This is a genomic window from Paenibacillus mellifer (genome assembly GCF_023195895.1).
Lineage (GTDB): Bacteria > Bacillota > Bacilli > Paenibacillales > Paenibacillaceae > Fontibacillus > Fontibacillus mellifer.
In genome coordinates, this window is the sequence record NZ_JALPRK010000010.1 from 1 (window position 1) to 57,671 (window position 57,671).

At 50.4% G+C, this 57,671-nt stretch carries 42 protein-coding genes and 1 pseudogene (1 of these 43 running past the window's edge); 30 read left to right on the forward strand and 13 right to left on the reverse strand.

Features of this window, described 5'->3' with window-relative positions; genetic code table 11:
* Positions 1–112: 112 nt before the first annotated feature.
* Entirely contained in the window at positions 113–787 is a 675-nt protein-coding gene (locus M0651_RS12230) for an SOS response-associated peptidase (protein WP_248552028.1), read from the reverse strand.
* Positions 788–954: 167 nt separating this feature from the next.
* On the opposite strand from M0651_RS12230, the gene M0651_RS12235 reads away from it, so the two are divergent.
* From M0651_RS12235 to M0651_RS12255, 5 genes are all read left to right on the forward strand, one after another.
* Positions 955–1,932, forward strand: coding sequence for a formylglycine-generating enzyme family protein (locus tag M0651_RS12235; RefSeq protein WP_248552029.1), 978 nt, complete (start codon positions 955–957; stop codon positions 1,930–1,932).
* A gap of 14 nt (positions 1,933–1,946) precedes the next feature.
* Entirely contained in the window at positions 1,947–3,434 is a 1,488-nt protein-coding gene (locus tag M0651_RS12240; protein WP_504928347.1) for an arylsulfatase, read from the forward strand.
* Between the two features lie 96 nt (positions 3,435–3,530).
* Positions 3,531–4,739, forward strand: coding sequence for an anaerobic sulfatase maturase (locus tag M0651_RS12245; protein WP_308195505.1), 1,209 nt, complete (start codon positions 3,531–3,533; stop codon positions 4,737–4,739).
* A gap of 20 nt (positions 4,740–4,759) precedes the next feature.
* Entirely contained in the window at positions 4,760–5,563 is an 804-nt protein-coding gene (locus M0651_RS12250) for a helix-turn-helix domain-containing protein (RefSeq protein ID WP_248552171.1), read from the forward strand.
* A 122-nt stretch (positions 5,564–5,685) separates the two neighbouring features.
* Positions 5,686–7,068 (forward strand): sulfatase family protein, encoded by a 1,383-nt coding sequence (locus M0651_RS12255; protein ID WP_248552031.1) that lies wholly within the window; start codon positions 5,686–5,688, stop codon positions 7,066–7,068.
* Between the two features lie 65 nt (positions 7,069–7,133).
* Here the strand turns inward: M0651_RS12255 and M0651_RS12260 are convergent, their stop codons facing one another.
* Both M0651_RS12260 and M0651_RS12265 read right to left on the reverse strand, forming a co-directional pair.
* Positions 7,134–8,864, reverse strand: a complete 1,731-nt coding sequence (locus M0651_RS12260) for a sensor histidine kinase (RefSeq protein WP_248552032.1) — start codon at positions 8,862–8,864, stop codon at positions 7,134–7,136.
* Between the two features lie 28 nt (positions 8,865–8,892).
* Positions 8,893–10,332 (reverse strand): helix-turn-helix domain-containing protein, encoded by a 1,440-nt coding sequence (locus tag M0651_RS12265; protein WP_248552033.1) that lies wholly within the window; start codon positions 10,330–10,332, stop codon positions 8,893–8,895.
* Positions 10,333–10,580: 248 nt separating this feature from the next.
* Between M0651_RS12265 and M0651_RS12270 the strand changes: the two genes are divergently transcribed.
* From M0651_RS12270 to M0651_RS12375, 21 genes are all read left to right on the forward strand, one after another.
* The gene (locus M0651_RS12270) at positions 10,581–11,522 is read left to right on the forward strand and encodes an ABC transporter permease (protein WP_248552034.1); all 942 of its coding nucleotides are present in this window, start codon (positions 10,581–10,583) and stop codon (positions 11,520–11,522) included.
* 26 nt (positions 11,523–11,548) lie between these two features.
* Positions 11,549–12,448 (forward strand): carbohydrate ABC transporter permease, encoded by a 900-nt coding sequence (locus M0651_RS12275; protein ID WP_248552035.1) that lies wholly within the window; start codon positions 11,549–11,551, stop codon positions 12,446–12,448.
* Between the two features lie 50 nt (positions 12,449–12,498).
* Positions 12,499–14,130, forward strand: coding sequence for an extracellular solute-binding protein (locus M0651_RS12280; RefSeq protein ID WP_248552036.1), 1,632 nt, complete (start codon positions 12,499–12,501; stop codon positions 14,128–14,130).
* Between the two features lie 64 nt (positions 14,131–14,194).
* The gene (locus M0651_RS12285) at positions 14,195–16,090 is read left to right on the forward strand and encodes a beta-N-acetylhexosaminidase (RefSeq protein WP_248552037.1); all 1,896 of its coding nucleotides are present in this window, start codon (positions 14,195–14,197) and stop codon (positions 16,088–16,090) included.
* An 18-nt stretch (positions 16,091–16,108) separates the two neighbouring features.
* Positions 16,109–17,854: a glycoside hydrolase family 35 protein gene (locus M0651_RS12290; RefSeq protein WP_248552038.1), complete on the forward strand. Its 1,746-nt coding sequence runs from the start codon at positions 16,109–16,111 to the stop codon at positions 17,852–17,854.
* 170 nt (positions 17,855–18,024) lie between these two features.
* The gene (gene sigK, locus M0651_RS12295; protein ID WP_059044522.1) at positions 18,025–18,723 is read left to right on the forward strand and encodes an RNA polymerase sporulation sigma factor SigK; all 699 of its coding nucleotides are present in this window, start codon (positions 18,025–18,027) and stop codon (positions 18,721–18,723) included.
* A gap of 334 nt (positions 18,724–19,057) precedes the next feature.
* Positions 19,058–20,218, forward strand: a complete 1,161-nt coding sequence (locus tag M0651_RS12300; protein ID WP_248552039.1) for a methyl-accepting chemotaxis protein — start codon at positions 19,058–19,060, stop codon at positions 20,216–20,218.
* A 71-nt stretch (positions 20,219–20,289) separates the two neighbouring features.
* Positions 20,290–21,486 carry a sensor histidine kinase gene (locus tag M0651_RS12305; protein WP_248552040.1) on the forward strand — a complete coding sequence of 399 codons (1,197 nt, stop codon included), beginning with the start codon at positions 20,290–20,292 and terminating at the stop codon, positions 21,484–21,486.
* On the forward strand, positions 21,483–22,133 hold the full coding sequence (locus M0651_RS12310; protein ID WP_248552041.1) for a response regulator: 651 nt from the start codon (positions 21,483–21,485) through the stop codon (positions 22,131–22,133). The genes M0651_RS12305 and M0651_RS12310 overlap by 4 nt, the downstream gene beginning before the upstream one ends.
* Before the next feature lie 203 nt (positions 22,134–22,336).
* Positions 22,337–23,059 (forward strand): glycosyltransferase family 2 protein, encoded by a 723-nt coding sequence (locus M0651_RS12315; RefSeq protein ID WP_248552042.1) that lies wholly within the window; start codon positions 22,337–22,339, stop codon positions 23,057–23,059.
* A 43-nt stretch (positions 23,060–23,102) separates the two neighbouring features.
* A complete protein-coding gene (locus M0651_RS12320; protein WP_248552043.1) occupies positions 23,103–25,322 on the forward strand; it encodes an MMPL family transporter in 2,220 nt (739 codons plus the stop codon).
* Positions 25,323–25,556: 234 nt separating this feature from the next.
* Positions 25,557–26,180 (forward strand): YczE/YyaS/YitT family protein, encoded by a 624-nt coding sequence (locus tag M0651_RS12325; protein ID WP_248552044.1) that lies wholly within the window; start codon positions 25,557–25,559, stop codon positions 26,178–26,180.
* 275 nt (positions 26,181–26,455) lie between these two features.
* Complete coding sequence (locus M0651_RS12335) at positions 26,456–27,313, forward strand: ABC transporter ATP-binding protein (RefSeq protein ID WP_248552045.1); 858 nt, start codon at positions 26,456–26,458, stop codon at positions 27,311–27,313.
* Complete coding sequence (locus tag M0651_RS12340; RefSeq protein ID WP_248552046.1) at positions 27,306–27,962, forward strand: ABC-2 transporter permease; 657 nt, start codon at positions 27,306–27,308, stop codon at positions 27,960–27,962. The genes M0651_RS12335 and M0651_RS12340 overlap by 8 nt, the downstream gene beginning before the upstream one ends.
* A complete protein-coding gene (locus tag M0651_RS12345) occupies positions 27,959–28,324 on the forward strand; it encodes a GntR family transcriptional regulator (protein WP_248552047.1) in 366 nt (121 codons plus the stop codon). The genes M0651_RS12340 and M0651_RS12345 overlap by 4 nt, the downstream gene beginning before the upstream one ends.
* 207 nt (positions 28,325–28,531) lie before the next feature.
* Positions 28,532–29,500, forward strand: coding sequence for a LacI family DNA-binding transcriptional regulator (locus M0651_RS12350; protein ID WP_248552048.1), 969 nt, complete (start codon positions 28,532–28,534; stop codon positions 29,498–29,500).
* 229 nt (positions 29,501–29,729) lie between these two features.
* The gene (locus M0651_RS12355; protein WP_248552049.1) at positions 29,730–30,683 is read left to right on the forward strand and encodes an ABC transporter permease; all 954 of its coding nucleotides are present in this window, start codon (positions 29,730–29,732) and stop codon (positions 30,681–30,683) included.
* Positions 30,684–30,695: 12 nt separating this feature from the next.
* Entirely contained in the window at positions 30,696–31,592 is an 897-nt protein-coding gene (locus tag M0651_RS12360; protein WP_248552050.1) for a carbohydrate ABC transporter permease, read from the forward strand.
* 108 nt (positions 31,593–31,700) lie between these two features.
* A complete protein-coding gene (locus M0651_RS12365) occupies positions 31,701–33,335 on the forward strand; it encodes an ABC transporter substrate-binding protein (RefSeq protein WP_248552051.1) in 1,635 nt (544 codons plus the stop codon).
* A gap of 20 nt (positions 33,336–33,355) precedes the next feature.
* Positions 33,356–35,824, forward strand: coding sequence for a PfkB family carbohydrate kinase (locus tag M0651_RS12370; protein WP_248552052.1), 2,469 nt, complete (start codon positions 33,356–33,358; stop codon positions 35,822–35,824).
* A gap of 3 nt (positions 35,825–35,827) precedes the next feature.
* The gene (locus M0651_RS12375) at positions 35,828–38,107 is read left to right on the forward strand and encodes a GH32 C-terminal domain-containing protein (protein WP_248552053.1); all 2,280 of its coding nucleotides are present in this window, start codon (positions 35,828–35,830) and stop codon (positions 38,105–38,107) included.
* A 60-nt stretch (positions 38,108–38,167) separates the two neighbouring features.
* Here the strand turns inward: M0651_RS12375 and M0651_RS12380 are convergent, their stop codons facing one another.
* Positions 38,168–39,451: a glycoside hydrolase family 27 protein gene (locus M0651_RS12380; protein ID WP_248552054.1), complete on the reverse strand. Its 1,284-nt coding sequence runs from the start codon at positions 39,449–39,451 to the stop codon at positions 38,168–38,170.
* Between the two features lie 331 nt (positions 39,452–39,782).
* Here M0651_RS12380 and M0651_RS12385 point away from each other — a divergent pair, with 331 nt between their 5' ends.
* The gene (locus M0651_RS12385; protein ID WP_248552055.1) at positions 39,783–40,631 is read left to right on the forward strand and encodes an MBL fold metallo-hydrolase; all 849 of its coding nucleotides are present in this window, start codon (positions 39,783–39,785) and stop codon (positions 40,629–40,631) included.
* Positions 40,632–40,685: 54 nt separating this feature from the next.
* Here M0651_RS12385 and M0651_RS12390 read toward each other — a convergent pair whose 3' ends face one another.
* The 5 genes from M0651_RS12390 to M0651_RS12410 form a co-directional block, all read right to left on the reverse strand.
* Entirely contained in the window at positions 40,686–41,471 is a 786-nt protein-coding gene (locus M0651_RS12390) for a response regulator transcription factor (RefSeq protein ID WP_248552056.1), read from the reverse strand.
* A gap of 46 nt (positions 41,472–41,517) precedes the next feature.
* Entirely contained in the window at positions 41,518–43,350 is a 1,833-nt protein-coding gene (locus tag M0651_RS12395) for a sensor histidine kinase (protein ID WP_248552057.1), read from the reverse strand.
* A gap of 28 nt (positions 43,351–43,378) precedes the next feature.
* Entirely contained in the window at positions 43,379–44,422 is a 1,044-nt protein-coding gene (locus M0651_RS12400) for a TRAP transporter substrate-binding protein (protein WP_248552058.1), read from the reverse strand.
* Between the two features lie 73 nt (positions 44,423–44,495).
* Positions 44,496–45,794 carry a TRAP transporter large permease gene (locus M0651_RS12405; RefSeq protein WP_248552059.1) on the reverse strand — a complete coding sequence of 433 codons (1,299 nt, stop codon included), beginning with the start codon at positions 45,792–45,794 and terminating at the stop codon, positions 44,496–44,498.
* Complete coding sequence (locus M0651_RS12410) at positions 45,791–46,300, reverse strand: TRAP transporter small permease (protein WP_248552060.1); 510 nt, start codon at positions 46,298–46,300, stop codon at positions 45,791–45,793. The genes M0651_RS12405 and M0651_RS12410 overlap by 4 nt, the downstream gene beginning before the upstream one ends.
* Positions 46,301–46,479: 179 nt before the next feature.
* Here M0651_RS12410 and M0651_RS12415 point away from each other — a divergent pair, with 179 nt between their 5' ends.
* Positions 46,480–46,803 carry a cupin domain-containing protein gene (locus tag M0651_RS12415; protein WP_248552061.1) on the forward strand — a complete coding sequence of 108 codons (324 nt, stop codon included), beginning with the start codon at positions 46,480–46,482 and terminating at the stop codon, positions 46,801–46,803.
* Positions 46,804–46,851: 48 nt separating this feature from the next.
* On the opposite strand, the pseudogene M0651_RS12420 reads toward M0651_RS12415, so the two are convergent.
* The 3 genes and pseudogenes from M0651_RS12420 to M0651_RS12430 form a co-directional block, all read right to left on the reverse strand.
* Positions 46,852–48,420: pseudogene (locus M0651_RS12420) on the reverse strand (catalase); the annotation flags it as partial.
* 125 nt (positions 48,421–48,545) lie between these two features.
* Positions 48,546–49,538, reverse strand: a complete 993-nt coding sequence (locus M0651_RS12425; protein ID WP_282577892.1) for an oxidoreductase — start codon at positions 49,536–49,538, stop codon at positions 48,546–48,548.
* 33 nt (positions 49,539–49,571) lie between these two features.
* Entirely contained in the window at positions 49,572–49,949 is a 378-nt protein-coding gene (locus M0651_RS12430; protein ID WP_248552063.1) for a MerR family transcriptional regulator, read from the reverse strand.
* Positions 49,950–50,398: 449 nt separating this feature from the next.
* Here M0651_RS12430 and M0651_RS12435 point away from each other — a divergent pair, with 449 nt between their 5' ends.
* Positions 50,399–55,198, forward strand: a complete 4,800-nt coding sequence (locus tag M0651_RS12435; RefSeq protein ID WP_248552064.1) for a X2-like carbohydrate binding domain-containing protein — start codon at positions 50,399–50,401, stop codon at positions 55,196–55,198.
* 54 nt (positions 55,199–55,252) lie between these two features.
* On the opposite strand, the gene M0651_RS12440 is transcribed toward M0651_RS12435, so the two are convergent.
* Positions 55,253–56,233, reverse strand: coding sequence for a glycoside hydrolase family 43 protein (locus tag M0651_RS12440; RefSeq protein WP_248552065.1), 981 nt, complete (start codon positions 56,231–56,233; stop codon positions 55,253–55,255).
* Positions 56,234–56,467: 234 nt separating this feature from the next.
* On the opposite strand from M0651_RS12440, the gene M0651_RS12445 reads away from it, so the two are divergent.
* Positions 56,468–57,671, forward strand: the 5' portion of a protein-coding gene (locus tag M0651_RS12445; protein WP_248552066.1) for an oxalate decarboxylase family bicupin. Its footprint extends 17 nt past the window's final position; only the first 1,204 of its 1,221 coding nucleotides appear in the window; it begins with the start codon at positions 56,468–56,470; its stop codon lies beyond the right edge, outside the window.

The following is a 57,671-nucleotide window of genomic DNA, read 5'->3' on the forward strand; positions in this document are numbered from 1 at the left end:
ATGCTTTCTCGTTATTTGGAGCTTTGTTAACCTTTTGGAACCGCCGTATGCGGACCCGCATGTACGGTGGTGTGAGAGGACGGGGGTTAGTCACCCCCTCCTACTCGATTGTTTATCGCTTCACCCAAGCCAGCTGCAAGTCCATCTCCCGGATGCATTCGTCGCTGTCGTACCGGTTGTTGTCGATGAGCGGTGTTACTGCGTAGGCCTGCATTTCATCTGCTGCATGCGGACGAAGGATCGGGTCCAGCGCGTCGAGATCGTTGATCTCCTCGTCCAGCCAGCGGGTCATATCCTCAGGAGACAAAATCGCCGGCATACGGTTCTCAAACTCTCCGATCAGGGGATTGGCCTCCGTCATGACGAGGGTGCAGGTGCGGAGCGGTTCGCCTCGAGTATCCCGCCAAATTTCGTATAGCCCGGCCACACCAAACATGCCGCGGTCTTTTAGAACCACCCGGACGGGGTATTCCTTCTTGCCCTCCTTCTTCCAATAATAAAAGCCATTGCACGGGATGACGCAACGCTGCGTGTTGATGATACGGCGGTACGTCGGATTCTGGTGGACGTTACGCAGATCCGCATTTACCGCGTCTCTTCCCCAATACGGAACAAACCCCCAGCGGAACTCGTCGAGTACCCGCTCCCCATCCTGCTGGAGCACAACCGGCGTGGGCTGCGTGGGACTGATGTTGAAGCGGTTCTTGTAATAACTCATAACCCGCCCGATTTGAAAATGCTCCTGAACCTCCGGCAGCTCGGCCGCGATGGAATATCTTTGACACATGAAATATTTCCTCCTTTAAAACGATTGTGATGTAGTGTTTGTAAAAGGAGGAAAATCATTCTTAATAACTGCGGCACCGCTCGAAAACTTAATTCCATTTTGATGAAAAGTGGTATAATGAATCTGTGGCATTGCTTATTCATCAATTTTGGATTGGAGATTTCACCATGACAGAGAATTTACATGCTTGCTGTTCGGCTAGTCGTCATCAAGTCAAGGGGAAGGGTCTCCTTGATAAATCCAAGGAGTACAAGCCCTCCCAGGAATTACGTAGGGGAAGGGAACTATCGGGCATGGTCCAAATTCCAGGGGGATGTTTTCTGATGGGAACGGATGATAAGGAAGGATTCCCGGCAGATGGCGAAGGCCCGGTTAGGGAGGTGACGGTCTCTCCATTTTTCATGGATGCAACAACGGTTACCAATGCGCAGTTTGCTCTGTTTGTAGAGGATACCAACTACGTTACGGATGCGGAACGTTTCGGTTGGTCCTATGTGTTTCATTCTTTTATTTCTGCTGAGACAGGTAAGAAAGTAACTCAAGTGGCAACGCATACCCCTTGGTGGTGGGTGGTGGAAGGGGCAAACTGGCGCCATCCAGAAGGTCCGGATTCCTATGTGAATGTGCGGCTTGATCACCCCGTTGTTCATATGTCCTGGCATGATGCTGACGCTTATTGCCGCTGGGCTGGTAAACGTCTTCCTACCGAGGCGGAATGGGAATTCGCCGCCAGGGGAGGTCTTGTCCAACAGCGTTATCCCTGGGGAGATGTTTTAAAACCAACTGGAGAACATCAATGCAATATTTGGCAGGGGAAGTTTCCCGTTAAAAATCATGCCAGCGATGGTTATGCGGGCACCGCCCCCGCCGAGTCCTATCTTCCCAACGGATACGGTCTTTACAATATGTCGGGTAACGTGTGGGAATGGTGTGAGGATTGGTTTACACCTACCTATCATCTATCCCCCGATAACGTAAATCCGAGAGGCTCGGCGAGCGGTGTGGCAAAGTCGATGCGCGGGGGATCTTATCTATGCCATAAATCTTATTGTAACCGTTATCGTGTTGCGGCCAGAAGCAAGAATACACCGGACAGTTCCTCAGGAAATATCGGTTTTCGGTGTGCTGCAGATCTTATCCTTTGAGGAGGGCCCAATAAGTGAAATCATCAATTGAAACACAACGCCCGAATATTTTACTGATCACAGTTGACCAAATGCGATATGATTGTCTCAGCATTTTGGGACATCCGGTAGTGGAGACGCCTAATCTGGATGAACTCGCCCGCACCGGAGTGAGATTTGACCATGCCTATTCGGCTACTCCGACTTGCGTACCCGCTCGGGCGGCTATTTTTACAGGGCAGAAGCAAACCTCTCACGGACGAGTCGGCTATCAGGAACGTGTACCCTGGAATTACCCAACCACATTGCCAGGTGAACTGGCGAAATCTGGTTACCATACACAATGTGTTGGCAAAATGCATGTCTATCCGGCACGGAGTCTGATGGGGTTCCACAACGTCATATTGCACGACGGTTATCTGCACTATAATCGCTACAAGCATAGTAATACCGTTCAAGAACATTACGATGAAGTGGATGACTACTTGACATGGCTCCGTGGTCAGGTTCCAGGAGCAGATCTGCTGGATCTTGGCCTAGACTGCAACGCTTCAACCGTGGCAAGACCCTGGGCTCTTTCTGAGCACCTGCATCCTACCAATTGGACCGTAAGCCAGTCCATTGACTTTTTGCGTCGGAGAGATCCAAGCAAACCCTTTTTCCTGTGGATGTCATTTGTGCGCCCTCATTCGCCGCTAGACCCACCGCAAGCTTATCTGGACTTGTACAAAGATACCGATATCCCTGATCCGGTGATCGGGGAATGGGCCATGAAGGAAGATCCAGAGGGGCATGGATTTAATCCCGTGACTTCGAAAGGGATCGTACCCAAGCGCCGCTTGAAATTGGCTAAGGCCGCTTATTACGCATTAATTACTCATATTGATCATCAAATCGGACGGTTTCTGCAAGCGCTGGACGAATATGGCGAACGAAATAACACAATCATTATGTTTACTTCTGACCACGGGGAATTACTGGGGGATCATCATCTGTTCCGAAAATCATTACCTTATGAAGGAAGCGCTCACATCCCGTTTATCGTTAATGATCCGGGAGGTTATCTGAACCTCGCACAGGGATCTGCCGTCTCAGAGGTTGTAGAGTTGCGCGATATTATGCCCTCTCTACTGACGGCTGCATCGATTGATATCCCCGCCTCAGTAGAAGGAGAGAGCGTTTGGGAGTTAGCGCGCGCTGAAGAGGAGGCGTCTCGGAACAAACCTTGGCGCGAATACTTGCATGGCGAGCACGCTCAGGGGATTGCCTCAACGCAATGGATAACGAATGGTGCTGAGAAGTATATTTGGTACTCTCAAACCGGGGAGGAGCAATTCTTTAACCTGGTCCAGGACCCGGGTGAAATTCACAATTTGATCCATCATCCTCAGAAGCAGGACCGTATTCGGTACTGGCGTTCAGTGCTGGTGCAGGAGCTTAAGGATCGCGAAGAAGGGTATGTCCAGGACGGCAGGCTCGTTATTGGACGGGAACCGGTTGCCGTTTTATCTCATCTTAGGTAAAGTGAATGAGCGACAATTGAGTAGGAAATGCAACAGAGGAGCGATTGTTCGATGAGCGCATGTATACTAACTTCCAGGCCGCATCCTCTTCATGTCATGTGGAAAACCGTCTCGGAGGATTGTAACCTGGCTTGTGATTATTGTTATTACAGCACGGCTGGCGGTCATCCTCATCAGCCCGTCCGTGTGATGGAGCCGGCATTATTGGATCGGTTTATCTCTCAATACATGAAGAGATCATCTGGCCAGGCTGTCTTCTCTTGGCAAGGTGGGGAGCCCTTGTTGGCTGGTCTTCCGTATTTTGAGCATGTGGTATCTCTGCAGGCTAAGTATGCGCCTCCCCATACGATGATTAGCAATGCCCTGCAGACGAACGGAACGTTGATTAATGAGAGTTGGGCGCGTTTTTTTAAACGATATCATTTCCTGATTGGGATTAGTTTGGACGGTCCGGAGCCTATTCATGACACTCATCGTATAACCGGCTCCGGGAAAGGCAGCTTTGATTTAGTGATGCGCGGATTACATCATTTGGAGCAGGCAGGCGTGGAGTATAATATTCTAACGGTGATCCATGAAGATAATGTAAAGAAGCCGGATGAATTGATGGCATTTTACCATGAGCAAAATTTCGCCTTTATTCAGTTTATCCCGTGCATGGATTTTGTTTCGCAACAGAGCGGTATGTCCGGACGTTTCCGGATTACTCCCGAAGAGTATGGGGAGTTTTTATGCCGGACCTTTGACCTGTGGTACAACGATGGGCTACCGGAGGTTTCCATTCGTATGTTTGAGAATATGCTGCTCGCCTTGTTGCATCGTCCAGCAGAGCTATGTGTCCACAATTTATGTTGCCCGAAAATGATGGTGCTTGAAACGAATGGCGATGCCTATCCTTGTGATTTCTTTATCGATGAGGAGCACAAGCTGGGTAATGTCGGTCAAGACGATCTGGATGTTTTACTGGCCAAACAGGTATATCATGACTTTTTGCAGATGAAGCCCAATGTGAATGAAGCTTGCCGTAAGTGTGAATACCTTCAATTTTGTCACGGAGGTTGCCCCCGCAACCGGAATTGGCTGGATGTGAATGATCGTACCGAGGTGGATTATTTTTGCCGCGGCTACAAAATGTTCTACGCTCATGCTTATGATCGGATGGAAACGCTAGCGAACCGGATCAAGGCAGAACAGATGCAAGAGTATAGGAAAAGCGGCAACCCGCTTCCGGGTCGAAATGATCCTTGTTTATGCGGGAGCGGAAAAAAGTTTAAAAACTGTTGTCAGTCGCGTATCCGTGTGTAGGAGGGATTTCCTTGTCCTCTATGATTCGTAGTCAGTTTGGAATAACCGTGCTGGACGTCATCAAAATCCAATATAAAACGCGGATTCTATTTGATTATGTTCAAACCTGCTACACCGTTTCTTATATCCAAAAGGGTGAGGTATTGACCACATCCCCTGAGGGAGAATATGTGGCTTCCGCGGGGGATGTAATGATTCACCGTCCCAATGAGCCGTTTAATGTGATCTCCCAAAGGGACGGTGTCCATTATTTATTTAATATTCATGCGGAGGTGGGTGACGGAGCCGACTTTTTTAAGTTATTCCCTCTAGGCAAGGTGATTCGGATTCGTGATCGGAACGAGTATGAGAGAAAGTTTGACGAATTACGGAGCTTATGGTTGCAAGAGGGAGATGATCACAGAAACATTCAGATCGGTTCATTAGCGTTCTTCCTGCTTTATGAGATTGTGGAGAGCACCAAACTGGGTGGGCGCCAAACTACAAGAGATCCCGCAATCACAGACCGCTTTAACGAAGCGTTGCATTACATGGAGGCTCGGCTAGATCAAGAGATGACTCGGGAGGAGCTTGCCAAGTTGTATCACATGAATCCCGTCTACTTTAGCCGGGCATTCCAGAAAATATACAAATTGACACCCATGCAAATGTTGCGAAAGCTCCGGTTGCAGCATGCCAAACAGTTGCTGGAGAGTACGGATTATACAATGGAACATATCTCCCGATGCTGTGGATTTTATGATGCTGCACACTTCAGCAAGGCATTCCATAATAGTTTCGGTAAAGGGCCGGCGGAGTATCGTAAATGTATCAAATTTACATGAATAAAGATCGCATCTCCATAGCGGAATCAGTCTCATTCAATTACTCTAAGATCATGAGCAGGTCATTATGGCCAACCTGGTATTGATTTTTATTTGCTCCTAAGAAAGGCAGGGAATTACTCATGAGAATTTTGTATTTGGATTTGGATTCGCTTCGCCCGGATCATTTGGGATGTTATGGTTATCATCGCAACACTTCTCCGAACATTGATGCCATCGCTAAAGAAGGGGTCATCTTTACAAATTATTACTGCTCGGATGCTCCATGTCTGCCGTCCCGTTCCGCATTAATGTCGGGGCGGTTCGGCATTCATAATGGAATCGTAGGGCATGGTGGAACTGCCGCAGACATGCGAAGAGAGGGAGCGGCGCGGGAATTTAATGACCGATTGAGCATGGAGAGTCTTCCGGCTATCTTGAGGCAAGCGGCCATGAAAACCGCATCGATCAGCACTTTCTCCGAACGGCACTCCGCCTGGACATTCAACGCCGGTTTCCAGGAGATATTTAATGTGGGAGGAAGAGGGCACGAGACGGCAGAACAAGTGCTCCCTGTGGCACTTAAATGGTTAGAGGATAACGGGGCATCTGAAAACTGGTTTCTGCACCTGAATTTTTGGGATCCGCATACTCCTTATCGTACGCCCGAAAGTTACGGCAATCCGTTCGAGCATGATCGGCTACCCGAGTGGCTCTCCGAAGACGTGTTCGAGCTTCACCGACACAAGAAGGGACAACATAGCATCGACGACATGAACGCGCTCGCCCAATCGCATTATCACCGTCATTCAAGACATCACAAGAAGATTGAACAACATGAGGACTTGCGGGTTATCATTGACAACTATGACGCGGCTGTCAAATATCTCGATGAGCATCTCGGTCATGTCTTCTCCAAACTAACTCAGCTTGGCGTCATGGATGATACGGCGATCATTATCAGTGCGGATCACGCTGAAAGTTTGGGCGAGCTCGGGATATACTCCGAACACGGAACAGCAGACGAGGCCACCTGCCGGATTCCAATGATAATTCGTTGGCCTGGCGGCCAAAGGGGAACAATAGACGAAGGTCTCCATTATCATCTGGATCTTTCACCAACTCTGGCAAGTCTATTACTATTGAAAGCTGCCCCCTCTTGGGACGGGGAAAGCTATGCCGACGCAATTCTGGAAGGAAACTCGGCTGGGCGGGATTACCTTGTCCTCACCCAATGCGCGCACGTGTGCCAACGCAGCGTCCGGTTCGGAGATTGGTTATATATTCGGACCTATCATGACGGACACCACGGCTTCCCCAAAGAAATGTTGTTTAATTTGAAGGATGACCCGTACGAGCAGTATAATCTGGCCGAAGGACGAAGAGAGGTTTGTACCGAGGCCGTATATTTACTTAACGAGTGGCATGATAGCATGATGGCTACCATGGACTGCGATACGGATCCTTTATGGACGGTACTTAAAGAAGGCGGGCCTTATCATGCCAAGGAGTATGCGGACAACTAAAGCCAGAATGCATAAAAGAAAGAATGATGGAGGAGGCTGCCCGCTTTGGGCAGCCTCCAAGATGTTTATGCTCCTTGCTCTCCTATTAAAGTGCCAGGCAGTATCAGGTCAGCCTTCGTCCCGTTTCCTTGCTGACTGTGAAGCCGAATCCCGAAAGGGTCTCCATACTTCAAATTTAAGCGATTATGGACGTTTAAAAGACCGATATGATGACCTGACCCCATATTCCTATGCGTTAACAGCTGGGTTAGCTGACTCAGCCTTTTCTCATCGATGCCCACTCCGTTATCTTCGACGGAGATTTTGAGGAACCCCTCATGACTTTTGTCCACCGAGATGAGAAGTACCCCGTTACCTTGAGCTTCGAGTCCATGACCCAGCGCATTTTCCACAATAGGTTGAAGAATCATTTTCGGTACGGAAATGGTTAACCATTCTTTCGGGCAAATCAGTTTATAAGTGAATTTGCCCGGGAATCGACCTTGGTATATTTTTACACAAGACCCAGCTATCTTCAGTTCCTCCCCAAGAGTGACTTCCTCATTGCCTTTGATGCTGTACCTGAGCATGGTACTTAAGGCAGTGGTCATTTCAAAAATCTCGTGGTTTCCTTTTACGATAGCTACGCCTTTGATTGAATCCAGGGTATTGCTTAAGAAATGAGGATTGATCTGACTTTGCAAATACGCGTATTCGGCTCGTTGCTTCTCCAGATCAGACTGGTAGAGCTGAGTTGTCGCATCAATTAATCGGCTCGTCAAATCCTGAATTCTTGTGGTCATGATGTTGAACTGTCGGGAAATGATTTCAATCTCAGCGTAACCCCTCAAATCGACCTTGTTGTTTAGTACCTCCAGATTTCCGGCCTTCAGTTGATTCATATAGCGAATGAGCCTGGATAACGGCTTCAGCAGATTCATCACCAGCATGGTATATGGAATAGAAAGGACCAAGAGGGTTAAGGCAAGGAGCCCAAAGCTGATTTTCTTTAACTTCTCCAAGCCTCTTATCAGATTATGAACAGGGACGGCGGTAACGATTCTTCCCGAGATCTCAGGCAGATCAAAGGATTGAATGGCGTATCTCTTTCCGCTGATCGTTTCGAGGATGGTCTCCCCGTCATTTCCGCTTGTCTTCATTTGTATCTGGTCCAACATTTCTTGCGGCTCAGCACTATTCGAGTAGATCAGTCCTTTATGATCCATCATGAAAAAGCTGGTTCCGGCAAGACGGGGATTTCCCGCAAACTCAGTTTGGATGGCCTTCATATCCACCAGAACCGCCAAATAACCGATGTTTTCTCCATATAACGGCGTATCTCCGGAAGCAAAGATGTTCATACCGAATAACATCTTGCTTTTATCCAAAATCCGATCCGGAGGGCTATACCCAGCATAATACACAACTCCATCATCCTCAGCAGTGTTCATCAGATCGGTAACGTATTTGGTTCTCCCCGCTAATGAAATACGTGCGTTAGATTGCCCGACGACAATGATATCCAGAACATCCGTGTTCATATTGCGGGCGATACTCAGAAGACCTTCCACCTTCTGGGATAGATAGTAGCTCTGCAGCTTATCTTTTTCCACTAGAAACTGTTGGACGGTCGGATTGTAACCTACGTTCATCATCATGGAAGATACGTTGGCATAGTTATCGGAAATTCGTTGTTTAATTAGAGAAACGAGTTCGGTATTGTATTGCGTATTCTGGTTGATGATCGTCTCGCTTGACAATCGATAGACCCAAGAGATGATAAGGGGTATGGTGGAAAATATGACGAGACCAAACAATAGGACCTGCGTACGAATGGAATAACTATTAAATGTTTTCATTGTTTTTTTCCCTATATTGCGTTGGCGTCATTTTAAGATGCCTCTTAAATATTCGCGTGAAGTAGAAATAGTCCTGAAAACCACTTTTTTCCCCGATCTGCGAAATGGATAGGTCGGTATTGACCAACATTTTGCAAGCGCTTTCTATTCTTAGACGACTGATGTATTCAACGATGGTCTCGCCGACCTCTTTTTTGAATAATTGACATAAGTAATTCGGACTTAAGTAAAATTGATTAGCCAAATGTTGAATAGAAATCTCCTGATTAAAGTGGTTTCGAATATATAACACGATTTCTTTGACCTTCTTGTTCGAGGTTTGTATCATGTCGGTATCGTTTCTCTTCATTAACAGATCCAGTGTCATAAGAACGAGATCATCGATCATGGCTTCAGCCGTGCCGTATCGATAGTAGAGCTGTTCATACCCTTCAAAAAAACGGCCGTTAATCCGGGTTCCTTCCCGTGGAAATAAGTAAAGGATCGATGTGTAAAGCAAATAAGCTTCTTTCATGGTGTAGGTTCCTTCTCTGAACTGTTTCTTGATCGACTCCATGGTCGCTATGAAACCAAGCCGGTCATGGTTGCGAAGAATTCGGGATATTTCTTTGAGATTCTCGTCGATTGAATGCTCTTGCTGCGAATGCACTTGATAACACCCGGGCTTTCCCGTTGTAAACATATTGAAGGCAGCAAGTGAAGCGAACTCCAGGGAGGAGTCCAACTGATGAATGTTCGATATAGAGGGGCCAATCCCGATTCCGCACGTTTGTAGAATTTCCGCATCTTCTAGACTCTGAAGGAAGGCCTCGTAATGTTTCTCTATTATTAAGTAACCATATCGGCGGGAGCTCATCGGAAATACCAGCGTTGGGAAATGTCCGATATCAACAGGTGCACTCAATCCTTGAACAACGATGGGCACAGAAGGCATAGACCGGGATAACGGGATTTGATTCCCATTCAACCATCGGTTGATCTGATCGAAATCTCCTGAACAAACCGCCTCATACAATTCAAAGTCAAGGGCAGGTTTAACCTTTACTGTTTTGGTCTCGAGATGTTGGACTATTCGTCCCAACATTCCTTCAATTTCTTCGATTTCAAAGGGCTTCAAGCAGTACCCATAAGTGCCGTAATTCATGGCTTTTTGGGCATAAGCGAACTCAGCATGTCCGCTGAGAACGATGAAGATCGTGTCCGGTGCGACCTTCTTGCCGCGTTGAATGAGCTCCAGTCCATTCATTACAGGCATTTTGATATCCGTCAGGACCAGTGTGGGGTGCAGCAGTTGTATTAGGTCAAGAGCTTCTTGTCCATTCTCGGCGGTATCAATCACTTCAAAACCGTATTTCTTCCAATTTACCCCTGCCTTAATTCCTTCGACGATCCACTTCTCATCATCTGCGATAATTACTGAATGCATGTGCAATTCCCCTGTCTCTCTGAAGTTCTTAGATTTATCCTAGCGATTGCAGGACCTTGGGGGTATGGACTATCTTACACTTCCTATGTCGAATATTATGCTTCAACGGCAAGTCATTCGAATTGGTGTGAAAAATCCACATCATCGAAGTTGGATTCTCTATACTCGAGAATCTGGGCTCCCTCTATAATTTAGCATATAAAGCGCTTACTTGCATGACATTCTATCAGAGAAAGGTGGGGGGAAGCTTGGCTGATCCTGTAACTGTCCGCACTCCCAAACGCAGCCTAGGGAAAGCGATTTTACAGTACAAGTATTTTTATTTAATGGTTCTGCCTATATTAATCTGGTACGCCCTCTTCAGCTATGCACCCATGTACGGTGTAACGCTGGCATTCAAATCATTTAATTACAGCAAGGGAATTCTGGGAAGTCCATGGATAGGCATAGACCACTTTCAAACCCTGTTGACCGACCCCGATTTTCATAAGGCTTTTTGGAATACGATCATTATCAGCCTAATGAAATTGTTAATTCATTTTCCATTGCCGATTATTCTAGCCATCGTATTATACGAGTTTTCAAAGACTAAGCTTAGAAAGTTCTTTCAAACGATCCTAACATTCCCGCATTTTATTTCGTGGGTCGTCCTTGCCGGAATTATCATCAATATCTTAAGCAAGGATGGAATTTATAACCAAATAATTATGCTCTTTGGAGGGAATCCGAATTCTCCTCTCGTCGATGAAGGTGCGTTTAGACCTGTGTTATATATTACGCATGTGTGGCGGGAGATCGGGTGGGACTCCATTATTTACCTAGCTGCTCTATCCGGAATAAATCCGGAGTTATTCGAAGCGGCCGAGGTGGACGGCGCGAATCGGTTCCGTCGGCTGATCAATATAGCCTGGCCTGGTTTGAAGAGTACGGTTGCGATCCTGTTAATTCTTCAAGTAGGTCAACTTCTTACCCATGGTTCAAGTTTCGAACAAATTTTCAACCTGTATAGTTCTCCGGTATATTCAGTCGCCGATACGATCGATACGTACATTTACCGAAGCTCCTTTACGTTAGGGACCGACTTTGGATATATGACCGCCGTGGGGATTGTCAAGTCCGTCATCAGCCTGGTGCTTTTATGGACGGCGAATACAATCACTAAAAAAATGGGTGAGGAAGGACTGTATTAATTACTAACATCTAAGGGGAGAAGCAAGTGACTGACACAATGGAAAGAAAGAGAAAAAAGTGGAGTGCCTTTGATATTGGCGCCTTCGTCGTTTTGGGGCTTCTGGCGCTCGTCACCTTTTTTCCCTTCTATAACGTGTTGATTATCTCGGTTGCTAAATTTGAAGCGATCAGCAAAAGCAACTTTTATATTTTTCCAAAATCGTTTGATCTCTCAGCCTACAAACTGCTCTTTCAGGATATGAAATTCTGGACATCCCTATTAAATTCTGTCATCGTAACCGTAATTGGCGTGCTGTTTAGTATGGTTATCTCGGTTGCAGGAGCATATGCCTTGTCCAAACGAGGAATGCCTGGACGCAACATGATGCTCAGTTTGATTCTGTTCACGATGTTTTTTAATGGCGGCTTGATTCCTTTTTATCTGATTGTAAAAGACCTTGTTTTCGTGAACAGTATTTTCGTTATGATTATCCCAGCTGGTCTTAATACATTCTACCTGATTATTATGAAAAACTATTTCAACACGATTCCGGAGAGTTTGGAGGAGTCGGCTAAGCTGGACGGTGCGAATGACCTGTATATTCTGATAAAAATCATCATTCCCATCTCCGCACCCTTTATAGCGACTTTTGCTTTGTTCTACGCCGTTGAAAGATGGAATGAGTGGTGGTACGCATTGATTTTCATCAGCGATGCGTCAAAAGTTCCCCTTCAAATTTATTTGCGGGAAACGCTCATTACTTCGAATTCACTGCTTGGTCAAATGGCTCAGACTATGGCCGAGCAGGATCAGACAGCGAAGGTTTATACGCCCGCACTGCAAATGGCAGCGATCGTAGTATCTAGCATCCCTATTATTATTGTATATCCGTTCCTACAGAAGCACTTCAATAAAGGGATTATGGTTGGTTCAATTAAAGGATAAGAAATATTTAAACATAATTATTATCCTAATTAATCAAGGGAGGTTCAAACATGCGTAGAAAGAAATTGTTAACTCTGGCCATGTGCATTACTTTGATGGCTTCGTTACTGGCTGCATGCGGCGGAGGTAATAACGTTAATGAGAATTCAGCATCAAATGGCAATGCAGCTCAGGGATCCACGAATTCCGTGGACGAACTTTACAAGGAGCCTATGACCATCTCGGTTGGATACTGGGATGCAGATTCCGAAATTGCCAACATTGATAAAGACCCGATTGCACAACAAATCCTGAAAAAATTCAATATTACCTTTAAACCGGTAAATATGACTTGGGATGATTATGCCCAGAAGTTACAGATGTGGGCGGCTTCGGACCAATTGCCTGACATCTTCGCCGTTGACGCCGTCGGTACACAATACCAGCGGAAATGGATTGAACAGGGCGTTGTTCGCGCACTCCCGGATCTTACCAAGTATCCTAACCTAGCGGCATACTTCGAGGCACCGGATATTAAAGAGCTGAGCGTTGACGGGAAACATTATACGGTTCCTCGCCGGATGTTCCCTAGTGTGGATTGGAGTGCGCTGGATCGTGTCGTGCTGTATCGCTGGGACCTAGCCCAAAAAGCCGGGATCACCAAAGAACCGGAGACGTGGGACGAGTTTAAGGCCATGCTGGATGCCATTGTGAAAGCGGATCCGGAAGGCAAAAATATTTCCGGACTTTCATCGACAACGACCAAGATGCTGGGAGGATTCTTCTGGCTGTACGGCAATTCGGTTGCCACAAGTGATGGAAGCGGAAGTGACTTTAAATGGATTAAGGAAGACGGCAAGTATATCCCGGCCGTGTTTTCCAAGAAAGCTCTTCCGGCACTCCAGAATATGAAAGATATGTACGAGAAGGGGCTAATTGATCCGGATATTGCTTTGGTTAAGCCTGCAGATTCCTACGACAACTTTGTTGCAGGTAAATCGGCAGCTCTCTTAAGCGCTGGTGGGTTTATCAATTATAATAAAGAGATTTATGAAAAACGATGGAAACCAGCTTACCCGGATAAGGAGATCACGGAGAGTATCAAGGTGCTCAAGCCGCTTATCGGTCCTGATGGAGAACGCTCTCATGCTATCTTTAAAACGTATTGGTCCGAAAGCTATTTCAGTAACAAGGTTGACGATAAAAAGATGGACCGAATCATGGCACTCTACGATTACGTATTATCCCAGGAAGGCAAAGATCTGTTGACGTACGGCATTGAGGGTGAGGACTACAAGATCGAAAACGGGGAAAAGGTGATGATCGAAACACGTTCATTGATTGAGAAGTATCCGGCTCGTCTGTTTATGAAGGAATTAGTAGCGTATGAAACTTCGGACACCTATAACATGAACAACCCGACGTTGGCTAATGAAGCTATCCGGAAAGAGGCCGTTGAATATATTGATTGGATATTGAAGAATACCAAGGTTCCTGATTACAATATTCGTTTGACCTACATCTCCACGCCGACGAAGGACAAATTTACAGTGCTTGACCATGATGATCTGCTAAAAATGATGCTGTCCAAAGATCCGATTGAAAAATCCTGGAATGACATTTTGAACGATTATAAGGCAAAGGGCCTTGACAAAATGATTGAAGAAGTCAACGAGATGGCGAAAGCCGAAGGCATTGAGTAATTTCAATTAAGTAAGGGGTGCGGCTATGACTGGCCGCATCCCTATATCATTTAGGGGGATACCTATGATCATTGGCATTCATTTGACAGACTTGACGGAGGAGCAGTTGAGGGCAGTTACCGAAGTGGCAGGATATTTGAATATCCGCCTGGATGACACAGGCATTCCGGTGGTATGCCAAAAGCGGGGAACTGGGATTCACGTATGCTTTGACGGGGAAGAGGCGGTCATTGAATACGAGAAGGATCACCAATTGATTCGGGCTATTAGCCGATTTACCGAAACCTTGAGACGGGAAGGAAAGTTCGAAATCCATGAGCTCCCGGTATATGAACAACTGGGCTTCATGGTGGATTGCTCGCGAAATGCCGTGCTTCATGATCAAGGTTTTAAGGAACTGATTCGACGCCTGGCACTTATGGGATATTCGGAGGTTCAACTGTATACGGAAGATACTTATGAACTGGAGGGATATCCGTATTTCGGCTATTTGCGAGGACGGTATAACGCGGAACAACTCCGGGATTTCGACAGTTATGCCGCGTTGTTTGGCATAGAACTGGTACCTTGTATTCAGACGCTTGCCCATCTCGGCCAGGCATTAAGATGGCAGGCTCACGCGCCGCTAGTAGATTGCCAGGATATCCTTCTTATAGACGAACCCCGAACATATGAGTTAATTGATTCCATGTTTGCCTTCATGGCGGCCCATGTGCGCAGTCGCCGCATCAATATCGGCATGGATGAAGCGCATATGATGGGGCTTGGTAAGTATCTAGATAAACACGGATTTCAAGAGCGATCTTCCTTGATGCTGAAACATTTCGGGGCGGTGATGGACATCGCGAGAAAATACGGTTACCGAACGATGATGTGGAGCGACATGTTCTTCCGCCTGGCCAGTTCCGGTGAATATTACGATGCCGAGAGCCCCATCAGCTCCGAGATCGTTAAGCTGATTCCTGAAGACGTTACGTTAATGTATTGGGACTATTACTCCGAAACGCAAGAGAAATACGATGGAATGCTTCGGAAACATAAACAGTTGAGCGATCATGTCGGATTTGCGGGCGGTGCCTGGAAATGGATGGGGTTTGCCCCCAATAACGAATTCAGCCGTAGTGTTAGCCTATTGGCTCATCATAGCTGTGTCAAACACGGGATTAAGGATGTGTTGATCACGGCCTGGGGAGATAATGGGGCGGAGGCGTCCGTCTTCTCCGTGCTCCCGTCCCTTCAGTTATGGGCTGAGCTGTGCTACACGGGTAGTTTTGAACTTGAGCATATTCGGATGAGATTCGGCACATGTACGGAAGGCAACTATGATGACTTCATGGCGTTGGATGCTGCCAATCTCGTTCCGGGCAATCCGGCACCGGGAGCCAGTTCCGTTAATCCGGCAAAATACTTGCTGTATCAAGACATTTTGTGCGGATTGTTTGATAAGCATGTCCTCCCTGGCGCTTATTCAGAGCATTATCGGAAGAGTGCCGTCGAGTTCGAGCGGGCAATCCCTCGTAATTCGGTCTGGCAACCCCTATTCTCACTGCAAGCCAGCTTATGCCGCTTACTCGAGTTGAAAAGTGAAGCCGGGATTTCCATTCGGGCCGCATACCGTCGTGGAGATTTGGAGGAATTGGCTCATATCGCCGCTGTGGTTTTACCGGAGCTTACCCTTTTGTCCAGAAGATTTATGGAGGACTACCGAGTACAATGGCTGCAGGAAAATAAGATATTCGGTCTAGACGTCTTTGATCTTCGGATGGGTGGAATGCTTCAGAGATACGAGACGGCTAAACATCGAATTGAGGGTTATGTCTCAGGAGAGCTGGAACAAATCGACGAATTAGAAGAGGAGTTGCTGCCTTTCGACGGCCTAAATGACGAGAATGGCCCTAGGGCAATCAGCGCAAACCTGTGGCATACGATAGCAACACCGTCCGTGATCGCAGGGGTATAGAAAGGAGAAGAGCATAGGATGCGAAAGTTATCCATAGTAGGGGATCAGTTCATTTGGGAGGGGCGACCCTATCGATTGCTTTCCGGTGCCGTTCATTATTTTCGGATCGTGCCGGAGTATTGGCGGGATCGTTTGTTGAAACTGAAGGCCTGCGGTTTGAATACCGTTGAAACCTATATCCCTTGGAATCTGCATGAACCGGAGGAGGGCCGCTTCTATTTTGAGGGGAACGCGGACATTGAAGCATTCGTCCGACTGGCAGGAGAGCTCGGCTTACACGTGATTTTGCGGCCGAGCCCATATATTTGTGCCGAGTGGGAGTTCGGCGGATTGCCCGCCTGGCTGCTTGCGGATGATAACATGCGGTTGCGTTGCGATTACGAACCTTATTTATCGAAAGTGGATGCTTACTTTGACGAGCTGCTTCCGCGTTTGCGGCCCTTGCTGAGCACAAGCGGCGGACCGGTGCTTGCCCTCCAGATCGAGAACGAGTACGGAAGTTACGGAAGCGATAAAGCCTACCTGAATCATCTCAAGAATGCAATGATCGCCCGCGGCATGGATGTACTGCTGTTCACCTCTGACGGGCCAGAAGATCATATGCTTCAGGGAGGGATGATCGACAGGGTGTTCGCTACGGTGAATTTCGGTTCGCGGGCCAAGGAAGCCTTCGCGAAACTGCGCGAGTATCAGCCTACGGGACCGCTGATTTGCATGGAATTCTGGAACGGGTGGTTCGATCGCTGGATGAAGCCGCATCAAACTCGCCCTGCAGCCGAAGTGGCGGAAACTTTGGACGAGATGCTGGCTTTAGGCGCATCGGTAAATTTCTATATGTTCCATGGGGGGACGAATTTCGGATTTATGAACGGGGCGAATCTTTTTGATGAATATGAACCCCTCGTCAACAGCTACGATTATGATACCTTGCTGGGCGAGTCTGGCAAACCGACGGAGAAATTTTACGCCGTTCGCAAAACCATCGAGAAATATGTGGAGCTGCCGCCGCTGGAATTGCCCCCGTCGATTGAAGCTCGGGCTTACGGCAACGTGCAGATGTCAGAATCGGCGCCTCTATTCGCTCAACTGGATGCATTGTCAACTCCTGTGCGCAGGGCTTGTCCGGAACCGATGGAGAAATTGGGACAGGCCTACGGATTCATCTTGTATTCGACGAGGATTAGCGGGCCGCGTAGCGAAATGGAACTGGTCCTGCAAGAAGTTCGCGATCGGGCGCTAATCTTTGTCGATGGGGTCTTTTTCGGCACCGTTGAACGTTGGGACCCGCAAGGAATTCCGCTTTCGGTCCCTGCCGAGGGATTGCAACTCGATATTCTGGTGGAAAACATGGGACGCGTCAACTACGGTCCGCAGCTCCGTGATCCGAAAGGGATAACGAGCGGTGTAAGGTTAGGTTATCAATTCTTGCACGATTGGATCATTCGCACGCTGCCGTTATCGGATCTAAGGGACCTGATATTTTCCACAGAGAATTTTGTTGACCAGCTTCAACCTGCCTTTTACCGTGGGAATTTCCAAGTGGATGATCCGGCCGATACTTTCTTAAGACTGGATGGTTGGAGCAAAGGGCAGGTTTTTATCAACGGCTTTAATTTAGGCCGGTATTGGGAGAAGGGACCGACTCAAACGATGTATGTGCCGGCACCGCTTCTGCATCAGGGAAATAATGAACTCATTGTATTCGAATTACATGGCACAAGGAAGGCTGTCGTTACCTTCGTAGACAAACCGGATTTGGGATAGACATTAATTAGGAATGATGTAGAGTAAAGGAACGGTCTGGGACAGCTTTAAGCTGTGTCCTTTTCTTTTCCGGTACAGGCACGCCTAGGCCTCCGCCCACATACAATGAAATGACCCAAAATGAAGCGAGTTGTATTCATTGTGATGTGAATCAGCAGGAGGTGTCATCATTGCCTGGATTGTTTACCGCAATTGCTTTGTTCATTAAACAGCTGACTTTGCTCGTATCGTATGTCAAAAATAATGCGTTTCCCCAGCCCTTGACCGAGGAGGAGGAAACGAAACACCTGCAGCGTATGGCGGAAGGGGACGCGGTGTCCCGCAATATCCTGATCGAGCATAACTTGCGGCTGGTGGCGCATATCGTGAAGAAATTCGATAACACCGGCGAGGATCTGGAGGACCTGATCTCGATTGGTACAATCGGTCTGATCAAGGCGATCGAGAGTTTTCGACCGAATAAAGGGACGAAGCTGGCGACCTTCGCGGCTCGCTGCATCGAGAACGAAATCCTCATGCATCTGAGATCGCTGAAGAAAACGCGCAAGGACGTATCGCTGCATGATCCGATCGGAACGGATAAGGAAGGTAATGAAATCACCTTGATCGATATTTTGGGGACGGAAGCGGACGATGTGGTGGACCGGGTCCAGCTCAAGATGGAGAAGAGCAAAATCTATCGGAACCTGGACATTCTGGACGCGCGGGAGCAGGAAGTGATCAAGGGGCGTTTCGGACTGGAGCATGGGGGAGAAGAACGGACCCAGCGCGAAATCGCCAAGGAGCTCGGCATCAGCCGGAGTTATGTGTCGCGGATTGAGAAAAGAGCGCTCATGAAGCTGTATCATGAGTTTTATAAAAAGAAGTAAGCCAAAGAGCCTGCTGATCGCAGGCTCTTTGGTTTTCGCCCCATCCGGATTGCCCGAAAGGGCAGATCGCGATGCACCTTCGGACGATGTTGGCGTTATCAAATTCAAGTAAAATTCATGGAACGATAATGGATATATTACCTATAATGGAAGAGGGATCTCAATGAAAATATTGGACAAGCTGAGACATTGGACGTTAGACTCGATCAAATTCAAGCTCATCCTTCCGGTCGTTCTACTCCAAATTTTTAGCACGAATATCGGCCAGCTGGTGAACTTCGTTTTCGATAAAGGGCGGGAAGTGATATCTGACGCAGGGATGAACACTAATTATATGGATGGGAATATCGGATTTTTTGTTTCCTCCGGCCTGAGTATATTGATATCCGCGTTTATTCTAATACTTCTTTATGACCGCATTATTTTGAGAAGACTTATTAACGTAGTGGCTTGTACGGAAAAGCTCGGCGATGGGGATTTATCCGTTACTTTGAATTTTAAAGGCAATGATGACATCAGCCGGCTGGGTTCCTCATTGGATAAGAGCTCGTCCAATATCAGAAATTTGGTTATGGAAATCGATACCTCATTTGAAAAGATGAACGCTACTAGCGGGTTGCTGCTAAATTCGACCAGAAGCTCGGCAGATAGCATTCAGAGCATCCATGCAACGGCATCGTTCCTCGCGGAAGATGCGCTTTGTTTGATCCAAGATGCCCAAACCGCGAATCAATCCATTGCTGAAATCAATAACACAAGCGAAATCTTGATGCAGAAGGTGGAATCCTCTTTATCCGCCTCGGCAGCCATGAAAAAAAGAGCGGACCACATGGAAAAGGAAGGAATCGAATCTTTGGAACGATCGCAGATGACATATACGAATAAGCATATGAATTTGCTTAAAGCGATCGAAGCGGGGAAAGTCATAGATGAAATCAATACCATCGCTTATAGTGTCAGAGATATTTCCGCTCAAACCAATCTGTTAGCCCTAAACGCATCGATTGAGGCGGCAAGAGCCGGGGAGAACGGGAAAGGCTTCGAGGTCGTTGCGGAAGAAGTGAGAAAACTGGCAAACCAGTCTGCAGCCGCGATAGCAGATGTGGATCGCTTGGTTTCGCAAGTTAGAGATGCATTTGGATATCTTGCGGAGAGTTCCCAAGATATACTCAATTATATCAACCGGGATGTACAGGCCGATTACGAGTTGTTGATTGAAACCGGACGACAATACCAACAGGATGCTCAGCTCGTGAACGAAATGTCGGAAGAAATCAATGCGGCAACGGCGGCCATGAGCGGCTCCGTCCTGCAAATTAGCTCCGTGATCGATAAGGTTGCCCAACGTTCTGCGAAAACCTCAGATTATACCAATCTGATCAAAGATCGTTTGGGAGAGATTAACAAGGTTATTCAGGATGCTTCTCGCTTCACGGAAGATCAAACCGTTATGTCCAATCAATTAAACGGCTCGATTCGAAAATTCATGTTGTAGGATCGGGTTCGTACTCTCCAAGGCAATTGGGATGTTCTATAATGGAATCAAAGGATAGGGAGGCTGGTGCATTGAATGACAAAAAGACCGGACTCGAGATGATCAACGGGATGTTTGCTTCCAGGCTCCCGATTCTGATTTGGGTTTCTTTTGTTTATGTGGGAACCGTGGTGCTTCAGTTTCTAAGGGAGCCGCAGATCTTGCCGAGCATCGTGTTTACCGGATTATTCACGATCCACGTACTTCTTCATTGGAATTCATACCGGGTGACACAAAAGCAATTTTGGATCTATTTCACGGTACAGGGGATTCTTGTCTTTTTGTGTGCGATTCTTATGCCGCAAGGATATCAGGCTGTGCTGCTCGGGCTGTTGCCTGTACTGATTGCGCAAAGTCTCGGCTTTTCCTTTCGTATCCACAGAGTGATTTACGTCTCCCTTATCAGCATCGTCATCTTCTTTGATTCGGCCTTGACCGTTCATGATTTGGAGGAGATTTACGTCTTTCTTCCGATCTTCGTACTAATGCTGATTATTGTTGTGGCTTACGGCATTTTGTTTTTTCGGCAGGTCAATGAACGTCTGCGGATTCAGAACTTTTTGCATGATTTGCAGGAGGCGCACCGAAAGGTGGAAGAATTGACGTTATCCAATGAACGGCAGCGGATGGCCAGAGATTTGCACGACACACTTGCACAAGGCGTCGCCGGGTTAATTATGCAGTTGGAAGCAATAGATGCCCATATGACGCAAGGCAATACGGAGGGGGCGCATACCATTCTCAAGCGATCTATGCAGCAGGCGCGCAGGACATTGGCCGAAGCACGGCGGGCCATTGACGATTTGCGGCTGAAGTCGGCCCCCGACATGGACTTGAACGAGGCGCTTGAAGATGAAGTCCGGCATTTCGAGGAGGCGACGGGCATCCCCGTTGTCACCGATATCCGATTAATGACGAGGTTCTCCCAGTTGTATATGGAGCACTGCCTGCACATCGTGAAAGAAGGGCTGACCAATATTGCCAGACATGCCGAAGCGAATAGAGTATGGTTAACCTTCCATGGCGATGCCAAGCAATTAAGGATCGAAATCAGAGATAATGGCGTTGGTTTCAATACGAATAATATTGGGATGGATGCCGGACATTACGGACTTTTGGGAATCCAGGAACGGGCCAGACTGATTGATGGAGAGATGAAGGTGCTTAGCGGCGGGGAAGGAACAACGATTTCCGTCACGATACAGCTTAGCGAAGGTGAAGATGAATGAATCCTTATAAAATCATGATTGTGGACGATCATTTTGTTGTCCGCGAGGGACTCAAATTGATTCTGGAGACAAGCGATAAGTTTCAGGTTGTGGGCGAGGCCAAAAATGGTCAGGAAGCATTGGGTATGTTGGGTACAATAAACCCGGATGTCATTTTGATGGATTTAAATATGCCGGTCTTGGGTGGACTTGAAGCAATTCAGGCATTAAAGGATAAAAACGATCCTACTCCTGTGATTATACTGACCACATACAACGAGGATGAGCTTATGATCGGAGGCCTGGCTCTCGGGGCGAAGGGGTATCTGCTAAAGGATACGAACCGGGAAAACCTATTCAGGAACATCGAATCGGCGGTCAGAGGAGAGACATTGCTATCGGCGGATATCCTCGAGAGAGTAATGGCGGCCAAGATGCAGAAGCCTCCGGATTCATCTAAGACGGAGTCGACTTTGCTTAGCGATAAAGAAACCTATATTTTGCAAAGCGTCGCCAGAGGATTCAAAAGCAAAGAAATCGCTTTTGAGCTCGGTATCGCGGAGCGAACGGTGAAGGCCCATTTGACAAGCATCTACAACAAACTCGGCGTCGATTCACGTTCCCAAGCGGTAGCAACCGCCTTGGAACGCGGAATATTGAAAATATAGACTCAAAGCATGCGAAAGAAATCATTCGCATGCTTTTTTTATGCCTGTTCTCTAGGGGATTTCTACCCGAAAGGGCAATGCGCAGGGGCTGCCCGAAAGGGCAAGGAACCGGAACCCTTTAGGACGATGCGGCCTATTCTTACCAACTGTAAGATAGGGTCATGTTAGAAGTTTGATTCATCTGAACGAGGAGGTGACGATAGATGGCTCGGCTTTCCGTGATTTCAGCAATCTATAACGAAGAGCGAAATGTTAGCGATCTTTACTTGGACATCATAGAGGCAATGAGGGATCGCATTGAAAACTATGAAATCGTGTTTGTGAATGATGGCAGCCGGGATGGCAGTTCGCGGCAACTAACCGAGATCGCTCAATACGATCCGCGTGTTAAGGTCATTCATTTGGATCGGAATTATGGTCTGGCGGCAGCCATTTGGGCGGGGATCCGACACTCCGACGGGGATCTTATTGCGCTAATGGATGCCGGTCTCCAGACGGATCCTCGTGATATTTTCAGGTTGATGCCTTTCATTGAAAGATTGGATTGTGTCAATGGGAGATGGAACGACATTCAGGAGTCATGGATCCAAAGATTATCTTACCGAGCCGGAAACGAAATTCGCAGACGGATCGCCCGGGGGAAGCTTCAGGATTCGGCTTGTCCCCTGAAGCTTTTCAGAAGGGAGGTAGCGGATAACTTGGTTTTTTTCAAAGGAATGCACCGCTTTATATCGACAATGGCGCAGATGAACGGTTTTTCAGTCATTGAGGTGTCGGTCAGATACCGAAAACGAAGAAACGGAGGATCAAGACCCCATGTTCTGAAAAATATTTTTGCCGGATGCTCGGATGCTATCGTGGTTCGCTGCCTAAGCAAGAGAGTGGTCCGTTACAAAGTCAGGAAGGTGCAACAGTTTTCGAACTGAGGATCGACAGTATTATTCGGATAAAACGAGAGGAGAGGGCATTGTGTCTAAGTGGTTGTATAAGCTCGGAAGTTGGACGGGTTCAAATAGTAAACAGGTGATTTTGGCATTTATATTGCTCATGGCCCTTTTGGGCGCATTGATCTTGAGTATGGGTACCGCGTTTCAAGAGGATGTATCTATACCGGGTACTGAATCGGAAAAGGCCATGACCATGTTGCAGGAACAATTTACGGGCGGCGAACAAAAAGGGCAAGTTAACATTGTTTTTAAAGCTCCCGCAAATGAAACTTTGGATTCGGCAAAAAATAAAGCGGCGATTAGCGACCTGCTTGCAAAGATTCAGGAAGATCAGGCAGTCATTTCCGTCGCAACGCCGTATGAGCTTGGGAATATCAACCCGGATAAACAAATCGGGTATGCTGTCGTTACTTATACTTCTTCCGCGGATCAGGTGTCTCAAGCGTCCAAAGACAGGGTGGAAGACAACTTGAAGTTGACGCAGGATCAAGGAATTGAGACAGGTTTAGGCGGGACGGTAAAATTCGAACAAACCAAAGCGGGCGGAGGACCTGGCGAAGCTTTAGGGGTAGCCATAGCTTATGTTATCTTGGCGTTTACTTTTGCCTCCTTGCTTGTGGCGGGCATGCCCATACTCATAGCTCTAATCGGCGTTGGTACCGGCGTATTGTGCATCCTGCTGGGGACAAACTACTTCGATATTTCATCGATATCCCTAACTTTGGCGGGAATGCTGGGGATCGCCGTGGGGATTGACTATTCCTTGTTTATTTTCTCCAGATTCAAACAACAACTGAAAAAAGGATATTCCGTTCAAGAGTCGATCGCCATCGCCAACGGTACGGCCGGCAATGCGGTCGTATTTGCTGGAATCACTGTAATTATAGCGCTGTTAGGTCTGATCGTTGTGGATATCCCGTTCATGACCACGATGGGGATCGCGACGGCTGTCGTCGTGTTGCTTTCGATTATTGTAGCCATTACGGTGGTGCCGGCGATCTTGGGAATTATGGGGCATCGAATTCAACCGAAAAAAAGCAATCGATTGATCTTGATGTTGACGCGTGCCAACAAGAAAAAAGAAACGCCTACCAATGCATGGAGCAGATTTGTGACGAAAAATCCATTTATCGTCGCATTCGTCGGTATTGCTGTATTAGTCGTCATGACCATCCCGTTCTTCCATTTGAATCTCGGACTCCCTGACGACGGGAATAAGCAGTATGAAACGGCAGAGAGACAAGGGTACGATTTGTTGTCGAAAGCGTATGGGGCCGGATTCCATTCCACCTTAGTCGTGATTGCCGATCCTGCTAATCAGGAGGCTGCTGATCCGGACCGGTTGAAAGCCCTATCGGAACAAATTAATGGATTGGATCACGTAAAAAGCGCCACGCCTGCCATGCCTAACCAGAGCGGCGATATGTTCTTAATGAGTGTGACGCCGGAGGATGGGCCAAACGCTCCGGAAACCAAAGATCTCGTTAAAGAGATCAGGGATCTTTCCGATAAGGGGAACATGGAGTTATTGGTTACAGGGGCTACGGCAATTAATATAGATATCACCGAACAAATCATGAGCGCTTTGCCGACGTTTGCCATACTTATTGTTGCTTTTGCTTTTATATTAATGATGGTCGTTTTCAGATCCTTGCTTGTACCGTTAAAAGCGGTTCTTGGTTTTGTTCTTTCCATTGGCGCAACTTTGGGATTTACGGTATTCATTGTGCAGGATGGCAATTTCCTTGATCTGTTCGGCTTCCCCGGGGAGAGCGCGATCTTGTTCCTCTTGCCGGTACTATGCATCGGAATCCTGTTTGGTCTATCCATGGATTACGAAGTCTTCCTCGTGAGCAGAATGCGCGAAGAATTTGCGCATACCGGCGACGCGAAGAAAGCGATTCATGCAGGTTTAAAGGAAAATGGAGCTGTCGTAACGGCGGCCGGCCTCATCATGATCTCGGTATTTTCAGGCTTTATCTTCTCCCATGATCCTACGATCAAGCAAATGGGATTGGCTTTGGCAGTGGGTGTTTTGTTTGATGCCTTTGTCGTGAGATTGGCGATTGTGCCCGCCGTGATGACCTTACTGGGCAAATCCGCTTGGTATTTCCCTAAATGGTTGGACAAAATACTCCCTAATTTCGATATCGAAGGCGAGTCGATCATGAAAGAGTATTCCGAAAAGGGTAAAGAGCCAAAGTCCTATGCCGGGCAAGTCCAGGTGAATAAATGGCAATAGGTAGTGAAAAGCGTTAAGTGGAGGGTCAGATTGCCCAGAGGGAATGGCTCCTCAGAAGCTTCAATAGATGCCTAAGCAGGACTGAGCATGGCTCGGTCCTGCTTATTTTAGTTATAAACTGATTGCCTAATAACGATCATCATCCTAACACAGTCAAGGGATTGAAATTATGATACAATGGCGTCGTTGATGGTGAGCAGCAGGAGTAAATATTAAATGATTAGGACGGACCCTATGAAGAGATTATTTCTTAAATTAGATGCAAAGAGACTGATCATCATGGTTTTTGGTAACGTATTTTTGGGGATGGGGATTAGTATATTTAAGCTGTCCGGCATGGGCAATGATCCCTTCAGCGGCATGGTGATGGCATTAGCCGAGTCTATCGGTATCGCCTATGCTCATTTTCTAATCCTGCTAAACCTCATTTTGTTTGTCATCGAATGGATCCTGGGTCGGAAATATATCGGAACCGGGACTTTCGTAAATGCGATTCTTCTGGGCTACATCGTTACTTTCTTTCATAATACCTCGCTTCACCTGTTCGGCGAACCTCAGCTTTTTTGGCAGCGGGTGGTCGTAGTGGCGATTGGTGTGGTCGTATGCAGTTTTGGGGTATCCCTGTATCAGACCTCGAATGTGGGAATAGCTCCGTATGATAGTCTGTCCCTGATTATGAAAAATCACTTCCCGAAAATCTCTTATTTTTGGCATCGGATGTTTACAGATGCGCTATGTGCATTGATTTGCTTCCTGGCAGGAGGCGTGATCGGTTTGGGAACGCTCGTGTCCGCACTGGGTTTAGGACCCATCATCCATTTCTTTGATGTGAAATTTACGAAGAAGCTTCTGGCTTAAATCTTTCCTCACTGCACAGCGCCCCCATTCGGCTTCTTCTAGCCATGGGAACGGGCGATACGAACCGCAAAGCGAAGCTTCTTCACCGAAGCTACCAATATGGGAATCTAAGCTTAAGCTGATGGCAATTCAATTAAAGATGTGATGATAGCGAGAGGTATCCAAAACACCCGCCGACTTTTTGAGTCGGCGGGTGTTTTTAGGATTGACGTTCCCTACAATCAATGATATATTGTGCATACACGATATACACAATATTAATGAGGAGGTACTCCATGCAGGCATTAGATATTCGCAACGTAAACAAGAAATTCCCGAGCTTTGAGCTGAAGGACGTTTCGTTCCAACTGGAGAAGGGATATATCATGGGCTTTATCGGGGTCAATGGTGCGGGGAAAACCACCACCATTAAATCGATTCTGAATATGACTCATATCGACAGCGGTGAGATTCATATTCTGGGCAAAAGCATGGCTGAACATGAGCTTGAATTGAAGCAGGAGATAGGGTTTGCTTTCGGGAGCATCGATTTTTATACGCGCAGTAAAATCAAGACGTTGACCGATACCATTAAGAAGTTCTATCAGAATTGGGACGATCAGATCTATTCCAACTACATGCGGAGATTCAAATTGGATGAAAATAAAAAAATCGCCGACCTGTCGACGGGCATGAAGGTTAAATACAGCCTTGCCCTTGCTTTATCCCACGGAGCGAAGCTGCTGATTCTCGACGAGCCGACCAGCGGGCTTGATCCGGCTTCAAGGGATGATCTGCTGGATCTTTTTCAGGAACTGATCGCAGAAGGAGAAGTCAGCATTCTATTCTCCACCCATATTACCTCCGACTTGGAGAAGTGTGCGGATTTCATTACTTTTATCGCGAATGGGCAAATTGTTCTTAGCGGTGAGAAGGAAGAATTCAAAGAAGCTTATCTCCTGGTGAACGGTTCTAAGAGCCAACTGGAGCAAGTCAAGGACCAGATGATTTCCTATAAAACGAATTCGTTTGGTTTTACGGGCTTAATCCAGGCAAATGACTTCGATCCGTCTTCGGGTATCAAAGCCGCCACCCCAAGCCTAGAAGATATTTTGATTTACTATACGAAAAAGGGGGAGAACATCCATGGTTAACTTAATCCGAAAGGATATCCGACTGGGCGTACATCCGTTGTTTTTGATTATGCCTTTGTTGACTGGTGCTTTAATGTTTATCCCTGGCTGGATTTACTTCATTGTGATCTTGTATTTTTGCTGGATCACTATACCCAATATGTTTAACCAATTGAGATCGCAAAACGATTTGATGTTTACCTCGATGATGCCGGTCACGAAACGGGACATTGTGAAAGCGCGGATCTTTGTGATTGCTGGATTAGAATTAGCGCATGTGGTGGTGGCCTTGGTCTTTGGCTTGATCAGCCAACGCTTATATCCGGATTTGACCTACGTTTTCTTCCCGCCGAATTTGGGGTTCTTTGGTCTCTGCTTGGCGATGCTGGCGATCTTTAACCTTGTTTTTATTCCCATGTATTACAAGACGGCGTATAAATTCGGGATGGCGCTGCTTGCCTCCACCGTGGCCGCGACCTTGTTTGCCGGGATAACCCAGTGGGTTGGGATTGCGCATTCGGGGATGAATCGTATTTTTTATGGAACGGAAGCGAACAGTGTTGCGCTTCAAGCGTTTATTCTGATCGCGGGGATCGTGATTTTCCTTGCCATTACCGCTCTGGCTTACCGGATTGCGGTCAAACGATTCCTTCAAGTGGAAATCCAATGAACGTAGCGATTTCCAATACCTCGGAGAAACCGATCTATCAACAGCTGTTTGAGCAAATTAGCGCTCAAATTTTGAAGGGGGAGCTGGAGAACGGCTATATCCTGCCGCCCATCCGGCAAGCGGCCCATGAGCTGCGGGTTAGCGTCATCACCGTCAAGAAGGCATGGGAAGAACTCGAACGGCGGGGCTTGATTCATACGGTCACCGGCAAAGGATGTTTTGTAGCCGAGTTCTCGCCCGACGAGATGCAGCGTATCCGCAACAAAATGGTGATGGAACAACTGGTGAATGAGGTATCCTATTACAAGTCCTTTGGACTCTCTCTGGATGAGATGATCGAGTTGTTGAAAAAGGTGTATTAAAAAGCGGATCTGCAGGGAACGCGCTAGAGTATGGGGAAGCATTCTGTATCAAGGGAGAAACAACAATCGAATTAAAAGCCCAACAGCGGCTTTTTTTGTTTCGTATAACATTAAATTTTACAAATTTGAAACGTTTCCAAATTTATTATTGAAACGTTTCCACTTTGGTGCTATGATAGGGTTCATAAGAGAGCTCGGGGGGGTTATATGGCAAGCATTAAGGATGTAGCCAACTTAGCTGGCGTCGCCGTGGGAACCGTATCCAGAGTCATCAATAACTCGGGGGCGGTCAAACCCAAGACGCGCAGAAAAGTGGAAGAGGCAGTCAGGGAGTTAAATTATATCCCCAATGAAGTCGCTCGAAATTTTAAGATGCAAAAATCCAAGATGGTCGCTCTCTTGCTTCCAAGTATCTGGAATCCATTCTTCTCTGAACTGGCTTATTACATTGAGGATGAGTTGGATCGGGAAGGCTTCAAGCTCATGCTGTGCAACAGCGGGGGAAAGCCCGAAAAAGAGCTGTACTACCTGGATATGCTTCGGCAAAACAAAGTGGCAGGCATTGTGGGGATCACTTACAACGATATCGAAAATAATGTGAGCCATGATATTCCAATCGTAAGTATTGACCGACACTTTAATAAGAAAATCACCTGCGTGACTTCGGATAATTATGAAGGCGGACGTATGGCTTTACGGGAGTTAGTTAAAGCCGGTGCTCGAAAGCCTGCTTTTATCGGGAGCGTCACTTCCGTATTTAGTGAAACCATGAATCGAATAAAAGGATTTATGCACGAGGCGGAGGCTCTGGGTGTCGATTACACGGTTTACGAGAAGCCGGACCCTATTGTGGATGACGAAGCCTACTTTAATGAATTTTTTAATGAGCATGGTGACGTGGATGGCATTTTTGCCATTACGGATATGCTCGCTGCCAACTATATCGAAAGAGCACGTAAACGAGGTATTCGTGTTCCCGAGGATGTCAAGGTGGTAGGTTATGACGGCATTCAGGACAATCCTTATTTTCACCCGATCTTGTCAACGATTAGACAACCGGTGGAAGAGATGGCGCGCATGGCGATCCGACTGCTATACAGCAAGATGGAAGGCGAACCTCTGACCGAGCAAGTCCATCGGATCCCGGTCACCTTCAAGCAGGGTGAAACAACCTGATTCCTTCAAAAGGAAAGAAAAACATCAGTTCATTCCGATTTCTATGAGAAACTGACGTTTTTCTTCTCAAAATTGGAAACGTTTCAAGTTTGGATATCTGTGCGATAAACACTGAAAAACATCAATGGTTTCAGTTGATGGATGGGATAGATTCGCAGACCTCTGCACATAACAAATTGGAAACGTTTCAAAATAGAAGATCATTTTACCATGGAAAGGGAGTATTTCAATGACCTCAAGAACCAGCGGGGGGGAACCGAGTGTGATCAAACCTCATGGGAATCGGAGATGGAGCCGGATCAAACGCGATTATGAGTTATACCTGTTCCTGCTTCCCATCCTAATCCTATATCTCATTTTTAAGTATTATCCGATGTACGGTGTCCAAATCGCATTTAAGGATTTCTCGCCAAGTCAGGGGATCTGGGGGAGTGAATGGGTTGGGTTTCAGCACTTTATCGATTTCTTTGATTCCTATAACTTCTGGACCATCATTACCAATACGCTCTCCCTTAGTTTCCTATCGTTGATATTTGGCTTTCCGGCACCCATTATCATCGCCATTATGCTCAATCAGATGCTCGGCAAGAGATATAAGAAATTTGTTCAGACGGTGATCTATGCCCCGCACTTTATCTCTACCGTTGTGCTGGTCGGCATGCTGAACGTTTTTTTATCTCCCAACAGCGGCATCGTAAATCATATCATCACGTGGTTTGGTGGAGAGCCCATTCTCTTTATGGCTGATGAGGGTTGGTTCCGTCCTTTGTATATCTTGTCCGGCATATGGCAGGAAACCGGATTTTCAACAATCATCTACCTGGCGGCGCTTGCCGGAGTGAATCCGGAACTGCATGAAGCGGCAATTATGGATGGTGCGAGTAAATGGAAGCGAATCTGGCATGTGGATATTCCAGGGATCTTGCCAACGATTGTGATTCTGTTGATTCTCGCGCTGGGGAACATCATGAGCATCGGATTTGAGAAGGCCTTCCTGATGCAAAGCGATTTGAACTATGCCACCTCCAATATCATCCCAACCTATGTTTACGAAATGGGGATTCAGAAGGCAGAGTACAGCTTCTCCACGGCAGTGGGCCTGTTTAATTCGCTGATTAATATTATCCTGATTGTCACTGTCAATCGAGTCGCCAAGAAGTTGACAGAAACTAGCTTGTGGTAGGAGGGGTCCACCTTGAATTCATTGCTGAAAAGAAAGAGCAGAGGGGACGTATGGTTTGACGTAACCAACTATTCCTTATTAACCATCGTGATGCTGCTCGTGTTATTCCCGTTATACTTTGTTCTGATCGCGTCATTTAGTGATCCCAACTATATCTACTCGGGAGAGGTTTGGCTGTTTCCCAAAGGCTTCACCTTGGATGGTTATGAGCGAATTTTTAACGATACCTCCATTTGGATAGGGTACGCCAATTCGATCCTTTACGCGACTTTAGGAACCCTCATTGGGGTGGCCGTCACCGTATTTGCAGCTTATCCGCTGGCTCGTCGAGATTTGGTGGGGAAATCAGCGATTATGTGGTTCTTGATGGTGACCATGTTTTTTAGCGGTGGGTTGATCCCAACGTATTTGCTGATTAAGGATCTTCACATGCTGAACACGATTTGGGCGCTGGTTATCCCCGGAGCGGGCGGCGTATTTAATGTGATTATCGTAAGAACCTTCTTTCAATCAACCATCCCGGATGAAATGTGGGAAGCCGCTTCGATAGACGGATGTTCCAATACCAGGTTCTTCTGGAGTATCGTTCTGCCGTTGTCCAAGTCCATCTTGGCAGTCATGGTGCTCTATCATGTGGTTGGTTTCTGGAATGGCTTCTTTGACGCTTTGATTTACCTGAATGATGAGAGCAAGTATCCCTTGCAATTGGTGCTTCGCAACATCCTTGTCCAAAATCAGGTGAACTCGGGGATGATGATTGATGTCGAATCTTACGCGGCCAAAATGCGCGTTACCGAACTCATCAAATACGGCGTCATCATTGTATCCAGCTTGCCTTTGCTGATTTTATATCCCTTCCTGCAAAAGTATTTTGTTAAAGGCGTCATGATCGGATCGATCAAGGGCTGATAGGAACAAGCGACTTGAAAGGGGGGATGCGGGCTCAGGGCCATTTCATCGCAAGGAAACAATCGTGGGATTAAACGAGTAGGACGAAATCAAGGGAGGTTATGTTCAATGAAATCATGGTACAAAAAAGCGGGAATTCTTGCCTTAGCCGGAGCCTTTGTACTAAGTGGGTGTTCGGGTAAAGGGAACAGCAGCGAGGGTTCGAAGAACCAGGCTAATAGCTCGGTGGAAGACACGAATTTTAACAAGACCGGTCTTCCAATTGTAAACGACACCGTGACCTTAACCATGGTATCCCCAAAAGCGGCATTAGCGCCGGAATATTCCGAGATGGAAATCTTTAAGCGACTAGAGAAGGAAACGAACGTAAAGATCAACTGGGAGAACATTCCGGATACCGACTATACAGAGAAGAAAAACCTGTTAATTGCGAGTGGGGATTTGCCGGATGCATTCTACGCAGCCGGATTTACCGACTATGAGCTTATTAATTTCGGAAAAGACGGAACCATTATTCCTCTTGAGGACTTAATTGATCAATATGCACCGAACTTGAAAGCGCTTTTTGAGCGTCGGCCGGATATCAAATCGACGATCACCGCGCCGGATGGTCATATCTACGGACTTCCTTCCTGGGAAGATAATAATCTGGGAACCAACCCGTTCTTTCATGTGATCAATAAAAGCTGGCTGGATAAGCTGGGGCTGAAAATGCCGCAAACCCTGGATGAATATACGGAGGCCCTGGTTGCTTTTAAAACACAGGACCCCAATGGGAACGGCAAGCAGGATGAAATTCCGCTCAGCTTTATGCACATGCAGTGGTGTATGGATATTGCCGGCATCTTTGGTGCGTTTGGCCTTCCGGATAACCTGGAGCATCGAGTCGTTCGCGATGGCAAGGTCGTTTTCACCGCCACTCAGCCTGAATATAAAGAAGCGCTCAAATACTTCCACGAAAAATGGTACAAACAAGGTCTGATCGATCCCGAGTCCTTTACCCAGGACGCTGCGCAGTATCTGGCTAAAGGTAAATCGTCGGATGAGACGCTGGGCTCATATATCTGGTGGGAAATCGAAGAGGTTGTCGGGACAGAACGCAGTAAGGACTATACTCTGTTATCTCCGCTGAAGGGCCCCAATGGTGATCAGTTAATCGGACGCGCTAATGGCGGGGGTCCGGGACGCGGAGCTTTTGTTATTACGAAAGCAAACAAGAATCCGGAAATCACCATGCGTTGGATCGATCAACAGTATGAACCCTATATGGCCGCTCAAATCCACTGGGGGCCGCTGGATGTCGTGTTCGAGAAGGATGAAAATGGGAAATTGGTGAACCTGCCGCTTCCGGAGGGCACCTCTGCAGGTGAATTCCGTCAAAAGGTTGCTCCGGGTTCGGGCGGACCCGGCGTGATCACATTTGAAGACTTCGGCAAAGTAGTCGATATGGAACCACGTGCCCAGCAGCGTGCCAAGGATCTGGAACAGTATTACAACCCTTATATGGAGAAGGAAAACTATCCAAGCATCTTCTTTGAACCTGGGGAATTGGACAAAATCAACAAGATTGAGCCGGAGTTAATCAAGTATGTAAATACGCAAAGAGGGAAATTCATCGTGGATGGCGGCGTGGATGAACAGTGGGACAGCTACGTCAAAACACTGGAAAAAATGGGCCTCAATGAATTAATGGAGCTCTATCAAACCGGGCTGGATCGTTATTATGCAAACCTAAATAAATAGACGATAGGTGGGGAGAAATCGTGCTAGATGTCATCGCAATCGGGGAAGTATTAATTGATTTTACGCCGGCTGGCCGTTCAACTGGAGGAAACGAGCAGTTTGAATGTAATCCCGGAGGAGCTCCGGCTAACGTGGCGGCTGCGCTATCCCGGTTAGGCTCCAAATCGGCCTTGATTAGCAAGGTGGGGGAAGATCAGTTTGGTTCCCTGCTGCATCAGACTTTGCAAAACGCCGGTGTTGATGTTTCCGGAGTTTCGTATACGAAGGAAGCGAGCACCACGCTGGCCTTTGTCCATTTGGACGATCATGGGGACCGATCCTTCAGCTTTATTCGGAAGCCAGGTGCGGACACCTTCTTGCAGTCCATGGATCTTCCGCACGAGAAAATCGTGAACAGCCGAATCTTGCATTACGGGACGGTATCCATGACCCATGAACCGGCTCGTACCGCAACTAGAACGGCGGTTCTTCAGGCTAAGGAAGCGGGCGTTCTGCTCTCCTTTGATCCGAATATCCGGTTCCCGTTATGGGAGAGCCCAGAAGAGGCCAAGCAGAACATCCTTTGGGGAATGAAATACGCCGATATTTTGAAAATATCCGAAGAAGAGCTTTCCTTTATTACGGGGACTCACGATATCGAAGAAGGATCCCTGAAGCTGGCGCAACAATTTGAGATTGCGTTGATCGTCGTCACTTTGGCGGAAAAAGGCTGCTACTACCGGATCGGAAGTAAAGACGGCTATGTCTCGGGGTTTCAAGTCAAGGTCGTTGACACGACGGGCGCCGGAGATGCTTTTCTCGGATGCTTGTTATTTAAAATCCTGGAGGCCGGAAGCCCTCTGAAAGATCTGACTCCCTCGCAGGTCACGAACATGCTGACTTATGCAAATGCCGGCGGAGCGCTGGTCACAACACGGAAAGGGGCTCTTAGAGCAATGCCAACTACCGAAGAGATTCATCAGATGCTAGAGTCCAATCATCAGCTTAACGAAGAATATCGTTTTAGACCGGGGTTTCACTTCTCGCCCGCATCCCATTGGTTAAACGACCCTAACGGATTGGTTTATTACGAAGGAAGCTATCATTTATTTTATCAACACCATCCTTACGGGAATCAATGGGGTCCGATGCATTGGGGCCATGCAGTTAGTAAAGACCTTGTTCATTGGGAGCATCTGCCAATCGCTTTGTTCCCGGATGAACATGGAGCGATTTTCTCCGGATGTTGTGTGGTGGATTGGAAGAATAGCAGCGGATTGTTCGAAGATTCCCATGGTTTGGTGGCCGTCTTCACCCATGCGGACACCCATCCGGAAACCGGGCAGCCCCGCCAACGACAAAGCTTAGCTTACAGCAGCGACAAGGGGTTAACCTGGCACAAATACGAAGGAAATCCCGTCCTCTCCGAGGAGGAACTGGTCGATTTCCGCGATCCGAAGGTGTTCTGGCATTCCGAAAGCGAACGTTGGATCATGGTGCTTGTGGCGGGAGATCATGTTCGGTTCTATCAGTCTGAAAATCTATTGAAATGGTCCCTGTCCGGTGTATTCGGTAAAGAAGAAGGGTCCCATGACGGCGTTTGGGAATGCCCGGATCTGTTTGAATTGCCGATAGGCGATACCGGGCGTTCGAAATGGGTGCTTATCATCAGTATTGGCGATCATCCCAAGGGTCCAGAAGGATCCCGTACGCAATATTTCATCGGAGAGTTTGATGGAAAGACGTTCATTAATGGCAATTCGGCTGATCACATCCTGTGGCTGGATTACGGGAGAGACAATTATGCCGGGGTCACCTGGTCGGATCTCCCGGAAGAAGACGGACGGCGAGTGATCATCGGATGGATGAGTAATTGGAAATACGCCAACGAGACGCCTACGGGGGCCTGGCGAGGCGCGATGACTTTACCACGCGTCTTGTCATTAACGGAACAGGATGGGAGTGTCGTATTAACCCAAATGCCTGTTCGGGAAATCGAGCAACTGCGTAAAGCGTCATTGCGTTGGGAGGAGGTCTCGGTTACGCCAATAGCTCCTTTTTGGCAGAACGTGAAAGAGGATTTGCTAGAGATGGAAGTGGAGTTTGATATCCGGTCCGGCGAGGAAGTGCTGATTAGGTTGAAATCCTCAGAGAAGGACGAGGTGATTGTCGGCTATGATCCCGGGGATCAATGGCTGTTCATCGATCGTACCCATTCCGGGGTTACTGATTTCCATCCGTCATTCGCTAGCAAGCATGGGGCTAAAATAGCGGCGATAGACGGAAAGATCCAACTGCATCTTTGGCTGGATCGCAATGCGGTTGAAGTGTACGGGAATCAAGGTCTCGTTGTATTGACGGATCAAATTTTTCCGAAAGCTCCGTTGGATCAGGTTGAAGTCATCACGAGATCCGGGGAGGTTGTACTGGATTCCGTTCAGATCCATACACTGAAATCCGTTGAAATCCCCTACGCCTTTCCAAAGCAAGTGGTGTGTCAGGAGGGATAATCGATGAGTCAGCTCACTGGTGAGCAAGGATTAATGATGCATTGGGCTTTTGATGAAGGGGCCGGAAGAAGTGCTCTGGAACAGGTATCCCAATCGCGGGATGAGATTCAGTATGTATTGAATCAAGCCGAATTCACTGAACCCGCTGATCCGCAGTGGAGACAAGGAGTAGAAGGAAACGGGCTCCTGTTCGATGGATATTCAACTTCGATCGCCCGGCCAGCTAGTGAATTAGACAGGAATCAGGAGGCGGAGCCGTTGTCAGCCCTAAGCATAGGGGTGTGGGTGGCGCCACGCTCCTATGATTGGGGGTATGAAGGGAAACTGGCTGCTATTGTGAACCGTCACAACAGGGAATGCGAGCAGGGATATCTGCTTGGAATGTTCCGACACGGCCGCTGGTCCTTTCAGGTGGGGCTTGATCAAGGGGGCTGGAAGGAAGTTTGGTCACCGGACGGCGATGAGCTGCCAAAGCATGAATGGTCCTACGTAAACGCTGTTTTTAATGGAGATCAAGGCGTAATCAAGCTGTACTTAAATGGCCGGAAAATTGCTTCGTCAGAGGTTCCTGTTGGATCCCGAATGGTCGAGGCTGTAGGCACAGATTTGCTAATCGGCAAAAATAATCACAGCAGCCGATGGGCGGGAGTATTTCATCTCCAGATGTTCAGCGGGATCCTGGATGAGCTGAAGATCTATCAACGGGCATTAAGTGAAGAAGAAATAGCCGCATCGTATCGGCAAGTGCTGGATTCCCTGTATGGCGGCATCAAACCTCAGGTGCCATATGATGAGCTTAAGCTGGATAGGACTCCGCTGTTGCTGGATCGGCATAGACCGCAGTATCATGCCAGCCCCCCTGCGCATTGGATGAACGAACCGCATGCACCGATTTATTTTGAAGGGCAATATCATTTGTTTTATCAGCATAATCCGTTAGGGCCGTTCTTCTATCAGATCCATTGGGGACATTGGGTGAGTGAGGATCTCGTCCATTGGTGTGACCTTCCCGTAGCCCTGGCCCCTGAGAAGGATCAACTTGCCCCGGATGGAATTTGGTCAGGCAGTGCTACTTATGATGCGGAGGGTTTGCCTGTATTGTTCTTTACAGCAGGCAATGACAGTGTTTCGCCTAATCAAGGCGTGGCTCTTGCTCGGAGTACGTATCCAGCCGATGGAAACCCGGATTTGGTTCGTTGGGTCAAGCATCGGGAGCCGCTTATCGTACAGCAAAAAGGGATAGGGGCGTTTGGAGATTTTCGCGATCCGTTCGTTTGGAAGGACGATGACGGTTGGTATGCCTTGGTCGGATCGGGGATCGAAGGCGAAGGCGGGGCCGCGTTGGCCTTTGTTTCGAAGGATATGTTGAACTGGACGTACAAAGGACCGTTTTTCCAAGCGGATCTTCAGAAGTATCCTTATCTTGGACCGATCTGGGAGCTTCCGGTGCTGCTCCCTCTTGGCACGGATAAGCAGGGGGAGAACAAGCACTTATTGTTGGTCAGTCCCGTGGGAGAAGGCGCGGATGTTGAGGTGTTTTACTGGATTGGGCGGTTGGTTAAGGAGGAGCTTTCGTTTATTCCAGATCAGGAGGAACCCGAGTTGATTGATGTTGGTGATTTCCATTTTACCGGCCCGAGCGGCATGGTGGACCCGAAGACCGGCAGAAAAATCATCTTTACGATAGCCCAAGGGGACCGGACGTCCGAACTGGAATATCAATCGGGATGGGCCCATAACGCAGGGTTACCATTAAGCGTGTATTTACGGGATGACGGACGGCTGGGAATCGAGCCGATCCAAGAATTGCAATCGCTGCGCGGAGAGAAGCGGCTGTCGCTTCGGGACAATTCGCTCGCCGAGGCGAATGAACGGCTCCAAGAGATTCAAGGCGACATGCTCGAGATTCAATTGGAAATCGAACCGGACAGCGCACGACAATTCGGAATCAAGCTCCGGCGGACCCCGGACGGGGAAGAAGAAACGCTGCTCTATTATGATTCGAAGGAATCGATGCTCCTGGTCGACCGAACGAAAACGACGCTGCATCCGGGAGAACGATGTGGAGGGATCCAGGGTGGCAAGCTGGAGCTCGCGGGCGAGAATTTGCGTCTGCACCTTTATCTGGACCGTTCCATGGTTGAAGCTTATGCCAACGGCCTAAAAAGCTTGACCACTCGGGTCTATCCGAGCCGCAGGGATGCGCTGGGGCTGGAGATTTGGGGAGATCGAGAGCTCGTTGTGAGGTCGATGGAAGTGTGGGAAATGAAGTCGATCTGGTAGAGAGTATGGATAGGTTTGAAGTTTTGATAGGGAAGAGACCTGCCGGGCGGTAGGTCTCTTTCATTCCAACCGATACAACCGCACTCCGTGCGGCGGTACCGTGGTAGATAGTTCACCTGAAACCGTTAGCTCGGCCGCCGCTCCACTCCATAGCTCAGTTCCTGCTGAAGCACCTGCCTGACCGAGCTGGTCCAAAGGGAGTTCCAACGACAGCGGGCTATCGCCGAGGTTGAAAACAGCGGCATACCCAAATCCCTCAGGATGTTCAGCTGTCCAAACGATAAGGTCACCTTCACGAATCGCTTCCCTGGCTCCGCGACTCTCCCGGTGCATGCGCAGCACCTCATGATTAGTTATCAGCGACAGAGTCCATTCATCGTTATCCTTTAATTCTCCGCCAAAGATGAGCGGAGAGCGGAAGATGCTCCAAAGCGACATCATCGTCAATTGCTCGTCTCGGGTGAACCGGGTCCAGCGGTCTGCCCCGCCGCCATCCACCGAGCGTATGCCGATGTGACCGAGCGGCAGCATGTCGCAGTCCGGCCATGAGCCGGCTTGCGGTATACCCTGCCAAGCCCGGCAGCGGTCGAACATGTCCCGCAGAAGCGGCCACTGATCCCAGAAATCATCCGTCATCCGCCACATGTTGGCGTGCTCGGTGAAGAAAGCCGAGGATTCCACCGGAGCCGGTCCAGGGGACAGGCTTAGCACCATGGATCGGCCGCAGCGCCTGATTGCTTCGGAAATCATCGCGATTTCCGGTTGGTGGGTGCCATACAGTCTGGAAGCCGCAATATCGTCCACCTTTACCAGGTCAACGCCCCAGGAAGCGTATAACTCAAAGAGCGAATCATAATAGGCTTGCGCCCCTTCCTTTGAGGCATCCACGCCGTACATATCCGTATTCCAAGGACAGATGGAGTTCGTATGCGCAATGTCCCGCGCGGTCGCGGTTGTGCCCAGAATGGGCGTGGCGGCATGAACGGCTTGGCGCGGGATCCCACGCATAATATGAATGCCGAATTGCAGCCCCAGGTTATGTACATAATCAGCCAAAGGCCTGAAACCTAAACCACCGGCCGCGGAGGGAAAGCGGTTCTCAGCCGGCATGAGCCGGGAGTAATTGTCCATTACGAGGGGTACAAATGGCCGATACTGCGAGGAATGGGCATCCGGTTCATACCATTGAATATCGACAGTGATATAGTTCCAGCCAAAGGGTTTGAGATGCTTCGCCATATATTCCGCATTGCCTCGAATTTCCTCTTCCGTCACGGCCGCGCCATAGCAGTCCCAGCTGTTCCAGCCCAGCGGCGGTGTAGATGCAACAAGCTGATGGTCCATATCATAAGCTCCTTTACTTTACAGATGATTATTGCTCTGTTCACGTTCATCTTAATAAGGGGAGTAGTACGATATCTATAGTAACTTTACAACGAGGATAGTAAGGTCCATCATTCTGCTCTAAACCGTCCCATCGATAGGAAGGATCAGTAATGGAATCAGAACCGGCAGCAAATAACACGCATAATGGGAGCTCTTTATTTTTCAACAAACTGGAAGCCATTTCCTTTGGCGATGTCCATAGGGATCCTCCTTCAGAACATGAATAACCCTGCCAAGGGATTGGAACGATAAGGTTATTATCCCATAACTTTAAAGGAGAAAAAATACGGTGGATAAACAAATGGAGTACGGGAGCGACTATAAATATATCCCTGCATCTTCGGTTAGGAGTGGTCTGGGCGTTGAGGTGCTGCCGGATTTATATTGCCATACTCTCCAAATCGTGAACATTTGCCTTGTTGGAGCTCCGAGCGCGAAGGAATTTGTGCTGGTAGATGCAGGCATGCCTGGATCGGCGGATGAAATCATCTCCGTTACGGAAGCTCGCTATGGAGCAGGTAACCGCCCCAAAGCCATCCTGCTGACGCATGGTCATTTTGACCATGTGGGCGCGGTAATCGAGCTGGTTAAGCACTGGAACGTTCCTGTGTACGCCCATGAACTCGAAATCCCTTATTTGACGGGGCAAAAGAGTTATCCGGCACCGGATCCGAGCGTTGAAGGCGGCATGGTTGCGAAAATATCCGCGATGTTCCCCAATGAGCCGATTAACTTGGGGAATCATGTTCAACTTCTTCCGTCTGATGGAGGCGTGCCGTATTTGGACGGTTTTCGTTGGATTCACACCCCGGGGCACACGCCAGGTCAGGTGTCATTGTTCAGAGACAACGACCGCACCTTGATTGCGGCGGATGCGTTCGTAACGGTTAGACAGGATTCATTGTACAAGGTGTTAACGCAGGAAATGGAAATCAGCGGACCGCCCAGATACCTAACTACTGACTGGGAGGCCGCTTGGGAATCTGTCAGGAAGCTAGCTGCCTTACAACCTACCGTTGCGGTTACCGGTCATGGCCGGCCCGTAGCTGGCCAGGAATTGACGAACGGCTTGCAGAAATTAGCGAACGAGTTCGACCGCATCGCTATCCCGGATTACGGGAAATACATTAAACATTAATCCAACGAAAAGAACCCCGCCGATGTCTGGCGGGGTTCTTTTCGTTGGTAAATATTAAGGTGAGGACGATCCGCATCTTCTCCGATATTCCGTCGGCGTCATCCCCGTCACTCGCTTATACGCGTTGCTGAAATAGGCGAGGTCGGAGTAGCCGACCCTTTCGGCGATTTCGGAGATGCGCATCGAGGTCTGGGCCAGCAGTTGCTTGGCCCGGGCCATTCGCTGTTCCAGGACGTAGTCGATGAAGTTCATGTTCATTTGCTGCTTGAACAATTGGCTTAAATATGACGGATTTAAATGCACCTGCGCCGCTACTTCCTGCAGGGAGACATCGCCGGGCAGGGCAGCGTCGATGTAACGGACGGCTTGCCGGATCGGTGATTCCGTCATCTCCTCCGGCAGCACACCCCAAGCGGGTAGACGGGTCCCGGCGGTAGTTGGCGGCTCGGTATCATTACCTTTGGTTTTCGCCAGGCGATCCAGAATCGAACCCAGACAACGGCTCATATCTTCCACCTCCACCGGCTTCAGCAGGTAGTCCGCGACTTGGGCGCGCAGGGCGAATTGTAAGTAGGGGAAGTCGTCATAACCGCTGATCATGACGACCTCCGGCGGATTCGCCCGCTCGCGAAGCGCCTGAACCAAGGCGATCCCGTCCATGACGGGCATCCTCACGTCGGTCATGACCACGTCCGCTTCGTGGTTCGCCAGCCATTCCAGCGCCTCCTGGCCGTTCGCGCATTCCCGGACGATCCGGCAGGGTTGGCCGCAGCGTTCAATGACCTTGCGCAAGGCGGTGCGTACCCAACGTTCATCGTCGACTAGCAAAATGCTGGACATCGCGCTTCCTCCCTCCCAATAGTTTGTCACTAGCCTCCATACACAGCTATGCGGCGTTCTGCGGCTGCATAGGAAGACGCAGCGTCACGCAGGTGCCGTCCCCGGGCACGCTTTGGATGCTCATCCCGAAGTCATCGCCGAACAAGCGAACGATCCGGCGGTGAACGTTAAGAAGGCCAATATGCTCGCCGTCATGTTCCGCATCGTCCTCCCGGAGACGTCCGCGGATCCATGCGAGCCGTTCTTCGGACATGCCGGAGCCCGTATCCTCGACGACGATAAACCAAGCTCCCGCAGGGTCCATCCGGGCGGAGATCCGAATGCTGCATATCCCGCCGCCCCGTTCGAAACCGTGGACGATGCAATTTTCCACGAGGGGCTGCAGCGAAAATTTCGGCATCGGCTGATCCAGCAGCTGTGCCGGAACGGCGAATTCATAATCCAAACGATCCTCGAATCGAAACTTCTGGATTCGGAGATAAGTCTCGCAGATCTCCAGTTCATCCTCCAGGCAGACGCAGGGGGATGGATTCCGTAAATTGTAGCGGAGCATTCGAGCCAGGGCGGAGGCCATATCCGAAATATCGTCCATGCTTTGCTCCAGCGCCATGCCGCGGATCGTTTCCAGCGCGTTATATAGGAAATGCGGATTGATTTGCGCGTGCAGCACCTTGAGCTCCATTTCCTTTTGCTGCAATGTCATCTCCGTTTCTTTCAGCCGGGAGATGTAGATCTGCTCCAGCAGCTCGCTTAAGTTCCTGACCATTTTGTTAAACCCGTGGGTCAGCAGGCCCAGCTCGTCTTTGGACGTCACCGACGCCGTTTTCGTAAAATCGCCCAGTTCCACGCGCTTCATCAGACGTTGCAATTGGCGAACCGGTTTGATGATGCTGGAGGCCAGCCCGATGCCAAATCCGTAAGCCAACCCCAGTGTTACGATGATCGTGATGAGGATTGTCCTTCCGATATAACCGATGCCTGCCGTTAATTCGCGGTAGGACACCGATGTGGCCAGCGTCCATCCCAAGAAAGGGGAATGGCTATAAGTCAGGAAGTCCTTGCCGCCATTGGCGCCGGCAGAGGGAACCGAACCGCTGTCCGACCGCTGCATCCAGCTTTCCCCTTCCAGATTCGCCTTGCGGCCGAGCAAAGACAGGTCGGGGTGGTAGACGTAATGACCCTGCGAATCCAGGATGAACATATAACCGGTCTGGCCGATGGTCACGAGATCGGCGATCTCTTGAAACCGCTTGTAATTGACGTCGATCACCAGCATGCCAATCGGCTCCAGCGTGCTGGGGCTGACGAGCCGTTTGACGATGGAAATGACCGGTTCGTCATGGTCGGCCCATTTGATGACCCGGCTGACCAGGATCGCCTCCCCGTTTGCCGGGGCCGATTTGAACCAATACTCCTCCATGAGGGGAGCCATCGGCTCCACGCTGTCGTCTCCCCGCAGATCCAGAATCAGGATTTCCCCCAGAAACACGCTGATATTCGAAATATCCGATCGGGAAAAAGCGGAGGTACGCAATAGCTGCATCACCGGCTCCCGGATGCCGGACTGATCCACTTCCTCCAGGCTGTTCATTTTCACGAGTTTTCCCATCACGGGGTCGTTGTTCATTTTCAAGGCGGTGATCTCAACATCCCGGACGTAATATTCAACATGGGCTTTCACCTGCTCGATGATCTGCAGGCTGTATTCTCGGGCTTCATGCTGCAGGACCCCGGAGGACCGTTGGTAGGAGATCACGCCCACCGCCAGGAGAGGAATAATGACGAGAATGGCCGAAAAGACGAGCAGCCTGACGCTAAGCGGACGATCCCTAAGAAATATGGCGTGCATGAAACGAGATGGTGTTTTGCCCCAGAACATGGCCGGCAGCTCCCTTTAAGCTTAAGCGTTATTTCGTTTTGGCGTTTTCGATGGCCCCGAGAATATCCTGGAACTCCGAACGATATTCTTCGATCATGGGTTTAACCGCTTCCTGCCAAGGCTTCAAATCGGTAACCTCTGTGACGGTAACACCTGCCGCGCGAACCTTATCCTCGGATTCCTTCTCAAATTTCTTCCATTGCTCACGCTGATAGGCAATCGATTCCGTTGCCGCTTCTTGGATCGCCTGTTTATCCTCGTCGGACAGTTTATCCCAGGTCACCTTGCTGGCCATTAGCACTTCCGGTACGCGTTGATGCGCATCGAGGATATAATATTTCGCCTGTTCAAAATGCTTGGAGGTGTAGTAGCTGGGCCAGTTATTCTCGGCGCCGTCAATCACACCGGTCTGCAGGGAGTTGAACACGTCCCCGTAAGGCATCGGTGTAGCGCTGGCCCCCAGGGCTTCCATCAGATCGATATTCACTTTATTCTGAATCACGCGAATCTTCATCCCTTTTAAATCTTCGATGTTGGTGACCGGCTTGCGCGTATAGAAGCTGCGGGCGCCGGAGTCGTAGTACGCCAGCCCCACGAATTTGGAATCGCTTAAGCCTTCGAGCATTTGCTTGGCTTCCGGTCCGTTTAGGAAGTTCCATTCATGTTCTTCGCTTTCAAAAATATAAGGCAGGCTGAACACGCCAAACGCTTTGTTGAATTCAGCCAACGGTCCGGTGCTGACGCGGGTAAATTCGATGGCACCCAATTGCACCTGTTCGATGACGGCTTTCTCCTCGCCAAGCTGGGCGGAAGGGAACACCTCGATCTTGATGCGTCCGTTTGTCTTCTCATGGACGAGCTCCGCGAACTTCTTATCCCCCAGCGTTGTCGGATAATCCGCGGGATGGGACTCCGCTAGCCGGAACGTATAGGTGGGCTGCTTTGCCGCTTCTCCGGAGGGGGCGGCGGACTCGTTCCCGCGGGTACCTGAATTCGCTGCGCCGCAGCCGGCGAGCAGGGCGGCAACGGCGATTACCGCAGCAATTAAACTTGTAAACGACCTTTTTTTCATGGACATTCCTACCTCCTATTTTTTCTATGCTCGATCTATCAATTTCATGCAAAAAAGCGAGATTCACCCCGGGTTAAGGAGCTCCGCTAACCATGTGGGGCAACCATAACGACAGCTGCGGAATGTAGGTAACCAGCAGTAGGGCAACGCACATCGCGAAGAAGAAGGGCCAGGACGCTTTGGTCGCTTGGCTGACCGGGACCTTACCCAAGGCGCAGCCGATGAACAAGACGGTTCCGACCGGCGGGGTGATGAGGCCGATCCCGCAGTTCAGTATCATGATGATCCCAAAGTGGACCGGATCGATCCCCAGCGTCGTCGCCACGGGCAGCAGGATCGGGGTCATGATCAGGATCATGGGGGCCATATCCATCGGAAAGCCAATCAGGAGCAGAAGCAGGTTCATCATGAACAAAATGAGATAAGGGTTATCCGAGATGCCAAGAAACAGATCGGTCAGCAAAGAGGGGACTTGCAGGTAAGCCAGGATCCAGCCGAAGGCGTCGCTTGCGGCGATCAGGAACAGCACCATCGCCACCGTGCGGAACGTTCGTTTAAACACGAGGCCGACCTGACGAAGAGGGACATCCCGGTAGACGAAGAAGGTGAGGACAAAAGCGTAAACGCAAGCGATCGCCCCGGCTTCCGTCGCCGTAAACCAACCGCTGGCGATGCCGCCTAGAATGATCACGCCCGTCATCAGGGAGAGGAAGCCGTCGCGGATGATTTTCGGCACCTGGGACCAGGTCACCGGCTCGCCCTTCGGGTAGTTCCGCTTGACAGCGATGACGTAGGAGATGATCATGAGCGTGAACATCAGCAGCAGGCCGGGCACGATCCCGCCGAGAAACAGGCTGGAGACGGAGACGCCTCCGGCGGCCACCGAAAAGAGGACCAGGTTATGGCTGGGCGGAAAAATCACGCCTTGAATGGAGGCCGACGTCGTGACCGCGACGGCGTAATCGGCATCGTATTTGTTTTTCTTCATCGCCGGAATCAGCACCGAGCCGATCGAGGAGACGTCTGCGGCGGCGGACCCGGAGATATTCCCGAAGAACATGCAGGCCACGCAGTTGACCAGCGCCAGACCGCCGCGGACCGCACCGACGAACAGCTGCGCGAGGTTCACCAGGCGAACCGCCATTCCGCCCGCGCTCATGATTTGGCCGGCCAGGATGAAGAAGGGAATCGCCAGCAAGGGAAAAGAGTTAATCCCCTGGATCATGCGCTGTCCGACGACGACCCAGGGCAAGCCGAGATAAATCAGGGTGATCAAGGTTGACCCGGCCAGCGTAATGGAAATGGGAAAGCGGAGCAGCAGCAAGACGACGAAGGACACGCCCAGGATCAGGACGGCGGTCAAATCCGTCATGGCTTCGGTACCTCCTCATCGATGTTGTCGTGCCGGATCGTCTCGATGCCGATCAGCTGCAAGAACGTGTAGACGCAGATCATGACCCCGGTAATCGGCATCACCAAATATAGGACCCCGTTGGGGAGCTTGGTCGCCGGCAAGGTGGATTCGCTCATCAACACGGTAAATTGCCAGCCGTTAATGACGAGATACAGGCCAAAGGCAAAGATGCAAACCGAAATGAGCTTATCCAGCACTTGATTGAACCGTTTCGGGAACAATTTGGTGAAGCTGTCCATGGCCAAGTGCAGCTTCTCGCGGAAGCCGATGGCGATACCCATGAACGAGAACCACACCATCAGGAGCAGCGTGACCTCTTCGGACCAGAAGAACACGAAATTGAACAGCTTCCGGGTTATGACCTGAACCGCCACGATGATCGCCATGGAAGCGATCGCGATCAGCGCGAAGTGCTCGAACAGCGAGTCGATCGCCAGCGCCAGCCGCTTGAGGGCTTTCTTCATGCACCTGCCTCCTTTTGCGGATTGTAAGGGCTTACGGGTTTATAGTTTAAAAGAGAAAGGGAGATTTGGTAATCCCTTCAATTTTAGGTCTTTTTGTGATTTTTTTAGGAGCAAGGAAAACGGGGTAGTGCCGGAAACGTTAAGCCGTTATGATGAAGCCAGGAAAGGGAGGCGATCCGATGAGTGAGCACAACCGATGGGAAGCGGCAGAACCGGGGGTGACGCGGAGAATATTTCAGCCCGGCGAATCGCTGATGATGATGGAGGTGCATTTTGAAGCCGGGGCCGAAGGGGCCGTACACAGCCACGAACAGGAGCAGTTGACCTATTGTCTGGAAGGACAGCTGGAATTTACGGTGGATGGCTTCACAACGCTCTTGTCGGCGGGCGAAACGCTGGTGATCCCAAGCCGTGCGGTGCATGGCTGCCGGGCGTTGAAGCCGAGCAAGCTGCTCGATGCGTTTACGCCGCTGCGGATGGATTTGCTGGGCCGCGGCGAGTAAATGAAAGAACAAAGCCGGTGATTGCTGCTGCAATCGCCGGCTTCTCTATTAATATCGGTCGGACGGATGCCCCATCTTCTGAGCTTTGTCCAGCGCTTCGTCCGCGTCAGCAGTGCTGGTATGTTCGGGGGCGGAGGACGTGACCCGCTTGGCGGCTTCTAATCCTTCCTTGACCCTTCTGCCATATTCAGCGTCGGCTTGCGTGAAGTGGCCGATCCACGTCTCCTGAATGAACGGACTGCAGATTTTCAAGTTATTCACCAGATTCGAAATGAGCTCATTTTGTTCCACCTCGTCAAAAGCCCGGAACGTCCGGCCGGCCTGGGCGAAATCGTTGGTACGCTCAATCTTCTGCCGGACCAGCTTGGCATCGTACTGCGGCTCGTGATCTTTGCCTGGTTTGGCCGCCTCCTTAAGCCCGTTCAGCGTGGAAGGTTCGTAATCGACGTGCGGATTCGTGCCGGGGTTCAGATCGACCTGATATTCCATCTGCCCGCCGCGCTGATTGGTAGCTACCTTTGTTTTCGGTGCGTTGATCGGCAGTTGCAAATAGTTGGTGCCGACCCGGTAGCGCTGCGTGTCCGAGTAAGAAAACGTTCTTCCTTGCAGCAGCTTGTCGTCGGAGAAATCCAGCCCGTCCACCAGCACCCCGGTCCCGAAAGCGGCTTGTTCCACCTCGGCAAAATAGTTTTCGGGATTTCGGTTCAGTACCATTTTGCCTACCGGCAGAAAAGGAAACTGCTCGGGATCCCACAATTTCGTCGGATCCAACGGATCATAGTCCAGCTCCGGATGCTCGCCATCACTCATGATCTGCACGCAAAGCTCCCACTCCGGATAATCTCCCCGCTCAATCGCTTGGTACAAATCCTGCGTAGCATGGTTGTAATTGGTCTTCTGGATTTCGTCAGCTTCCTGCTGCAGCAGGTTCTTGATGCCTTGCTTCAACGGCTCCCAGTGGTACTTAACCAGCACGGCTTCTCCGTCGCGGTTCACCCATTTGTACGTGTTGACGCCCGAGCCCTGCATCTGGCGGTAGTTCGCCGGGATCCCCCAAGGCGAGAACAGGAACGTCACCATGTGGGTGGATTCCGGCGTTCGGGAAAGGAAGTCGAACATTCGCTCCGGGTCAGGCAGCTTGCTGACCGGATCGGGCTTGAAGGAATGCACCATATCGGGGAATTTCAACGGATCCCGAATAAAAAAGATCTTCAGGTTGTTCCCGACCAAATCCCAGTTGCCGTCTTCCGCGTAAAATTTCACTGCAAATCCGCGGGGGTCTCGTAGCGTTTCCGGGGATTCACCGCCGCCAATCACCGTAGAGAAGCGAACGAATACCGGCGTCCGTTTCCCGGTCTCCTGGAATAGCTTGGCCCGGGTATACTTGGACACCGGCTCGTCGCCGACCTTGCCGTAAGCTTCGAAATAACCATGGGCCCCGGACCCCCGTGCGTGTACGACGCGTTCCGGGATGCGCTCGCGGTCGAAGTGGGAGATTTTCTCGAGAAAATGGTAGTTCTCCAAGGTCGTCGGTCCCCGGCTGCCAACGGTTCGGACATTCTGATTGTCCGTGATGGGATGCCCCTGGCGGTCCGTTAGCGTTTGTTCCGCTTCGCTCGATTCATTGTTCGTGCCGGCTTGTATATCCACTTGATTACCTCCAAATGTCGAATTTGGAAATAGTGTTTACGCTGGATAACCCGGATATACTTTAAATTGGATATAGAGACATAGATTACCTTTTATTCAAGAACGAAGTTAACGCCCGTCAACGCTTCGCTTAACGACCACAACCGGCGGGCGGAGGACTCATCAACGGCCCAGGGTGCCACACCGGTCATGGGGATATTCCCGATCTTCTCCTCGGGGATAAGCGGCGCAATGTCTACATTCTGGCAGTACACGCCTCCCTTGCCATCAAGCTGCGAACTAACCGCGCACCACACCTGGGTCGCCGCTCCCTCCGGCACCGACTTGCGTTCATCCGAATAATCAGTATAGGCCCGGCGGCCTTCGGCATCAAGAGCACCCATGGCATTCATTTCCTCGTCGGTGAGATGCCGGGACAGTTCCGTGACGATCGATCCCGGATGAACCGAGAATGCGCGTAAGCCGTGAGTACGTCCTCGTTGATCCAGCTCCAGCGCGAATAGGGCATTCGCCGTTTTGGATTGCCCATAGGCTTCCCACTTGTCGTAGGGGCGATGCCGATAATTCGGATCCTCGAAGTTTACGTTGCCCAATCGATGCCCGCCGGAGGAAACGGAGACGACCCGCGCACCGTTGGCCCGTTTCAAAGCGGGCCATAACCGGGCGGCGAGTTGAAAGTGGCCCAAATGATTGGTGGAGAACTGCAGCTCGTATCCTCGACCGTCACGTTGCTCCGGCGTTGCCATAATTCCGGCGCTGTGGATCAAGATGTGCAGGGGACGTCCCGTTTCCACAAATCGGCGGGCGAAGCCGTCTATGGATTCCGGGTCGGTCAAGTCGAGCTGCTCCAGTTCTGCTCCGGGAATGGAGGCGACGGCTTTACGGGCTTTGTCCGGCGTCCGAGCCGGGATGACGACCTTAGCGCCGGCGTTTGCCAGTACCCGCGCCGTTTCCAGGCCAAGGCCGGAATATCCTCCCGTGACGATCGCGACCTTCCCTCGCAAATCCATGCCTTGAATGATCTCCTCCGCCGTCGTACGGGGGCCGTATCCCGATGGGAGCGGCCGCTGCGGCGTGCGTTCCATGTTGCCAGTTAAGTTCACTCGGATCTCCTCCTCTTATTTTCCGTCTTTGATTTCTTGAAAATGCTCCAGCTTGAAACCGATGATCTGAAGCGTCTCCTTTAATTCATCGATCTGCCGTTCTATGGACTGCCGATGCTCGTCCAGCAAATCGTAACACCCCGTTTCGTCCTGCTCGTTGTAACGGCGGATGTATTCGCGGATCTTTTTCAACGGCATATGGGTTCGTTTAAGGTGCGAGACAAACCGGATTTTGCCGATATCCACGCTGGTGTACATTCGCTGGCGGCCGCCGCCCCGTTCGGGGGAGCCGAGGAGATCGATTTTCTCGTAGAAACGCAGCGTATCGGCGGTAAGACCGGTTTGCTCCACAACCTCGGAGATGGTGTAGGTTCGTTGCTCGTTTTGGTCCATGAAAAACTCCTTTCCCGCGGGATCGAAGGCCGCAGCATCAACATTACCGCTTAGAGTATACTCCAAGTCAAGCGCATATCCCTCCTCCTGCACGCATATGGCGGAAAATCTTCTTATCACGGAGAATTGTCCCTTGCACGAAAAAATGGTTGGCTGGATTCGCTGGATTATCTCTCCAAAACAGGCGGAAATGTACGCCAAACGACGAAGTGTACCTAGGCGGGACCTTCGGCAATTTTCTATACTCATCGCGAAGGAAACGCGAACCAAATGTGGGAATACCAAGGGTGTTTTCACGCGGGGGATGGTCAGGGGGGATCTGGAGATGATTCAACCGATCGTTTTGAAAGCGTTGCCAAAAATGCAGGCCTGGCGCAGATAGGGGGGAGAGCAGCGAATTTCACTGGACCACGAACAGGGACACCTATTCTACCAAAGGAGATGAATTGATGATCCGTTTGTTGCAAAAGACGATGACTTGCTTGTTAGCGGCAGCCATTACGCTAGTGCCCTCTGCTTATCTTGGGCCGGATAGCAAGGTGGCTCATGCCGCCGATAACGGCCTCGCGATGAAGCCTTACATGGGCTGGAGCAGCTACAGCCTGCAGGTGTACGACGGGCCGGAGGGGAACTGGACCTCGGAAGCGAAGCTGAAAATGATCTCCGATGCCATGCACGAGAAGCTGCAAGCCCACGGATACGAATACATCAATATCGACGCCGGCTGGAACGGCAGCATGGACGAATACGGCCGGCCGCTTCCGAGCGAAACGTTATATCCGAACGGTTTTGAGAATTTGGTGGATTATATTCATAACAACGGGCAGAAGGTCGGGATCTACCTGATACCGGGTTTGTCCAAGGAAGCTTACCGGCTTAACCTGCCGATTTACGGAACGGAATACCATATGCAAGACATCGCCGCCCAGCCGCTCCGGCAAGCGGACTATTGGGACATCGATTACAAGATCGATTTCTCCAAGCCGGGGGCGCAGGAATACATTCATTCGATCGCCGATCTGATCGCCTCCTGGGGCATCGACTTCGTGAAGTTCGACAGCGTGACCCCGGGGTCCGGCCATAACGACCTGTCGATCGACGCCCGCGATGACGTGAAGGCCTGGTCCACCGCGCTGTCCAAGCACGGGATCTGGCTGGAGCTGTCCTGGGCGCTGGACCATAACTACGTGGACTTTTGGAAAAAATACGCCAACGGCTGGCGCGTCAATTGGGACGTGGAGGCTTATGACCGCAATATCGGCATGACGCAGTGGGCGAACATCGCCCGGCTGTTTCCGGATGCCGCTTTATGGTGGCGTGACGCCGGGCCCGGCGGCTGGAACGATTTCGACTCCCTGAATGTCGGCAACGGGCAAACGTCCGGCTTGACCCGGGACGAGCGGCAGACGGCGACGACATTGTGGGCGATCGCCAGCGCGCAATTCTATACCGGCGATGATTTAACCAACCTGGACAGCTATGGCCTTGAGCTGTTGACCAACGATGAGGTCATCGCCGTCAACCAAGCCGGACGCCCGGCACATCCCGTATCGATGGCTACCAATCAGCAGGTGTGGTATGCCAATAACGGGGACGGAACGTATACCGTTGCCTTGTTCAACCTCGGCAACAAAGGCGCTGCGATGGACGTCAAATGGAGCGACATCGGGCTGGACGGCGCGGCTTCCGTCCGCGATTTGTGGAGCCATACGGAGCTCGGCCAGTTTGCGGCCGGCCTGGACGACATTGATTTGGAGCCGCATGCTTCGCGCTTGTTTAAAGTAACGGCGAAGAACGGGACATCCAAAGTCAATGATGACGATACCGGCGTGAAATACACCGGAACCTGGACGCGCAACGGCGGTAAAGAGCTGGTGCAGGACGCGCAGGACCTGAATGTGACGATCGTCGATTCGAGCGCGGCCGCGCCAGGGAACGAGGTAGTAAATGACGTAGCTGCGGGCAATGAAGACACTATAGGGGAAACCTCGGATCAGGCAGCGTCTGATTCGACCGCCGCAGAGGCGGGCGAGCATTGGGTGATCTTCAACGACAACCACCCGTCGGTGACGTACGATACGTACGGAAGCGGCGGCAGCTGGGGATACAGCTCGGGAAGAAATCCCGACTGGAATGATTATTTAGGCGACGTTCATTACGGGGAAAAAGGCGAGGTACGCTTTGAACTTGCGTTTAAAGGTACGGGCGTAGATTTTCTGACCGAAACGGCAGAATCTGGCGGTGACATCGACATCTATCTGGATGGCGAACTTAAAGAAACGGTAAGCGCCAATGCCCCGATTCAACAGGGACAGATCCCGATTTACAGCGTACGGAACCTGCCGTTCGGCGAGCATACGGTCTCCGGCGTGATGAAGGGCGGGAGCTACCTGATCGTCGACGGGTTCAAGGTTTACGCGGACAGCTTGCTTGGGGCAACGACGGGCGGCTTTGAAACGATAAACCCGCAAGACGTTCCCGTTTCGCTGCCGCTGGGAGGAGATACATTGACCCGTATTGCGAACGGTTCAACGGAACTGGTGCGTAACACGGATTATACGGTCTCCGGTGACAACGTCACGATCAAGAAAGAGTATTTGGCCCAGCAGCCGCCCGGCCCGCTTGCCTTGACGTTTGGGTTTGCCGGCGGCGACACGCAGACGTTTACGGTGGACATCACCGGACCGGCGATCGTGAACAGCACGATCCATCCGAAGACGGCGGAGTTTGATCAAAAAGCCTCCGCGCAAGCCGATGTCACGACCACGATGACCTTAAACGGCAATACGCTGTTCAGCATCGCCAACGGGGCGGAAGCCTTGGCCGAAGGGACGGATTTTTCGATCGAAGGGGATACGGTCCGCATCCATGCGTCGTACTTGGCCGCGCAGCCAACCGGCGCAACGGAGCTGACGTTCCAGTTCAGCGCCGGGCTGCCTCAAACGCTCGCGATCGATATCGTAAATACGTCCGGCCGTTTCCTCATGATCAACAACAACGATCCAGGCATTCGATATACCGGGTCCTGGAACCGCAGCACGGGGCGCAACTTCGGCGATTACCAGGATGACGTGCATTATGCCGAGACGAACGGCGATTTCCTGGAATACACCTTCAAGGGTACCGGAATCCAATACATCACGGAAATCGACCCTTCCCAGGGAGAAGTCGACGTTTATCTGGACGGCGCATTCGCGGGTACCGTGGATACCCACGCCGATGCCAGACAACCGATGCAAGCGGTCTACAGTGTTTCCGGGTTGTCCGATAGTCTGCATACGCTCAAGCTGGTGAAGAAATCGGGTCGCTTCATGCTGCTGGACGCGCTCAAGGTGCAAATTCCCGACCTGATCAACCTTACCGAAGCGACATTCGATAAGAATCCGTCCGCCCAGGACGACATCGAAGTCGAAGTGCTCGTCGGCATCGGGAATCTCGGGAGCATTCGGAACGGCCAAGTGCCGTTGGTCGAGGGCACGGACTACACCGTAACGGGGAACATCGTGACGATCAAGAAGGAATACCTTGCCGCACAGGCATCGGGAAGCTTGAAGCTAACGTTCCGCATCAAAGGCGATTTTTACGATGACGTGCATGCGACAGAGGCGAATGGGGATTCCTTCGAGTATACGTTTAAAGGAACGGGCATTGATTTGCATATGCCTAAAGGTCCGGCCCAAGGGGAAATGGAGGTTTATATCGACGGACAGCTGAAAGCGACCGTAAACGCCTATGCCGAGTCCCGCAGTGCCCAGCAGCCGTTGTTCGGCATCTCCAACCTGCCGGCCGGTCAGCATACGGTCAAAGTGGTAAAAAAATCCGGCGAGCTGATGCTGGCGGATCAGTTGATCTTCCACGTTGCCCCCGGCTCGACGACGCCAACCACGCCAACGAATCCGTCCAACCCGCCGTCGTCCCCATCCGGACCGTTCGGCCCTTCGGCGCCGCCTAGTCTGGCGGGAACGGAAATCGTCCGCGATCCGGCAAATCGGATCCCGTTGGACATCGTTCGGACGACGTTAACCGACGGAACGAAGCGGGATGAAGTCAAACTGAAGGCCGATGCCCAGCTTCGCGCTGCCGTCGACAAGCTGGCGGCCGAAGACGCCGCTTCGCTGAACCTTACGATTCCGGACGCCAAGGATGAAGTGACCTCCGTCAAGTTATCGCTCGCCCACGACGTTATCCAGTTGATGACGGAACGCGATCTGGAACTGAAGCTCCAAACGGCAAGCGGAGAGATCACGATTCCGGTATCCTCCTTACAGGGTTCGACCGGCGATCTGACCGTGACGATCCATCCCGTGAAAGCGGCTGACCAAAGCAAGGAAGTCGAAGGACGCGCCAATAAAACCGAGGTGGTACTTGCGGCCACAGGGAGTCAAGAGGTGACCGTCATCGGCCGTCCGGTTCAAATCGAAACGAACCTGCAGGACCATGAGGTTGAGCTCATTCTGCCGCTGACGGGCTCGGCGCTGAACGATGCGGACCCGTCCAAACTGGGGGTGTACATCGAACACTCCGACGGGACGACGGAGTTTCGGACCGGGGAAGTTGTTCCTTTGGGGAACGGCAAAGGGTTGAAATTCAAGGTAGACCATTTCAGCACCTTCGCCCTGGTGAAAACGGCCGAAGCGTTGTCGTCAACGCATAAAGCCTATATCAGCGGCTATCCGGGTGGGCTGTTCAAACCGGAGAACCGCATCACCCGTGCGGAGATGGCCGCCATGCTGTCCAAGGCCGCAGACCTGAAGGAGACGGCAGAGGCGTTAGGCTTCAGCGATGTTCCGGCAGGTTATTGGGCTGCCGAGGCGATCGCCAAAGCCTCCCGCATGGGCTTGATGCAAGGCTATGCCGATGGCAGATTCAAGCCGGAACAACCGGTCACGCGGGCGGAAATCACGGCCATCGCCGTGAAGTTTATGAAGTCGGCCGCGGGGCAGGGCACCGGCTTCTCCGACACCGCCGGCCATTGGGCGGAGGAGGCGATCCGGTCCGCCCAAGCGGCAGGGATCGTTAGCGGCTATGCCGACGGCAAGTTCCGACCGGCGGCTTTCATCACACGGGCCGAGGCAGTGACCGTGATCAACCGTGCGCTGGGCCGGGGGCCGTTGTTCGGAAGCAGCGATGAGCTCCCGGTTTGGCGCGACGTACCGCAGACCCACTGGGCTTTCCACGATATCGCCGAGGCGTCGACGGAACATGCGGCGAAGCCGAGAGCGGAGGGCGGAGAAGAGCTGAGCAGATAAAAAAAGGGGAGCACCTCCGGCTTAATGCAGCCGGGAGGTGCTCCCTTGCTTTGCTTATTTATACGGATCGATCGTTTGGATCGTGCCGTCCGGGTTGTAATGCAGCTCGGTGTATTTCACGCTGCGCTTGTGGTTCACGCCGCCGGACAAAGAGCTGTCATGATAGAACAGGTACCATTTGTCCTGGAATTGCACGATGGAATGGTGCGTGGTCCAACCGATGACCGGCGTCAGGATTTTGCCTTTAAAGACATAAGGCCCTTGCGGATTCTTGCTGATTGCATAGACCAGCGTGTGGGTAGTACCGGTCGAGTAGGACAGGTAGTAGTAGCCATTGTATTTATGCACCCAAGGTCCTTCGAAATACCGCCGGTCTTCGTCCCCGGCCAACAGCGGATTTCCGTCTTCGTCAACGATGGAAATCTCCTGCGGCGCCGATTTGAAGCTGAGCATGTCGTCGGTTAATTCGGCGAACTGCGGCCCCAGTGCCGGCGCATCCAGTGCCGGTCCTTCGGCGTCCGGTTTGAAGGTTCCGGTTTGCCATTTCTCTAGTTGGCCGCCCCAAAGTCCGCCGAAATACATATAAGCGCGGTTGTCGTCATCGACGAGTACGGCCGGATCGATACTGAAGCTGCCGGGAATGTAGTTTTCTTGCGGCGTGAAAGGACCTGCAGGTGAGGAGCTGGTCGCTACGCCGATGCGGAAAATGCCTTCTTTGTCCCGAGCAGGGAAATAGAGGTAATACGTATTGTTCTTGTATGCCGCATCCGGAGCCCACAGTTGTTGGCTCGCCCAAGGGATATCCCGCAGATGCAGAGCTTCGCCGTGATCGACGCAAGGAGAGTTGAAATCGTCCAGCGAGAGGACGTGGTAATCTTCCATCGCGTATTGGTCGCCGTTATCATTGTCGGGACCGTTGTGATCGAGGTCATGGGATGGATAAATATAAATTTTGCCGTCATACACATGGGCGGATGGATCAGCCGTAAAAATGTGCGTAACGAGCGGTTCATTCGGACGTACAGGTTTTTCCACGAGGATTCCCCTTTACCTAGTTAGTTTGTTGACTAAACTTACTAACTTTAATTATACAGAAGCTTGGACAACTATCAAGCTCTTGAAGTTATTTTCTCCGAAATCGTCGGATTTTATTGGAAAACGAAAGGCTTTACCAGCACATATTTCTGGGATTGAGGGAATAGGATCACTGTATGATTATAAAATGGAAAAAATTAACATTGGCATGTCCAGGATAAGGAGTGATTGTCGATGACGGATCGTTTGGATCCATCCGCTTCAAGGCAGCCGGAAAATCATGCTGCCGAGGCATTCGCCGTGCCCGAACCGATAAGGGATGACGGCAGCGGCGCGACCGATACAGGACCTCGGGACGTGATGCGGGATCGCGAAAATCCCGATATGCTGGTTCCTCCGGTGACCGATAACGGACTGATTCCGAATCTGAAATTTTCTTTTTCGGATACGCATATGCAGTTGAACCAAGGGGGTTGGTCGCGGGAAATCACGATTCGGGAGCTGCCGATCGCCACGACGCTGGCAGGGGTGAATATGCGCCTGACGCCGGGAGGCGTGCGGGAGCTGCATTGGCATCAGCAGGCGGAATGGTCGTTCATGATCTCGGGAAAAGCCCGGATCACCGCAGTGGACCAGGACGGGAGGAACTTCATCGCCGATGTAGGCGTCGGGGATTTGTGGTATTTTCCGCCGGGGATTCCCCATTCGATCCAAGGGCTGGAGGAAGGCTGCGAGTTTCTGCTTGTGTTCGATGACGGGCATTTCTCCGATTTGAATACCCTGTCGATTTCAGACTGGTTCGCCCACACGCCCAAGGAGGTGCTGTCGGCGAACTTTGGCGTGCCGCGCAAAGCGTTTGACCATATCCCTGGAAAGCAGGTATACATCTACCAGGACCGCGTTCCGGGGCCGATCGCCAGCCAGAAGGTCACTTCGCCTTACGGGGAGATTCCCGTCAGTTTCAAGCATAGCCTGCTGGCCCAGCAACCGATCCGGACGCCGGGCGGAACCGTGCGCATCGCGGATTCATCGAACTTTCCCATCGCCAAGACGATTGCGGCTGCCCTCGTGGAAATCAAACCCGGCGCTATGCGGGAAATGCATTGGCACCCGAACAACGACGAATGGCAGTATTATTTGTCGGGCAAAGGACGCATGACGGTGTTCGCCGGAGGCGGCGTCGCCCGCACGTTCAACGTCCGGGCGGGGGATGTGGGGTATGTCCCGTTCGCTTACGGCCACTATGTTCAAAATACCGGCGACCGCAGCATCTGGTTCTTGGAAATGTTCCGCAGCGACCGGTTCGCCGATGTGTCGCTGAATCAATGGATGGCGCTGACGCCGCGCGAGCTGGTTCAGGACAATTTGCACGTCGGCCCCCTGCTAATGGATGCGCTGCGGAAGCAAAAGTGGCCGGTGGTGGAATACGATCGTCCGG

Coding starts and splice junctions, on each gene's coding strand:
- M0651_RS12285 (WP_248552037.1), top strand. CDS start 14,195: ATGATCATTGGCATTCATTTGACAGACTTGACGGAGGAGCAGTTGAGG.
- M0651_RS12390 (WP_248552056.1), bottom strand. CDS start 41,471: ATGTCCAGCATTTTGCTAGTCGACGATGAACGTTGGGTACGCACCGCC.
- M0651_RS12235 (WP_248552029.1), top strand. CDS start 955: ATGACAGAGAATTTACATGCTTGCTGTTCGGCTAGTCGTCATCAAGTC.
- M0651_RS12335 (WP_248552045.1), top strand. CDS start 26,456: ATGCAGGCATTAGATATTCGCAACGTAAACAAGAAATTCCCGAGCTTT.
- M0651_RS12405 (WP_248552059.1), bottom strand. CDS start 45,794: ATGACGGATTTGACCGCCGTCCTGATCCTGGGCGTGTCCTTCGTCGTC.
- M0651_RS12255 (WP_248552031.1), top strand. CDS start 5,686: ATGAGAATTTTGTATTTGGATTTGGATTCGCTTCGCCCGGATCATTTG.
- M0651_RS12345 (WP_248552047.1), top strand. CDS start 27,959: ATGAACGTAGCGATTTCCAATACCTCGGAGAAACCGATCTATCAACAG.
- M0651_RS12435 (WP_248552064.1), top strand. CDS start 50,399: ATGATCCGTTTGTTGCAAAAGACGATGACTTGCTTGTTAGCGGCAGCC.
- M0651_RS12355 (WP_248552049.1), top strand. CDS start 29,730: ATGACCTCAAGAACCAGCGGGGGGGAACCGAGTGTGATCAAACCTCAT.
- M0651_RS12315 (WP_248552042.1), top strand. CDS start 22,337: ATGGCTCGGCTTTCCGTGATTTCAGCAATCTATAACGAAGAGCGAAAT.
- M0651_RS12230 (WP_248552028.1), bottom strand. CDS start 787: ATGTGTCAAAGATATTCCATCGCGGCCGAGCTGCCGGAGGTTCAGGAG.
- M0651_RS12395 (WP_248552057.1), bottom strand. CDS start 43,350: ATGTTCTGGGGCAAAACACCATCTCGTTTCATGCACGCCATATTTCTT.
- M0651_RS12410 (WP_248552060.1), bottom strand. CDS start 46,300: ATGAAGAAAGCCCTCAAGCGGCTGGCGCTGGCGATCGACTCGCTGTTC.
- M0651_RS12380 (WP_248552054.1), bottom strand. CDS start 39,451: ATGGACCATCAGCTTGTTGCATCTACACCGCCGCTGGGCTGGAACAGC.
- M0651_RS12340 (WP_248552046.1), top strand. CDS start 27,306: ATGGTTAACTTAATCCGAAAGGATATCCGACTGGGCGTACATCCGTTG.
- M0651_RS12310 (WP_248552041.1), top strand. CDS start 21,483: ATGAATCCTTATAAAATCATGATTGTGGACGATCATTTTGTTGTCCGC.
- M0651_RS12265 (WP_248552033.1), bottom strand. CDS start 10,332: ATGCATTCAGTAATTATCGCAGATGATGAGAAGTGGATCGTCGAAGGA.
- M0651_RS12430 (WP_248552063.1), bottom strand. CDS start 49,949: ATGGACCAAAACGAGCAACGAACCTACACCATCTCCGAGGTTGTGGAG.
- M0651_RS12300 (WP_248552039.1), top strand. CDS start 19,058: ATGGATGGGAATATCGGATTTTTTGTTTCCTCCGGCCTGAGTATATTG.
- M0651_RS12280 (WP_248552036.1), top strand. CDS start 12,499: ATGCGTAGAAAGAAATTGTTAACTCTGGCCATGTGCATTACTTTGATG.
- M0651_RS12415 (WP_248552061.1), top strand. CDS start 46,480: ATGAGTGAGCACAACCGATGGGAAGCGGCAGAACCGGGGGTGACGCGG.
- M0651_RS12365 (WP_248552051.1), top strand. CDS start 31,701: ATGAAATCATGGTACAAAAAAGCGGGAATTCTTGCCTTAGCCGGAGCC.
- M0651_RS12425 (WP_282577892.1), bottom strand. CDS start 49,538: ATGGAACGCACGCCGCAGCGGCCGCTCCCATCGGGATACGGCCCCCGT.
- M0651_RS12375 (WP_248552053.1), top strand. CDS start 35,828: ATGAGTCAGCTCACTGGTGAGCAAGGATTAATGATGCATTGGGCTTTT.
- M0651_RS12350 (WP_248552048.1), top strand. CDS start 28,532: ATGGCAAGCATTAAGGATGTAGCCAACTTAGCTGGCGTCGCCGTGGGA.
- M0651_RS12290 (WP_248552038.1), top strand. CDS start 16,109: ATGCGAAAGTTATCCATAGTAGGGGATCAGTTCATTTGGGAGGGGCGA.
- M0651_RS12325 (WP_248552044.1), top strand. CDS start 25,557: ATGAAGAGATTATTTCTTAAATTAGATGCAAAGAGACTGATCATCATG.
- M0651_RS12400 (WP_248552058.1), bottom strand. CDS start 44,422: ATGAAAAAAAGGTCGTTTACAAGTTTAATTGCTGCGGTAATCGCCGTT.
- M0651_RS12245 (WP_308195505.1), top strand. CDS start 3,531: ATGTGGAAAACCGTCTCGGAGGATTGTAACCTGGCTTGTGATTATTGT.
- M0651_RS12250 (WP_248552171.1), top strand. CDS start 4,760: ATGATTCGTAGTCAGTTTGGAATAACCGTGCTGGACGTCATCAAAATC.